We start from the raw sequence: 56,089 nt of genomic DNA on the forward strand, positions 1-56,089 counted from the left end.
CTGCGCGACGAAATGGGCGTGAAGAAGATCCGCTTTCCGGAATCGTCGGGACTCGGCATCAAGCCGGTATCGCGCGAGGGCACGGAGCGGCTCGTGCGCAAGGCGATTCAATATGCGATCGACAACAATCGGCGCTCGGTCACGCTCGTGCACAAAGGCAACATCATGAAGTTCACCGAAGGCGCGTTCCGCGACTACGGTTACGCGCTCGCGCAGAAGGAATTCAACGCGGAGCTGATCGACGACGGTCCGTGGATGAAGGTCAAGAACCCGAAGACGGGCGCGGATGTCGTTGTGAAAGACGTGATCGCCGATGCCTTCCTTCAACAGATCCTGCTGCGTCCGGCGGAATACGACGTGATCGCCACGCTGAATCTGAACGGCGACTACATCTCGGATGCGCTCGCGGCGCAAGTGGGCGGCATCGGCATTGCGCCGGGCGCGAACATGTCGGACTCCGTTGCGATGTTCGAGGCCACGCACGGCACCGCGCCCAAGTACGCCGGTAAGGATTACGTGAATCCTGGCTCGGAAATTCTGTCCGCCGAAATGATGCTGCGCCATCTCGGCTGGACGGAAGCGGCGGACCGCATTATCGCGTCGATGGAGCAGTCGATTCTTTCGAAGCGCGTCACGTACGACTTCGCGCGGCTGATGGAAGGCGCGACGCAGGTGTCGTGCTCGGGATTCGGCGAAGTGATGATCGGGAACATGTGACGCGGTCTTGCTGAATGAACCGGCTGTCGGTCGGCGGCCGGTTGCGCAACAATCGCCGCTCGAATACGCACAAAAAAACCCGGCACGAGGCCTAATGCCGTTCAGTTAAGCGACTGAACGGCATTTTTCTTTTCGGCGCAAAGTAGTTGTAAACGGGGCGCGGCGGTGTTAACTTGCATCGCCATGCTGGTTGATGATCTGCGCCTTCTGGTCGAATCACAGCCGCCGCTCGAATGGGGACGGCTGGGCCAGCATCTGCCGTACGAATGGATCGAGGCTGCCGTGCAGGCTGGTGGCAGCGCCAGCGTTCGTCGGCGTCGACTTCCCGCGCAGCAGGGCTTCATCCGCGCATTCCACACCATTCAGTACGAAATGACATGGGCAGCCGTGACGCGCTCGTACGGCAAACTCCCCGCGCTGCTCAAGCGCCTGCGTGAGCGGCTCAAACAGCTTCCCAATAAAAACGGCCCGGGCGCAGTTGCGCTCGAGCCGTCAAATCGCGACCGTTTCGCTACACCGTTCGAGTCCTCAAAAGAGACCTTAACTGAACGGCATTAGGCACGAGGCCGGGTTTCAAGGGCTCAATGCACCCGAACGGTCAGGCTGCGTCCTGAATGTTCGATGCCTGCTTGCCCTTCGGTCCCTGGACGATCTCGAAGCTGACCTTCTGGCCTTCTTTGAGCGTCTTGAAACCGTTCATTTGAATCGCCGAGAAATGTGCAAAGAGATCCTCGCCGCCTTCATCGGGCGTGATGAATCCGTAGCCTTTCGCGTCGTTAAACCACTTGACCGTACCAGTAGACATTCGTACTTCCCCTCTAACTCTCGTCGCAACCAGAGCACGCTCGAAAAGCTCGACGGCCCACCCCACAGCGAACCGCCCCCTCCTCACAAGCTCCCCTCGGCCTTTTTTGCCCGATGCCCCCGGAAAAAAGTGCCAGTTTGATTGTTAAAGCTCTTAAATCGAGTGTCAAGGAATTTTTGGGATGGCCGATAAGCTCGTTGCAAAGTCCACATTCGTAGGGTAATTCCTGCTTTGCGTGTGCGCCGCCGTCCAAGCAAGGCATCTTGAAAAGTCGCATAATCGTCTCACTTGTGTGGTACGCCGGGCAGCCCGCCACCGTCGCGCAGTTTGTTTTTTTTGAAGCTGTGCGATACTGGATTCGACGAGGTGCAAGCGGGCCGCGCCGAAGGTTGGGCGCTGGCAGGATTCGATGGACGGTCGCTGTGTAGCGCGCGTTTTCCAGCCAAACCATAGGGCCGCGCGGCCCATGCTGGAGCGGCAATTGCGAAGGCGTCCGTGTTGTTTAGAATGGGTGTATGGCGATAAATCCCAACAAGCAGGATGGCACGGTACTCGAGCGGCAGGAGCAGAAGCTCAAGAAGCCGGCGATGTACAAGGTGGTGCTGCTGAATGACGACTTCACGCCGATGGAATTCGTCGTGATGATCGTGCAGGAATACTTCAATAAGGATCGTGAGACTGCGACGCAGATCATGCTGAAGGTTCATCGCGAGGGCAGGGGAGTTTGTGGGGTCTATACGCGGGATATTGCGTCGACCAAAGTTGAGCAAGTCGTTAGCCATGCACGGCAAGCGGGGCATCCGCTGCAGTGCGTGATGGAGGAAGCATGATTGCCCAGGAACTGGAAGTCAGTCTGCACATGGCGTTTATGGAAGCACGTCAGGCGCGGCACGAGTTCATAACGGTCGAGCATCTTTTACTGGCCTTGTTGGACAATCCGACCGCGGCTGAAGTGCTGCGCGCCTGCGCAGCAAATATCGAGGATTTGCGTCAGAACCTGCGCAATTTCATTCATGACAACACGCCGACCGTGCCCGGCACGGACGACGTCGATACCCAGCCGACGCTTGGTTTCCAGCGCGTGATTCAGCGCGCGATCATGCATGTGCAATCGACTTCGAACGGCAAGAAGGAAGTGACGGGCGCGAACGTGCTCGTCGCGATCTTCGGCGAGAAGGACTCGCACGCGGTCTACTACCTGCAGCAGCAGGGCGTGACGCGGCTCGACGTCGTGAATTTCATTTCGCACGGCATCGCAAAGACGAACAGCGGCGACGCCGCGAAGGCGAACAGCGAAGCGAATCCGGAATCGGAAGACGCCGCCGCTCAGAAGGAAACGCCGCTCGCGCAGTTCACGCAGAACCTGAATCAGCAGGCGAAGGACGGCAAGATCGACCCGCTGATCGGCCGCGAGCTGGAAGTCGAGCGCGTCGTGCAGGTGCTCTGCCGCCGCCGCAAGAACAATCCGCTGCTCGTGGGTGAAGCGGGCGTCGGCAAGACGGCGATCGCCGAAGGTCTCGCCTGGCGCATCACGCGCGGCGAAGTGCCGGACATCCTCGCGGATGCGCAGGTCTACTCGCTCGACATGGGCGCGTTGCTCGCGGGCACGAAGTATCGCGGCGATTTCGAGCAGCGTCTGAAGACGGTGCTGAAGGAACTGAAGGAGCGTCCGCACGCCATTCTGTTCATCGACGAGATTCACACGCTGATCGGCGCGGGCGCGGCATCGGGCGGCACGCTCGACGCCTCGAATCTGCTGAAGCCGGCGTTGTCGTCGGGACAGCTGAAGTGCATCGGCGCGACCACGTTCACGGAATACCGCGGCATCTTCGAAAAGGACGCGGCGCTCTCGCGGCGCTTCCAGAAGGTGGATGTCACCGAGCCTTCCGTCGAACAGACGGTTGCGATTCTGCGCGGTCTCAAGTCGCGCTTCGAGGAGCATCACGGCGTGAAGTACTCGTCGGGTGCGCTGTCGGCGGCGGCTGAGTTGTCGGCGCGCTTCATCACGGACCGTCATCTGCCCGACAAGGCGATCGACGTGATCGACGAAGCGGGCGCGGCGCAACGCATTCTGCCGAAGTCGAAGCAGAAGAAGACCATCGGCAAGAGCGAGATCGAAGAGATCATCTCCAAGATCGCGCGTGTGCCGGCGCAAAGCGTGTCGCAGGACGACCGCAGCAAGCTGCAGACGCTCGACCGCGATCTGAAGGCCGTCGTGTTCGGTCAGGATCCTGCCATCGACGCGCTGTCGGCGTCGATCAAGATGGCGCGGGCCGGTCTCGGCAAGATGGACAAGCCGATCGGCGCGTTCCTGTTCTCGGGGCCCACGGGCGTCGGCAAGACGGAAGTCGCCAAGCAGCTCGCGTTCACGCTCGGCATAGAACTGCTGCGCTTCGACATGTCGGAATACATGGAGCGTCACGCGGTGAGCCGTCTGATCGGCGCGCCGCCGGGCTATGTCGGTTTCGATCAGGGCGGTTTGCTGACCGAAGCCGTCACGAAGAAGCCGCATTGCGTGCTGCTTCTGGATGAAATCGAGAAGGCGCACCCGGACATCTATAACGTGCTGTTGCAGGTGATGGACCACGGCACGCTGACGGACAACAACGGGCGCAAGGCGGATTTCCGCAACGTCATCATCATCATGACGACGAACGCGGGCGCCGAGGCGATGGGCAAGGCGGTGATCGGCTTCACGTCGCGCCGGGAGTCGGGCGACGAAATGGCCGACATCAAGCGCATGTTCACGCCGGAGTTCCGCAACCGTCTCGACGCGATCATCAGCTTCCGCTCGCTGGACGAGGAAATCATCCTGCGCGTGGTCGACAAGTTCCTCATGCAACTGGAAGATCAGCTGCACGAGAAGAAGGTCGATGCGGTCTTCACGGACGCGCTGCGCAAGCACTTGGCGAAGCACGGTTTCGATCCGCTGATGGGCGCGCGTCCGATGCAGCGTCTGATTCAGGACACGATTCGCCGCGCACTTGCTGACGAGCTGCTCTTCGGCAAGCTGCTCAACGGCGGCCGCGTGACCGTGGACGTCGATGCGGAGGACAAGGTGCAGCTGACGTTCGACGAGAACTCGGCGCCGCCGCGTAATCCGAATCCGGAAGCGATCGAAGTGGATTGACCGGCAGTCAGCATCAACGAAAAACGGCGCGTTCTTGAGGGAACGCGCCGTTTTTTTTTGACCCGCAGAAAGCTCAGTGCTTGCCCGTGCTGCCGAATCCGCCCGCGCCGCGATCGCTGGCCTCGAAGTCATCGACGACATTGAACTCCGCCTGCACCACCGGCACGATCACCAGTTGCGCGAGCCGTTCCATCGGATTCAGCGTGAACGCGGTGTCGCGGCGATTCCACGTCGAAACCATCAGTTGCCCTTGATAATCCGAATCAATCAGGCCGACCAGATTGCCCAGCACGATGCCGTGCTTATGGCCGAGGCCCGAGCGCGGCAGGATCAGCGCGGCATAGCCAGGATCGGCGAGGTGGATCGCGAGGCCGGTCGGCACGAGCACCGTCTTTTGCGGCTCGATGATGAGCGGCGCATCGAGACACGCGCGCAGGTCGAGACCCGCGCTGCCGGGCGTGGCGTAGGCGGGGAGGAAATCGCGCATGCGCGCGTCGAGAATCTTGACGTCGAGTTTCATGGTCAGGCTGAGCGGCCGAGCGCGAACGCGTCGGCGAGAAGTTGATAGGACCGCGTGCGTGCGGCGTAGCTGCCGGCGACCGTCAGGACGATCAGTTCGTCGGCGTCGAATTGCGCTTGCAGCGCGTGAAGTTTTTCGGTGACGCGCTCGGGCGTGCCAATGATGCTGCGCGCTTTCTCATGCGCGATCACCGCCCGCTCGCGCTCGCCGTATCGCTGCGCGACGCCTTGCCCGATCGACGGAATCGGCTGGTTCAGGCCGTACGCCATCTGCACGCGCCGCAGATCGACGGCTTTTTCCAGCGCCTCGGCTTCGCCTTCCGTATCGGCGCAGATCGCGAACACCGCCGCCGCGAGATACGGCTTCTTCTCATGGCCCGCGATGAACCGCTCGCGATACGCCTCGGCCACGTGATGCCCCATGTGCGCGTTGATGAAGTGCGCGAACGCGAAGCGAATGCCGAGTTGCGCGGCGAGCAGGCCGCCGAAATCGCTCGATCCAAGCATCCACAGTTCCGGGCGCGTAGCGATCTGCGGTTGCAGCAGCACGCCCTTGGCGAGCGAATCGTCGGGAAGCTTGCCGTCGAAGAGCGCGATGAGTTCCGCGACTTGCTGCGGAAAGATATCGCCGCGATTGTAGGAACCGGCGGCCACCGCCTGCGCGGTTCGCATGTCGCCGCCGGGCGCGCGCCCGACGCCCAGATCCACGCGGTTCGGGAACAGCGCCTCCAGCATCAGGAACTGTTCGGCAACCTTGAACGGGCTGTAGTACGGCAGCATCACGCCGCCCGAGCCGATGCGAATGCGCTTCGTCAGGCTGCCGATGCGCGCGAGCATCACTTCCGGGCACGGGTTCGACACGCCGTACAGGCCGTGATGCTCCGCGCACCAGTAGCGCGTGTAGCCGAGGTCGTCGGCGAGTTGCGCGAGATCCAGCGTCGCCGCGATGGCGTCCGCGGTCGTGTGGCCGTGGATGACCGGCGTCTGGTCGAGAACCGATAGCTTCGTCATCGTCGTGGCCTAAGAAAGAAGCGAGCCGCCGCTCGGCGCGCGCTTGGCGATTTCCGCGATGAGCGTGCGCGCGAGCGACTGCTTGTCGGCGCGCGGCAAGAGCGTCGTGCCGGATGCCTCGAAGAGCACGACTTCGTTGTCGTCGCGGCCGAAGGTGAGTGGTCCGAGATTGCCGATCAGAAGCGGCACGTTCTTGCGCTTGCGCTTTTCCTCGCCATGAACTTCGAGGTCGCCGCTTTCGGCCGCGAAACCGACGCAATACGGCGGATTCGGCAACCTGGCGACCGCCGCGAGAATGTCCGGATTCTCGACGAAGTTGAACGTCGGCAACGCATCGCCGGACTTCTTGATCTTGTGCTCGCTCGCGTGATCGACGCGCCAATCCGCGACCGCCGCCACCGCGATGAAAATGTCCGCGTCGGGCGTGGCCTGCATGATGGCATCGTGCATCTGCTGCGCGGTCTGCACGTCTTCGCGATACACGCCCCACGGCGTCGGCAGCGAAACCGGCCCGGCGACGAGATGCACGTCCGCGCCCGCCTGCGCCGCCGCCCGCGCGAGCGCGAAGCCCATCTTGCCCGACGAGCGATTCGTGAGGCCGCGCACCGGATCGAGCGGCTCGAACGTCGGCCCGGCGGTAATCAGCACGCGCTGGCCGTGCAGAATCTTCGGCTGGAAGAACGCGCAGATCGCTTCGAATGCGGCTTCCGGCTCGATCATGCGGCCGTCGCCGACTTCGCCGCACGCCTGCGAACCCGAATCCGGGCCGAGCACGTCGACGCCGTCCGCGCGAATTTGCGCGACGTTTCGCTGCGTTGCCGGGTTCTGCCACATCTGGCGATTCATCGCGGGCACGACGAGCAGCGGACAATCGCGCGCGACGCACAGCGTGGAGAGCAAATCGTCGCACATGCCATGCGCGAGCTTCGCGATGAAATCGGTCGAGGCGGGCGCGATGACGATGGCATGCGCCTCGCGCGACAGGTCGATATGCGGCATGTTGTTCGGCATGCGCGCATCCCACTGCGAGACGTACACGGGACGCCCGGAGAGCGCCTGCATGGTGACGGGCGTGATGAATTGCGTGGCCGCTTCCGTCATCACGATCTGCACGGTCGCGCCCGCCTTGACGAGCAGCCGCGTGAGCTCCGCGATCTTGTAACACGCGATGCCGCCGGTCAGTCCCAGGACGAGATGTTTGCCTGCGAGTTCCAACTTGCCTCCGTCGCAAAAAAGCGCGGCTCCGGGAAAGGAGCCGCGCTGGAGCACATCACTTCGAGCCGCGTACGCGCCGCAGTTCGTCGAATATCAGCAGCACCGCGCCGACGGTGATCGCGCTGTCGGCCAGATTGAACGCCGGCCAATGCCACGTCTTCACGTGGAAGTCGAGAAAGTCGATCACGTGGCCGTACGCCAGGCGGTCGATCACGTTGCCGATCGCGCCGCCCATGATGAGCGCGAGCGCCGTGCAGAAAAGCCGCTGCCCCGAATGGCGCTTCAACAGATAGCAGATGACGGCCGCCGCCACGACGCCCAGCGCGGTGAACGCCCAACGCTGCCAGCCGCCCGCCGCCGCCAGAAAGCTGAACGCGGCGCCGCGGTTATAGACGAGCAGCAGGTTCAAGAAGGGCGCGAGCGCGTGCGGTTCGCCGTACGCGAACACCTTCTGAACCGCGATCTTCGTCAACTGGTCGAACAGGATCACGATCAGCGCGACGCCGATCCACGGCGCGAGCGAACCGCTCGAAGTACTTTGTTTCGCCATAGTCCTAGCCATTATGCTGCGCCTCGCGTTTCGCCAGCGCCGAAGAGATTGGAGAAGCAGCGGCCGCACAGACCCGGATGCTCCGGGTGCGAGCCGACGTCCGCGCAATAGTGCCAGCAGCGTTCGCACTTCAGGTAGCGCGATGCGGTCACGTCGACGCCTTCTTCCGCTTCGCTCGCCACGCGCTCGACCGACGCCTGCGACGTGATGAGCACGAAGTGCAGCGCATCGCCGAGGCTCGCGAGCGCGTCGTAACGCGCGCCGCTCGCGCGAACGACGACTTCCGCCTGCAACGACGAGCCGATCAGGTTCGCGGTGCGCGCTTCTTCGAGCGCCTTCGTCACGTCGCCGCGCGCCGAGCGGATCAGCGACCACTTGTCCAACAGTTCGCCGCCGTTCGGAATGTCCGGATACGCCGCGTAGACTTCGGTGAAGATCGTGTCCTGACCCGGCTTCAGGACCTTGTAGGCTTCTTCCGCCGTGAACGACAGATACGGCGCGACCAGGCGCAGCAAGCCATGCGCAATGTGAAAGAGCGCGGTCTGCGCGCTGCGGCGCTCGCGCGAATCGGGCTTCGTCGTGTAGAGACGGTCCTTCAGCACGTCGAGATAGAAGCCGCCCAGGTCTTCCGAGCAGAACGTCGCGATCTTCGCGACAACCGGATGAAACTCGTACTTCTCGTAGTGCGAGAGCGCGTCGTCCTGCAGGTTGCGCGTGAGCGCCACCGTGTAACGGTCGATCTCGAGCCACTCCGCGACCGGCACGGCGTTCTTCTCGAAGTCGAAGTCCGAGAGATTCGCGAGCAGAAAGCGCAGCGTGTTGCGAATGCGGCGATACGTCTCGGTCACGCGCTTGAGAATCTCTTCCGAGATGGCGAGCTCGCCGGAATAGTCCGTCGATGCGATCCACAAGCGGATGATTTCCGCGCCGAGGCGGTTCGCCACCTCATGCGGATCGACGCCGTTGCCGAGCGACTTCGACATCTTGCGGCCTTCGCCATCGACGGTGAAGCCGTGCGTCAGCAGCGCGTCGTAGGGCGGGCGGCCGTCGAGCATGGACGCCGTGAGCAGCGACGAATGGAACCAGCCGCGATGCTGGTCCGAGCCTTCGAGATACAGGTCGGCGGGAAATTGCAGCTCGTCCTTGTGCGAGCCGCGCAGTACATGCCAGTGCGTCGTGCCGGAGTCGAACCAGACGTCGAGCGTGTCGCGGTTCTTCTCGTACATGTTGGCGTCGTCGCCGATCAGCTCGCGCGGATCGAGCGTCTGCCACGTCTCGATGCCGCCTTCTTCGACGCGCTTCGCCACTTCCTCCAGCAATTCGATGGTGCGCGGATGCAGCTCGCCGGTTTCCTTATGGACGAAGAACGCCATCGGCACGCCCCATTGGCGCTGACGCGAGAGCGTCCAGTCCGGCCGGTTCGCGATCATGCTGTACAGACGCTGTTTGCCCCACGACGGATAGAACGCCGTGTTCTCGACGCCTTCCAGCGCCGTTTCGCGCAGCGTCTTGCCGCTGTCTTTCGGCGTCACGTCCATGCCCGCGAACCATTGCGACGTCGCGCGATAGATGATCGGCGTCTTGTGGCGCCAGCAGTGCATGTAGCTGTGCGTGTACTTCTCGGTTTTCAGCAGCGATCCGGCGCTGTTCAGCGCCTCGACGATGTCCGGATTCGCCTTCCAGATCGACAAGCCGCCGAAGAGCGGCAGCGATTCGATATAGCGGCCATCGCCCATGACGGGGTTGATGATGTCCGAATCCGCCATGCCGTGCGCCTTGCACGACACGAAGTCTTCCACGCCGTACGCTGGCGACGAATGCACGACGCCCGTGCCGCTTTCCGTGGTCACGTAGTCGCCGAGATAAACGGGCGCCGTGCGCTTGTACCCCGGGTGCGCCGCCGCGAGCGGATGATGAAAGCGCACGTTGGCGAGCTTCGCGCCCGTCGTCGTCGCGATGACTTCGCCCGGCAAGCCGTAGCTCTGCAAGCACGCTTCGACGCGCTCGGCCGCGAGAACAAGCAAGCCGCGCGGCGTGTCCACGAGCGCGTACACGATCTCCGGATGCACGTTGAGCGCCTGGTTGGCGGGAATCGTCCACGGCGTCGTCGTCCAAATGACGATGCCGCCTTCGTTCCTCGGCAGCGACGGCAGGCCGAACGCCTGCGCGGTCTTTTCGGGTTCCGCGAACGCGAACAGCACGTCGATGGTCGGATCGGTCTTGTCCTTGTATTCGACTTCCGCTTCGGCCAGCGCCGAGCCGCAGTCGAAGCACCAGTTCACCGGCTTCAGGCCGCGAAACACGAAGCCCTTTTCCATGATCTTCGCGAGCGCGCGGATTTCGCCCGCTTCGTTGACGAAGTTCATCGTCTTGTACGGATTGTCCCAGTCGCCGAGCACGCCCAGACGCCGGAAGCCGACTTTCTGCTTCTCGATCTGCTCGCTCGCGTAGGCGCGGGCCTTCTGCATGACTTCGGCGGCGGGCAGCGACTTGCCGAACTGCTTTTCGATCTGGATTTCGATCGGCATGCCGTGGCAATCCCAGCCCGGCACGTACACCGCGTCGAAGCCCGCGAGGTTGCGCGCCTTGACGATCATGTCCTTCAGAATCTTGTTGACCGCGTGGCCGAGGTGGATGTCGCCGTTCGCATACGGCGGACCGTCGTGCAGAATGAACTTCTTGCGGCCACGGCTTGCCGCGCGGATTTTCTCGTAGACCTTGTTCTCCTGCCACTCCTTGACCCACGCGGGTTCGCGCTTGGGCAAATCGCCGCGCATCGGAAACGGCGTGTCGAGCAGGTTGACGGGATATTTCGAGGAGGCTTTCTCTTTCTTGTCGCTCATGGGTGACTCAGTGAATTCGGTGAGACGGCGCTTTGGCACGCGCGTGTGTGTCGAAGGGCGAGGCAGCGGGCGATGCGCGCATGGATCATGCGGCACGGCGCGCTCACCTAATTCGATCGGTGGCGGAAATGGCGAAGCCCGTCGCGCGGCTGCCGGCGTTGCTGGCGGGCGGAAGGCCGAAGTACGCGCGCGCGTTGTCGACGTCCTTCGCGATGGCGGCGGACAGCGTTTCGAGGTCGACGTACTTTTCCTCGTCGCGCAGCTTCTTCAGGAACTCGACGCGCACGAGCTTGCCGTACGCGTCGCCGTGCCAGTCGAGCACGAAGACTTCGAGCAGCACGCGGCCGGAATCGTCCACGGTGGGACGCAAGCCGAGGCTCGCGACGGCGGGCAGCGGTTCGTCCGCGAGACCGTGCACGCGCACGACGAAAATGCCCGCGAGCGCCGGGCGCTTGTGGGCAATCGGAAGATTGAGCGTGGGAAAGCCGAGATCGCGGCCGAGCTTCGCGCCATGCACGACATGGCCGCTGATCACGTATGGACGCCCGAGCGCGACGTTCGCGGCGTCGAGATCGCCCGAGACGAGCGACGCCCGCACCGACGACGACGAAATGCGCGCGCCGTTCGGGTGCGCGACGGTCGCCATCTGCTCGACTTCGAAGCCGTATTTCTCGCCTGCGTCCTTGAGAGAGTCGAAATTGCCCGCGCGCTTTGCGCCGTAGCAGAAGTCGTCGCCGACCATGACCCAGCGTGCGTGCAGGCCGTCGACGATGACGTTCTTCACGAAGGTGTCCGGCGGCTGGCTCGCGAACGTGTGATTGAAATGCTCGACCACGACGCGATCGACGCCGCTCGTGCGCAGGGCTTCCAGCTTGTCGCGCAGCATGGCGATGCGCGGCGGCGCGCCCGCCGGATTGAAGAACTCGCGCGGATGCGGTTCGAAGGTCATCACGCAGACCGGCAGCCCGCGAGCGTCGGCGGCGGCCCGCACGCGCGCAAGCAGCGCCTGATGGCCGCGATGGACACCGTCGAAGTTGCCGATGGTCAGTGCGCAAGGCGCCCGGCTTTCGGCATTGGGGAGGCCGCGAAAGACTCTCACGATAGGCGTTGGTCGGTGGGAGGGCTGATGCTGCAAAGCGTTCGATTATAAACGCTCACACGGATGCACGGGCGCGCGTGCCGGGCGGCGGCGCTGGAGCGCCCGACGCGTTGGCGTCGTCTTACTGGCACGATTTTCGCCGTCCCCGGAATGATAAAATCCGCGAATGAGAAAAATCGTCATTCTGATCTCCGGGCGCGGGACCAACATGGAGGCCATCGTGCGTGCTTGCGCGCGCGAAGGCTGGCCGGCGCGCGTCTGCGCGGTCATTTCCAGCCGGCCCGATGCCGCCGGGCTCGGCTTCGCGGCTGCGAACGGCATCGAAACGGTCGTCGTCGATCATCGCGAATTCGACGGTCGCGAAGCCTTCGACGGGGCGCTCGCGCGCGAAATCGACCGCTTCGAACCGGATTGCGTCGTGCTGGCCGGCTTCATGCGCGTGCTCACCGATGCCTTCGTCGAACGCTATGCCGGCCGGATGCTCAATGTGCATCCGTCGCTCTTGCCGTGCTTTCCGGGGCTGCGCACGCATCAGCAGGCGCTCGACGCCGGCGTGCGCGTGCACGGCGCGAGCGTGCATTTCGTGACGGCGAAGCTCGATCACGGGCCGATCGTCGCGCAGGGCGCGGTGCCGGTCATCACGGGCGACGACGCCGCCGCGCTCGCCGCGCGCGTGCTCGCCGTCGAACACATCATTTACCCGCGCGCGGTGCGCTGGTTCGTTGAAGGGCGTCTTTCTATCGAGGGCGAACGAGTCGCTCTCACGCCGTCTGAGCCGCAGTGGCTCTTTGCCGACATTGCCGGGGAGGGCGCATGAGGCTGCATGGATTTCTGATTGGTCAAACCGAAACGTTGCTGGCGGACGTGCTCCGCTTTGCCGGTCCCGCCGATGCCGCGACAAGCCGTTTCTTCCGCGCGCATCCGAAGCTCGGTCACGGCGAACGCGGCGTCATCGCGGAAGCGGTTTTCGCCGTGCTGCGGCGGAAGATGGAGTTCTCGCATCTCGCGGAAAGCGGCTCGGGGAATCAGGCGCGGCGTCTCGCGCTGCTCGGGCTGATGCAGACCGCCGGTCTCACGGCGCTCAAGCCGTTCGTCTCGGCGGAAGAGCACCAGTGGCTCGCGCAAGTCTCGAAAATCGATCCGGCGAGCTTGCCGGTGCGCGTTCGCACGAACTTGCCGCAGTGGATCTACGACGCGATGGCGAAGCGTTTCGAGCCGGACGAGCTCGCGCAGCTCGCCGCCGCGCTGAACTATCCCGCGCCGCTCGATCTGCGCGCGAATCCGATCAAGGCGAGCCGGGACGTGGTGCGCAAGGCGCTCATCGACGCGGGCATCGACGCGTTCGACATGCCGTTCGCGCCGTTCGGCATCCGCGTGGAAGGCAAGCCCGCGCTCACGCGCTTGCAGCCGTTCCAGGAAGGCTGGATCGAAGTGCAGGACGAAGGCAGCCAATTGTTGTGCTCGCTGATGGCGCCGCGCCGCGGCGAGATGATCGTCGACTTTTGCGCGGGCGCGGGCGGCAAGACGCTTGCGCTCGGCGCGATGATGCGTTCCACCGGCCGCCTGTACGCGTTCGACGTTTCCGACCGCCGGCTCGCGAAGCTGAAGCCGCGTCTCGCGCGCAGCGGTCTGTCGAACGTGAACCCGGTGCTGATCGACAGCGAACACGACGCGAAGATCAAGCGCCTCGCGGGCAAGATCGACCGCGTGCTCGTCGATGCCCCGTGCTCGGGCCTCGGCACGCTGCGGCGCAATCCCGACCTCAAGTGGCGGCAGTCGCCCGCGACCGTCGCGGAGCTGGCGCCGAAGCAGTTGTCGATTCTCACGAGCGCCGCGCGGCTCGTGAAGACGGGCGGCCGTCTCGTCTACGCGACGTGCAGCATGCTCGAAGCGGAAAACGAAGGCGTCGTCGCGCAATTCCTGGAAGCGCATCCGAACTTCCGCGTGGTGCCCGCGCGCGATGTGCTGGCCGAGCAGCGCATCGAGCTTGACACGGGCGAGTACCTGTCGCTCTGGCCGCACAAGCACGGCACCGACGGCTTCTTCGCGGCGGTGCTGGAACGCGTGCCCGAGGCGAAGGGGCAGCAGGCTCCGCAGCCCGCGGCGGACGAAAGCGCCAGGGAAGAGGGCGCCTAAGCGCGCGATGCAGAACCGCTTCCCGAGCCACCTTTCGGAACGGCTCGTCCGCGACTTCGGCGAGCCGGAAGTGCTGTGGCAAGTCGGCGCGCTCATCGCGCTGCTTGCCATCGCGTGGTGGTGCGCGCGTCTTTTGCGAAAGCAGCTCGACGCGCGCCGCCAGTCGCGCTTCGAAGCGGTCCGTTTCGGCGCGGAAAGTCTGAACAAGGCGCTGTTTCCGCTGCTCGGGACGGTCTTCGTCAGCGTCGCGCAACTGGCGCTCGCGCCGTTGATCCACACGGCGCTGCTGCAGCTCGCGCTGGTGCCGCTGTGCGGCATCACCGTCATCTACACGATGTTCTACGTCGTGCGGCGCGTGTTCCGAACAAGCGCGACCGGCGGCGCCGAGCACGAGGCGGGCGCGCTGCTTTTCCTCTTCGAGAAGCTCGTGACGGTGCTCGTCTGGGTCGCGATGCTGCTCACAGTGATGGGCATTCAGGACGACGTCGTCCGCTGGATGGCCAGCGTGCGCTTCAACTTCGCCAACGCGCACATGACGCTGCTTTCGCTCGCCTCGGGCGTGCTGTGGGTATGCGTGACGCTGATCGTCGCGATGTGGGCGGGCGCGCTGCTCGACGACCGCCTGATGCGCTCGCGCTCGCTCGACGCCAATCTGAAGGTCGTGCTGGCGCGCGTCGCGCGGGCGATCATGGTTCTCGCGGCGATTCTCGTCAGCCTGTCGATTGTCGGCATCGACATCACGGTGCTCGGCGTGTTCGGCGGCGCGCTCGGCGTCGGGCTCGGCTTCGGCTTGCAGAAGATCGCGAGCAATTACGTGTCGGGCTTCATCATTCTGCTCGACCGGTCGCTCAGGCTCGGCGACATGATCAACGTCAGCGGCTTTCAGGGCACCGTCACGCAGATCCGCACGCGCTACACGGTCGTGCGCGGGCTGGACGGCATCGAAACGCTGATTCCGAACGAAAAGCTGATTACCGATGTCGTACAGAATCACTCGTCGTATCTCACGCGCGGCAACGCCAAGATTGCCGTGCAGGTGAGCTATCGCTCCGACGTGGAACGCGCGATGCGTCTGCTCGTCGAAGCGACGCAGGACATCGAGCGCGTTTTGCAGGACCCGGCGCCCGCCGCGCTGCTCGCGAGCTTCGGCGCGGACGGCATCAATCTGGAACTGAGCTTCTGGATCGAGGACGCGGCCAAGGGCACCGGCGGCGTTAAGTCGCAAGTCAATCGGAGCGTGTGGCGGTTATTCTCCGCGCATGGCATCGAGATTCCGTACGCGCAGCGCGAGGTGCGGATCATCGGTGGCGCGGTGGACGCATCGGTAGGAAATGCCGGTTTTCCGCGCGATGATGCTGCGTCGGCGGCCGGAAGCGCCGTCTGATGCAACGGACGTGTGCGTCATTGCTTCCGTTTTTGCAAGGTTCGAGCGCACGAGACGGGCGTGAGATTTTCCTCGTTTGGGCGGGATTCAAAAAAATTCACCTTTACGACAACGACTTGGAACGCTTGCAGTAGAATGCGATCGAACTTCGGCGCTCACCTTTCACGCGCCCGACATGCCGAAATGAAGCTGCTTCCCACGGTTTTAATCGGCCATTTTTTCCGAATTTCACAGCTACATAGGTAAATTGCCTTGCTGAATTCCTCCCTCGAATTTCTCGCCAACGGACTGCTCGACTTCTCCTGGTGGCAGATTCTGTTGTTCACGCTTGCGATGACGCACGTCACGATCGCCGGCGTCACCATTTATTTGCACCGCTGCCAGGCGCACCGTGCGCTGGACCTGCATCCCGTCGCGAGCCACTTCTTCCGCCTGTGGCTGTGGATGACCACCGGCATGCTGACCGGCCAGTGGGCGGCGATCCACCGCAAGCATCATGCGAAGTGCGAGACCGAAGAAGATCCGCACAGCCCGCAGACGCGCGGCATCTGGAAGGTGCTGCTCGAAGGCGCGGAACTATATCGCGCCGAAGCGAAGAACGAAGAAACGCTGCGCCGCTTCAGTCACGGCACGCCGAACGACTGGATCGAGCGTAACGTCTACACGCGCTATCCGATCCTCGGCATCAGCATCATGATGGTGATCGACGTTGCGCTGTTCGGCATTGTCGGGCTGTCGGTGTGGGCCGTGCAGATGATCTGGATTCCGTTCTGGGCAGCGGGCGTGGTCAACGGCCTCGCGCACTTCTGGGGTTATCGCAACTTCAATTCGTCCGATGCGAGCACGAACATTTTCCCGCTCGGCATTCTGATCGGCGGCGAAGAACTGCACAACAATCACCACACGTACGCCACGTCGGCGAAGCTGTCGAGCAAGTGGTACGAATTCGACATCGGCTGGATGTATATCCGTATTCTGTCGGCGCTCGGCCTCGCCAAGGTCAAGAAGCTCGCGCCTACGCCGCGTCTGTCCGAATCGAAGTCCGTGCCGGATCACGACACGCTGCAAGCCGTGCTCGCGAACCGTTACGAAGTCATGGCGCGTTACGGCAAGGCGCTCAAGCGCGCCTACAGGCAGGAACTCGTCAAGCTGAAGGAAGCGGGCGCGCGCGAGAAGTACCAGCTCATGCGCGGCGCGCGCAAGTGGTTCCATAAAGAAGAGGACGGCCTGAACGAGCCGCAGCGCCAGCAACTGCCGGAACTGTTCTCGGACAACCAGAAACTGCGCACTTACATCGAACTGCGCAAGGATCTGGCGGCGATGTGGGACCGTTCCAACGCATCGCGCGAGCAACTGCTGGCGCAATTGCAGGACTGGTGTCATCGCGCGGAACAAAGCGGTATCAAGGCGCTTCAAGATTTCGCCTTGCGTCTGCGCCGCTACGCCTTATAAGCGATATCCGTTAAAATTTAAGAACGTCACAAGACCCCGCTCTGGCGGGGTTTTTGTTTTTGGGCGACAGATTTGCGCTGTGTACGGCAGGAGACAGGGGACATGCAGGCGATCAAAAGTGTCGAGTACGACCGGCCGCAAGGGCTGACGTGTGGAGTGGGCGAGGCGTGGGCGCGCGTGCCGCAGGCGCCGTCGGCGGAGGAGAAGCGCGCGTTGAAAGAGCGCATTCGTGCGTTCTTGCGGCGCGAGGAGGCCGTGCTGGTCGCGCATTACTACGTCGATGCGGAGTTGCAGGAACTGGCCGACGAAACCGGCGGATGCGTGGCCGATTCGCTCGAAATGGCGCGCTTCGGCCGCGATCATGCGGCCAGGACGCTGGTTGTCGCGGGCGTGCGCTTCATGGGCGAGACCGCGAAAATCCTGAGCCCGCACAAGCGCGTGCTGATGCCCGATCTGGATGCGACTTGCTCGCTCGACCTCGGTTGTCCCGCCGACGAGTTCGCCGCGTTCTGCGACGCGCATCCCGACCGCGCGGTCGTCGTGTACGCGAACACGAGCGCAGCCGTGAAGGCGCGCGCGGACTGGATGGTCACGTCGTCGATCGGGCTCGAAATCGTCGCGGACTTGCATGCGCGCGGCGAGAAGATTCTGTGGGCGCCCGATCGTCACCTAGGCGGCTACATCCAGAAGAAGACCGGCGCGGACATGCTGCTGTGGCAAGGTTCCTGTCTCGTTCACGACGAATTCAAGGGCATCGAACTGGACCTGCTGCGCGCCGAGTATCCGGACGCGAAAATTCTCGTGCATCCCGAGTCGCCGGAAGCGGTCGTGAAGCTTGCGGACGTCGTCGGATCGACCACGCAATTGATCGACGCCGCCGTGCGTCTCGACGCGAGCCGCTTCATCGTCGCGACGGACCTCGGCATCCTGCATAAGATGCGGCTGGCCGCGCCCGGCAAGACGTTCATCGAAGCGCCGACGGCGGGCAACAGCGCCACCTGCAAAAGCTGCGCGCATTGTCCGTGGATGGCGATGAACGGTCTCGCCAATCTCGCCGACGTGCTGGAGCGCGGTCACAACGAGATTCACGTCGAAGCCGCCATCGGGGAGCGCGCGCGCGTGCCGATCGACCGCATGCTCGATTTCGCCGCGCGTCACAAGCAACGCGTGCAGGCGAGCGGCGATCTGGCCAAGGACGGCACCTTGTTCGCGAACGTGGGAGCCGCGTGATGAATACCTCACCGATCTTCGACGAAGTACGCGCCCAATACGGCGAGGCGTTCGACGCCGCGCTCGCGCGCAATGTCGCCGACGCGCTCGCGGAAGACATCGGCACCGGCGACGTCACCGGCCGCCTTGTTCCGGCGGACGCGCGGCGCACGGCGCGGATCATCGTGCGCGAGGAGGCGGTGCTCTGCGGCGTGCCGTGGTTCGACGCGGTCATGCGGCGCGTCGATCCGTCCATCGAAGTGGAATGGCAGTATCGCGAAGGGCAGCGCATGGCGGCCGATACCCCCGTCGTGCTGCTGCGCGGCCCGGCGCGCTCGCTGCTGACGGCCGAGCGCAACGGCCTCAACTTTCTGCAACTGCTCTCGGGCGTGACGAGCGTGACGCGCCGTTACGTCGATGCCATCGAAGGCACGCGCGCGCGCATTCTCGACACGCGCAAGACGCTGCCGGGCTTGCGGCTCGCGCAGAAATACGCGGTGCGCGTCGGTGGCGGGGCCAACCAGCGGCTCGCGCTCTACGACGGCATTCTGATCAAGGAAAACCACATCGCGGCGGCGGGCGGCGTCGGCGCGGCCATGGACGCCGCGCTCGCCCTGAGCGCGGACGTGCCGGTGCAGATCGAAGTCGAGACGCTCGCGCAGCTCGAAACCGCGCTCGCGCATCGCGCTCAGTCCGTTCTGCTCGACAACTTCACGCTCGACGCCATGTGCGACGCGGTGCGCGTCACGGCGGGCCGCGCGTTGCTCGAAGTGTCGGGCGGCGTGAACTTCGAAACGGTGCGGGCGATCGCGGAAACCGGCGTCGACCGAATCTCGATTGGCGCGCTCACGAAAGACGTGCGCGCCACCGACTTTTCGATGCGCCTCATCTAGCCGTCAGACCGCGCGCCGCCTCGCCGCGGGCGGCATCAGCACGGTCGGCAGCGCCTTGGGCAAGGTGTCGGGCCAGTCGCGGCTGAAGTGCAGGCCGCGGCTTTCGCGCCGCGAGCACGCGCTTTCGACGATCAGCGACGCGACGTCCACCAGATTGCGCAGCTCCAGCAAATCGCGGCTTACCTTGAAATTTGCGTAGAACTCGTGGATTTCGTCGCGCAGAAGCGCGATGCGATGTCGCGCGCGTTCGAGCCGCTTGTCCGTCCGCACGATTCCGACGTAGTTCCACATCAGGAGCCGCAACTCGTCCCAGTTATGCGCGACGACCACTTCCTCGTCCGGATCGGACACGCGGCTTTCGTCCCAGTCGGGCAGGGGCGCGTGGCATCCGGCAGAGAAGCCGTCTTTTTCGATGGCCGCCGCCGCCGCCCGCCCAATCACGATGCATTCGAGCAACGAATTGCTCGCCAGCCGGTTCGCGCCGTGCAGCCCGGTGCAGGACGTTTCGCCGACCGCGTACAGCCCAGGGCGGTCGGTGCGCCCGGCGAGATCCGTGACGACGCCGCCGCAGGTGTAGTGCGCGGCCGGGACGACGGGAATCGGCTCCTTCGCGATATCGATGCCGAATTCGCGGCAGCGCGCGAGGATCGTCGGGAAATGCTCTTCGAGGAATGCGCGCGGCTGGTGGCTGATATCCAGATACACGCAGTCGATCCCGCGCTTCTTGATTTCGAAGTCGATCGCCCGGGCGACGATATCGCGCGGCGCCAGTTCGGCGCGTTCGTCGTGCGCGGGCATGAAACGCGTGCCGTCGGGCAGGCGCAGCACGCCGCCTTCGCCGCGCACCGCCTCGGAAATGAGGAACGACTTCGCGTACGGATGAAACAGGCACGTCGGATGGAACTGGATGAATTCCATGTTCGCGACGCGGCAGCCCGCGCGCCAGGCCATCGCGATGCCGTCGCCGGTGGCGGTGTCGGGATTCGTCGTGTAGAGATAGACCTTGCCCGCGCCGCCTGTCGCGAGGACCGTGTGCGGCGCCTGAATCGTGACGGTGCGGCCGGTGTTCAGGTCGAGCGCGTACAGGCCGTGGCAGCGGTGGCCCGGCAGCCCGAGCCGGTCGGACGTGATCAGGTCGATCGCGTAGTGATCTTCGAGGACGGTGATGTTCGGGTGATTGCGCACGCGCTCGCCGAGCGTCGTGACGACCGCGTGGCCGGTGGCGTCGGCGGCGTGGATGATGCGGCGATGGCTGTGTCCGCCTTCGCGCGTCAGATGAAAGCCGAGTTCGGCGGAGACATCGCGCGTGAAGGGCACGCCTTCTTCGATCAGCCATTGAATCGCCGCGCGCCCGTTCTCGACGATGAAGCGCGTCGCCGCCTCGTCGCACAGGCCGCCGCCGGCAATGAGCGTGTCGGCCACGTGATTGTCCACGCTGTCCGCCGAATCCAGCACCGCCGCGATGCCGCCCTGCGCCCAGTCGCTCGCGCCTTCGCTCACCGCGCGTTTCGCGATGATCGCCACGCGCCGCGTCTCGGCGAGATTCAGCGCGACGCTCAACCCAGCGAGCCCGCTTCCCACGATCGCTACATCGAAATTCATGCCGCCGTGTCTCCGTCATGTTGTCGTCGATAGCCGGCAAGCATAACGCGCGAGCATAGCGGCAGACAGAAAACCCATGCACCAGCATGTGAAACGCGTATGAAAACGGCGCCGGAAAACAAAAAGCCCCGCATGAGCGGGGCTTTCTGCTGTCTTCGTCAGGCACTCAATCTCAAGTGCGGTACGTTTTCCGCGTAAGCGGAGCAACGCCGCTTTACTTGATCTTGGTTTCCTTGTACTCAACGTGCTTGCGGACGACGGGATCAAATTTCTTGATCAGCATCTTTTCCGGCATGTTGCGCTTATTCTTGGTCGTCGTGTAGAAGTGACCCGTGCCTGCAGTCGATTCCAGCTTGATCTTGTCGCGTGCGCCCTTGGCCATGTGCGTGCTCCTTAGATTTCACCGCGTGCGCGCAAATCTGCGAGCACGGCGTCGATACCGTTCTTGTCGATCAGGCGCAGACCGGCGTTCGAGACGCGCAGACGGACCCAGCGGTTTTCGCTTTCAACGAAGAAACGGCGGTTCTGCAGGTTCGGCAGGAAACGACGCTTGGTCTTGTTGTTGGCGTGGGAAACGTTGTTGCCGGACATCGGCCCTTTCCCAGTTACTTGGCATACGCGTGCCATGCGAGCACTCCTAATACAGTCTGATTCTTACGCTCGGCGCAGCGATGCTGCATGCCGACCTCTTTTTCCCTGGTTGCCTTTACCGGGAACTTGGCAGCACGGTTATGCCAATGAGGAACGCGAAGTTCAGAACAGGTGGGTTGAGAAAAGCAAACGCGGATTCTAGCAGGAAAAGCCGTGCGTTATCAAGACGTTTTGGCGTTTTCCTGCTCTGCTGAGAGCGTGTCACAGCAAGCCTCACAACCACCCTTCCCGCGCGAACGAAAAAATGTCGTTTGACGCGACCACCATATGATCCAGCAGCTTCACGTCGATGAGCGCGAGCGCGTCGAGCAGCGTGCGCGTGAGCTTGCGGTCGCCGGCGCTCGGCTGATTGGCGCCGGAAGGATGATTATGCGCGACGATCAGCCCGGCCGCATTCAGCGCGAGCGCCCGCTTGACGATCTCGCGCGGATAGACGGCCACGCACGTGAGCGAGCCGTGCGCTTCCTCGCAGATGTCCAGCAGTTGATGGCGCGCGTCCAGATAGATGCAGATGAACACTTCGTTCGGCCGCGTGCCGATTTTCAGGCGCAGGAAGTCCTCCACCGCGCCCGGCGAATTCAGAAGCATGCGGTCTCGCGCTTTCTCCGCCAGCGCGCGGCGGCACAATTCGGATACCGCGATGAGCGTCGCCGCGCGCGCCTCGCCGATGCCGCGTTCGGCTTGCAACTCGGCGGCGGAGGCACTCAGCATCGCGCGCAACGAGCCGAACCGCCGCAGCAGCGCACGCGCGACATCGACGGCGGTGAGACCCGGCACGCCGGTGCGCAAGAAAAGCGCGAGGAGCTCGGCGTCGGAGAGCATCTCGGCACCCGAGTTCAGCAGGCGTTCGCGCGGCCGGTCGGCCTTGTCCCATTTCGAGATGGCTAGTGCCGCGAGCCGGACGGTTTCCGCAGCCTCCGATGGCGCGGCGGGAACGGACGAAGCAACTGGCGCGACGTCCGAGTCTGCAACCGGCGCGGCATCTGGCGCGACCTTCGGCGCGACATCAGGCACGACGACCGCCGTCATCGCGCGCTCCGAACGCACCACGTTGCGCGCGCCGCCGCACCAACGGCGCACGGGCCCGACGCGGCGCCCGGCCACTCTGTCTTACAATAGCGGTTTCGGCGCCCGTTTCGACCCTGCGCCGCGCGGTTCGCAGCTTCGCGCCGACGAGCCGCCGCTCGCCCGGCCCACGCCGCGCTTTCGACTGAACCGCCACATCCAATACTCATGAGCATCATCGATATCTCCGAGGTCAAGCCCGGCTCCCACGTCACGCTGCATTACCGGCTGGCACTGGCCGACGGCGCGGACATCGTCAACACCTTCACCGACAAGCCCGCGACGCTCCTGCTCGGCGCAGGCCAGCTCGCGCCGCCGCTCGAAGACATTCTGCTCGGGCTGAAGGTCGGCCACCATTCGACCTTTCGGCTAACCCCGGAACAGGCGTTCGGGCCGCGCAACCCAGAACTGCTGCAACGTGTGTCGCTCGCGACGCTGCGCGAAAACAGCATGATCGGCGAGGATTTTTCTCCCGGCGATCTCGTCGAATTCAACGCGCCCAACGGCGGGCGCTACGCGGGCGTGCTCAAGGAAGTGGGCGAAACGTCGGCGCTCTTCGACTTCAATCACCCGCTTGCCGGCCAGACGCTGGCGTTCGAAGTGAAAATCATCGGAATCCTGTAGCCATGAGCCTGATCGAAAGCCTCACCGATATCGAAACCGACGTCGAAATCCTGCTCGCGCAGCCGCGCGGCTTTTGCGCGGGCGTGGATCGCGCCATCGAGATCGTCGAGCGCGCGATCAAGCTGTTTGGCGCGCCGATCTACGTGCGTCACGAGATCGTCCATAACGCGTACGTCGTCGCCGATCTGCGCAAGAAGGGCGCGATCTTCATCGAGGAACTGTCGGACGTGCCCGAAGGCAGCACGCTGATCTTCAGCGCGCACGGCGTCTCGAAGGCGGTACGCGTCGGGGCCGAAACGCGCGGCCTGCGCGTATTCGACGCCACGTGCCCGCTCGTGACCAAGGTGCACATGGAAGTCGCGAAGATGCGGCAGGAAGGCTTCGACATCGTGATGATCGGCCACAAGGGACACCCGGAAGTTGAAGGCACGATGGGCCAGTCGGGCGAGGGCATGCATCTGGTCGAAGATATCGACGACGTGCTGAAGCTGAATCTGCCCGACCCGGAACGCATCGCGTACGTCACGCAGACAACGCTTTCGGTCGACGACGCCTCCGCCATCATCGAGGCGCTCAAGACCAAGTACCCCGCGATCAAGGAACCGAAGAAGCAGGACATCTGCTATGCGACGCAGAACCGCCAGGACGCGGTGAAATTCCTCGCGCCGCAGTGCGATGTCGTGATCGTGGTCGGCAGCCCGAATAGCTCCAATTCGAGCCGGCTGCGCGAAGTTGCCGAACGCAGCGGCATTCCCGCCTATATGGTGGACTCGCCGACGCAGATCGATCCGAAGTGGGTGGAAGGGAAGAAGCGCATCGGCGTGACGGCGGGCGCGTCCGCGCCGGAAGTGCTGGCGCAGGCCGTGATCGGGCGCTTGCGCGAACTCGGCGTGCGCAGCGTGCGCTCGCTCGAAGGCATCGAAGAAACGATTTCGTTTCCGCTGCCGCGCGGGTTGTCGCTGCCGCAATAAGTTGGTCGAATTCTTGGAAAGCGCCTGCGGGCGCTTTTTTTTCGCATGCGCATGGTTGGAAAGACCGCGCATGCACCAGAAAAAGGCGTCGTTCGCAGCCGCGTTTTTGAGCACGCAAACGTACTCGCCCCGGCCCGGATTAAACCCCGCCCCCGAAGTGGTGCAACTACTGCACAAAACCGGATCGCAACCCGGTTGCGCTTTTGCCCGAAAATCGTCGAAAAATGGGGGTTGCAATGCTGGAAAACCCCGCCACGCAAGAATATTGCTCGTCTCATATTTAGCGTTACAATTCGCGCGTCCTGAGTCCGGAAGGGCCTCTGGCAACGGTTCTGTAAGGGCAGGAGATCTCATTTGATGCGATTCAGGTTTGCTTACGCCGTGTCCATCGCGGCTGCGGTTGCAATGGCATCCGCATGCGGCAAGAAGGACGAAGGCGAGGCGAGCGGAGCAGCACCCGCGGCAAGCGCGCCGACTGCGGCGGCGTCTGCCCCCGCGCCGGCGAGCGAGGCAACGGTGGTCAAGATCGGCCACGTCGCGCCGTTGTCCGGAACGCAGGCCCACTTGGGGAAAGACAACGAAAACGGCGCGCGGCTCGCGCTGGAGGAAATCAGCGCGCAGGGTCTTACCATCGACGGCCGCTCCATTCACCTTCAACTCGACAGCCAGGACGACGCAGCGGACCCGCGCACCGGCGAAGAGGCCGCGCAGCGCCTCGTCGACGACCATGTGGTCGCGGTGATCGGGCATATGAACTCGGGCGTGTCGATTCCGGCGTCGAAGATATACAGCGATGCGGGCATCGCGGAGATTTCGCCGTCGACGACGAACCCGCAATATACGAAGCAGGGTTACAAGACGACCTTCCGCGTGGTCGCGACCGATGCGCTGCAAGGCCCCGTTTTGGCCGGCTACGCGATCAAGACGCTGCACGCGAAGAAAGTCGTGATCGTCGACGACTCCACCGCGTACGGCCGCGGTCTCGCCGATGAGTTCGCGAAGACGGCGCAGGCGGGCGGCGTGAAGATCGCCGCGCGGGAGACGACGTCCGAGAAGGCGCGCAACTTCAAGGCAATCGTGACGAAGATCAAGCGCATGCAGCCCGACGCCGTGATGTACGGCGGCATGGACGTGACGGGCGGCCCGTTCGCGAAGGAAGCGGCGGCGCTCGGCGTCAAGGCGAAGATTCTGGCGGGCGACGGCGTCTGCACGCAGCAACTGCCGGAACTGGCGGGCGACGCGGTGCAGAACGTCGTCTGCTCGGAAGCGGGGCCCGCGCTCGAGAAGATGGACAAGGGCGCGGACTTCGCGCAGAAGTACGAGGCACGTTTTCACACGCCAGTGCAGATTTACGCGCCGTTCGCATATGACGCCGTGTACGTGATCGTCGACGCAATGAAGCGCGCGAATTCCGTCGAAGCGGGCAAGGTGCTCGCGGCGATGGCCACGACGGATTTCAACGGTCTGACGGGGCACATTGCTTTTGACGACAAAGGCGATCTGAAGACCGGCACCATCACGCTTTACGACTTCAAGGACAAGAAGAAGGACGTGCTCGACGTCGTGAAGCAGTAGCAGCAGGCGTTTGCAGTCTTGCGGCGCCTATCCGACAGCGCCGTTTCGCATCCGCCTGACGGGCGCCCGCACCTATCCGGCGGCGGGCGCAACGGCAGGCGATTAACCCTTACCGGTTTTTTTAATCAGTACGCGCAGTGCCGCTCCAGATTTCACTTCACACCGGTTTATCGGCCGGTGATAAAGGCGTAATCCGGTCGCACGGGGCTAAGGAGCTTTAAATGGATATTTTCATCCAGCAGATCCTCAACGGTCTGGTGCTTGGCAGCGTCTACGCCATCATCGCGTTGGGTTACACGATGGTGTACGGCATTCTCGGCATCATCAACTTCGCGCACGGCGACGTGCTGATGGTGGGCGCGATGGTGGCGCTCTCGGCCATCGGCGTCATGCAGAATCACTTTCCCTCGATGCCCGGCCCGATCATGCTGACCATCTCGCTCGTCGTGGCGGCGGTCGTCTGCGCGATCGTCGGCTACACGATCGAACGCGTCGCGTACCGGCCGCTGCGCAAGGCGCCGCGTCTAGCGCCGCTCATCACGGCCATCGGCGTGTCGATCCTCTTGCAAACGGTCGCCATGATGATCTGGGGCCGCAACCCGCTCGCGTTCCCGCAGCTTCTGCCGACCGACCCGATCAACGTCATCACCGCGACCGAGACGCGTCCCGGCGCAGTCATCTCGATGACGGAAATCGTCATCATCGTGGTGGCGTTCCTCGTGATGGGCGGCCTCTTGCTCCTCGTGCACAAGACCAAGCTCGGCCGCGCGATGCGCGCCATCGCCGAAAACCCCGGCGTCGCGTCGCTGATGGGCGTGAACCCGAACTTCGTCATCTCGGCGACCTTCATGATCGGCTCGGCGCTTGCTGCCCTCGCCGGCGTGATGATCGCCTCCGAATACGGCAACGCGCACTTCTACATGGGCTTCATTCCCGGCCTGAAGGCGTTCACGGCGGCGGTGCTCGGCGGCATCGGCAACCTGGGCGGCGCGATGGTCGGCGGCGTGCTTCTCGGACTGATCGAACAGTTGGGCGCCGGTTACATCGGCAATCTGACAGGCGGCGTCTTCGGCAGTAACTATCAGGACGTGTTCGCCTTCATCGTGCTGATCATCGTGCTCGTGTTCCGTCCGTCGGGTCTGCTCGGCGAACGTGTCGCGGACCGCGCTTAAAGACCGTGTGAGGAGCTCTACAAAATGACTTCGATTCAACCGATTGAGCCGTCCACGACGCTCATCCCCGAGAAAAACACGGGCAAGACCCTCGTGGTCGGCATCATCGTCGCCGCGTTCGTGATTGCCGCGCCGATGGTGATCGGCGCCGCGGGCGGCAACTACTGGGTGCGCGTGCTCGACTTCGCGATGCTATACGTCATGCTCGCGCTCGGCCTCAACGTTGTGGTCGGCTTCGCCGGCCTGCTCGATCTGGGCTACATCGCGTTCTATGCGGTCGGCGCGTACGTGGCGGCGCTCCTGTCGTCGCCGCAGCTGACCTCGCAGTTCGAATGGATCGCGCATCTGGCGCCGGGCGGGCTGCACGTGCCCTTCCTCCTGATCGTGCCGGTCGCGATGGCGCTCGCGGCTACATTCGGCGTGCTGCTCGGCGCACCGACGCTGCGTCTGCGCGGCGACTACCTCGCCATCGTGACGCTCGGCTTCGGGGAAATCGTGCGGATTTTCATGAACAACCTCGACCGTCCGATCAACATCACGAACGGCCCGAAAGGCATCACGGGCATTGATCCGGTGACGGTGGCGGGCTTCAACCTGTCGCAGACGCACGAGCTTTTCGGCGTGAAGTTCCCGTCCGTGTACATGTATTACTACCTGTTCGTGCTCGGCGCGCTGCTCGTGATCTGGGTCTGTACGCGCCTTCAACATTCGCGCATCGGCCGAGCATGGGCTGCGATCCGCGAAGACGAAATCGCCGCGAAGGCCATGGGCATCAACACGCGTAACGTGAAGCTGCTGGCGTTCGCGATGGGCGCGTCGTTCGGCGGCCTGTCGGGTGCGATGTTCGGCGCGTTCCAGGGCTTTGTGTCGCCGGAATCGTTCACGTTCTGGGAATCGATCGTCGTGCTGGCGTGCGTGGTGCTGGGCGGCATGGGCCACATTCCGGGCGTGATTCTCGGCGCGGTGCTGCTCGCCGTGTTCCCCGAATTTCTGCGCTCGACGATGGGTCCGCTGCAAAACGCCATCTTCGGCCATCAGATCGTGGATACCGAAGTCATCCGCCAGTTGCTGTACGGCCTGGCGATGGTGCTGATCATGCTGTATCGCTCGGAAGGCCTGTGGCCCGCCGCGAAACACGAAGACAAGATCGCGAAGATCGCGAAGCGCAGCGGCAAGAAGCCGGTGCGCGCCTAAGCGGGGGATAGGAAAATGAGCGACAAACGTACTCGATTGTCCGTGAAGGGCGTGAACAAGCGTTTCGGCGGCTTGCAGGCGCTGTCCGAAGTCGGCCTCCAGATCAAGGAAGGCGAGATCTACGGTCTGATCGGCCCGAACGGCGCGGGCAAGACGACGTTCTTCAACGTCATCACGGGCCTCTACACGCCGGATTCGGGCGAATTCAAGCTCGACGGCGAAGCCTACACGCCAACCGCCGTGTATCAGGTGGCGAAGGCGGGCATCGCGCGCACGTTCCAGAACATTCGTCTGTTCGGCGGGATGACCGCGCTGGAGAACGTGATGGTCGGCCGTCACGTCCGCACGAAGCACGGGCTGATCGGCGCGGTGTTCCAGACGCCTGCCGAACGCCGCGAAGAGAAGGAAATCAAGGAGCGCGCGCTCGAACTGCTGGAGTACGTCGGCGTGCTTCAGTACGCGGACTACACGTCGCGCAATCTGTCGTATGGCCACCAGCGTCGTCTGGAAATCGCGCGTGCGCTCGCGACCGATCCGAAGCTGCTTGCGCTCGACGAGCCGGCGGCCGGCATGAACGCGACGGAGAAAGTAGAACTGACGCGCCTGCTCGACAAGATTCGATCGGACGGCAAGACGATTCTGTTGATCGAACACGACGTGAAACTCGTGATGGGATTGTGCAACCGCATGACGGTGCTCGATTACGGCAAGGTGATCGCCGAAGGTCTGCCGCAGGACGTGCAGAAGGACCCGAAGGTGATCGAGGCATATCTGGGTGCGGGGGTGCACTAAATGGCGACCACAAGCGCAATGTTGAAGGTCAAGGGTCTGCAGGTGAATTATGGCGGCATCCAGGCGGTGAAGGGTGTCGATCTGGAAGTAGGTCAAGGCGAACTGGTCACGCTGATCGGCGCGAACGGCGCGGGCAAGACCACGACGATGAAGGCCATCACGGGCCTGAAGCCGTTTTCGGGCGGCGATATCGAGTACATGGGCCAGTCGATCAAGGGCGTGCCCACGCACGAGCTTTTGAAGCGCGGCCTCGCGATGGTGCCGGAAGGCCGTGGCATTTTCGCGCGCATGTCGATTCTCGAGAACATGCAGATGGGCGCGTACCTGCGCAACGATTCGGACGGCATTCAGAAGGACACCGAACGGATGTTCGGCTTCTTTCCGCGTTTGAAGGAGCGGGCGTCGCAGTATGCGGGCACGCTTTCCGGTGGCGAGCAGCAGATGCTGGCGATGGCTCGCGCGTTGTTGTCGCGGCCCAAGTTGCTCCTGCTCGATGAGCCTTCGATGGGGCTTTCGCCGATCATGGTCGAGAAGATTTTCGAAGTGGTGCGGGAGATTTCCTCGGAAGGGCTGACGGTGCTGCTCGTGGAGCAGAATGCACGACTTGCATTGCAGGCCGCTAATCGCGGGTATGTGATGGATTCGGGTACCGTCACTATGTCCGGCGATGCCAAGGTCATGCTCGATGATCCTAAGGTTCGGGCTGCTTATCTGGGGGAGTGAGGTTTTTTTCTTTCCTCGCGGGGCGGGGGTGTTGTTTGCTTCCCGCTCGTTTCTCCTCTTGGTTTGTTCGTGGAACTTGTTCTCGTGTCGGTCTATTAGCGTTGCCCCTCCCCGGGGCGGGGGTCACTTTCTTTGCTGCTGCAAAGAAAGTAACCAAAGAAAGCAGCTTTTTTTTGCCCGCAGCCGCAAGCGTGTGGTCACTCCGCAGCAACGCAGTGGCCCTCAGCCAATCGGCAGCCCTGGATCACCTTCCGCGCCCGCTGAGCGCCACGTCCTCCGAGCCCCTTGGCTCGATAACACCGTTCCCGAATTCGCGAGCCGTCGTCGATCCGCGCCTCGTCGCACGCCGCCCCGAGCTAGTATGTACTACGAACGTAGCACGGTGAACAGTGAGGCTTGCACAAGCGCGCATACCGTTTTAAACGTGCGGTGTTAACGAGCCAACGGGCTCGGAGGACGTGGCGCTCAGCGGGCGCGGAGGGTTATTCAGGGCTGCTATTAAACTGAGTGCCACCGACTTTCTGCGAAGTGACCACCCGGTTATTGCTTTGTGCGGTTCAGAAGAAAGCTGCTTTCTTTGGTTGCTTTCTTTGCAGCAGCAAAGAAAGTGACCCCCGCCCCGGGGAGGGGCGCACTAATAGACCGACACGAGAACAAGCTCCACGAAGGAATCAGCGGCAAAACAATCATCCCGCCGCACGATCAGACCGACGCAAAAGAAGAACCCTAAATCCTTTTCCCAAGACTAACAACCTCATCCACCCGATACCCAAGCCGCTCATAAAACGGCAACAGCTCCCTCCGCGCAGAGAGAATTTGCAAATTAACTTTGGGACATCCAGCCCGAGCAAGCGCAGCTTCAGCATGAAGCATCAACATGCGCCCATAACCGCGTCCCCGCATGGCATGCTGAACGCCGAGTGAATAAACCCACCCGCGATGCCCGTCATACCCGCACATCACGGTGCCGATCACGTCCCCATCGAGCGTGCCGACAAAGAACAACTCCGGCTGCATCCTCATCTTGTTGTCGATCGACAACGCCGGATCGCGCTGCGGCCGCGATGCATCCGCGTACTCCGGAAACACATCGCGCCACAACGCAATCACGGCATCGCGATCGCCAGCATCGAACGTGCGGATGATCACAGCGAATCGAGCACCGAGCGCAGCATCGACAACATCTGATCGATCTCGTCCTTCGTGACGTTGAGCGCGGGCATGAAGCGCAGCAGATTGGGCCGCGCCGCGTTCAACAAAAGGCCATCCGGTTGCATGAGCCGCGCCTTCTCGACGATCTGCGGTCCCTTGTCGTCACTGAGCAGCAGCGCGCGCAACAAGCCTTCGCCTCGCTCGCCATTGAACCCGCGTTCATCGGAAAGCTTCAGCAATTCCGAACGCAAATACTCGCCGCGCTCGCGCACGCCTTCCAGAAAACCAGGCGCGGTCAGCTGCGAAATCACCGAATAGCCCGCCGCCGTCATGAGCGGATTGCCGTTGTACGTGCCGCCCTGATCGCCCGCCTCGAAGCACGCCACATCCGCCGTCGAAAGCAGCGCCGCGAGCGGCACGCCGCCGCCGATGCCCTTGCCGAGCGTCATGATGTCCGGCTCGACACCCGACAGCTCGTACGCGAACAACGTCCCCGCGCGACCGCAGCCGCTCTGCACTTCATCGACGATCAAAAGGATGTTGTGCTGCTTGGTCAGCGTGCGGAGTTGCTGCATGAATTCGCGCGTCGCGGGAATCACGCCGCCTTCGCCCTGAATCGGCTCCAGCATCACGGCCACGGTCTTCTCGTTGATGAGTTTCTCGACCGATGCGATGTCATTCAGGTCCGCCTTCGGAAAGCCCGGCACTTGCGGCGCGTAGATGGTGTCCCAGCCGGCCTTGCCGCTTGCGGACATCGTCGCGAGCGTGCGGCCGTGAAAGCTGTGATCGAACGTGATGATCTCGTACGCGCCGTTGCGGAACTTGCGGCCCCATTTGCGCGCGAGCTTGATCGCGCCTTCGTTCGCTTCCGCGCCGCTGTTCGCGAAGAACACCTTGTCGAAACAACTGTGCTGCGTGAGCAGCGCGGCGAGCCTGGCCATCGGCTCGTTGTAGAAGGCGGGCGACGGATTGATCAGCGTGCGCGCCTGTTTGTCGAGCGCCTCGATCACGCCGTCGTTGCAGTGGCCGAGCGAATTCACGGCCCAGCCCTGAATAAAGTCGAGATAGCGTTTGCCGGTGTTGTCGTAGAGCCAGGAGCCCTTGCCGTGCGTGAACACGATCTCGGGGCGGTTCGTGATGTACATCAGCGAATCGACGGGGTACTCATTGAAATTCATGACAGCGGGCTCCGGGCGTTGACTGAATTGAAAAAAGCGGCGCGCAAAAAACGAAAGCCACGGTGTTTCCGTGGCTTCATTCTTGCGCTTCAGACTAACCGAACATGACGAGCGCGAATGCGTGACGAGCCAGCGGCATCCCTAGGGAAGCGGCGAGCGGCGGCGTCGGAGCATGTTTGCGATTCGGATCATTCGCGAAGGATACGTGATGACGTTCGTGCATGTAAACCGCCGGCGTCGATTTGTCGCGCGCCGGCGGCATGCGCGGCCCGCGCGGGCCCTCAGACCGGATGCGCGAGGTCCGCTGCGCTCGTGAACGAATCCGCGTAGAACTCGTCCTCGGGCAGCCGGTGATGCTGCGTGAAATCGCGCTGGGCGGATTCCACCATCACGGGCGCGCCGCACGCATACACCTGATACGCGCTCAAGTCTGGCAGATCCTCGATGACAGCGCGATGAACGAAGCCCGTGCGCCCCGTCCAACCGTCGCGCAACTCGGGTTCGGACAGCACCGGCACGAACTTGAAGTTCGGCACTTCCTTCGCCCATTGCTCGGCGAGGTCCATCATGTACAGGTCTTTCTTGCGACGGCCGCCCCAGTACAGCGTCATCGGGCGGTTCAGGTTCTTGAAGACTGCGTGTTCGATGATCGCCTTGATCGGCGCGAAGCCCGTGCCCGATGCGAGCAGCACGATGGGCTTGTCGGATTCGTCGCGCAGAAAGAAGGTGCCGAGCGGGCCTTCGAAGCGCAGGATGTCGCGCTCTTTCATCGCGCCGAACACGTGGTCCGTGAACGTGCCGCCCGGCATGTGGCGAATGTGCAGTTCGAGCGGACCTTCGTGATGCGGCGGGCTCGCCATCGAATAGCTGCGGCGTTTGCCGTCCTTCAGAATGAATTCGATGTACTGCCCCGCGAGATATTGAAGGCGCTCGTTGGCGGGCAGTTGCAGCTTCAGTTCGATGACGTCGTCCGCGCGGCGCTGCAGCGCGTTCACACGGCACGGCAGCTTCTTCACCTGCACATCGCCGACGCCCGCGACTTCGCGCACGTCGATCGTCAGATCGCTCTGCGCGGTCGCGCAGCAGAAAAGCGCCATGCCGCGCGTTTTTTCGTCATTGGAGAGCGCCGACGACGAATGCGGCGCCTGCTCGACGTTCCCTTCGACGACCGCGCCCTTGCAGGAGCCGCAAGCGCCGTTCTTGCAGCCGTAGGGCAGGCCGATGCCCTGACGCAGCGCCGCGGTCAGCACCGGTTCGTCGGGTTCCACCTGAAACTGCCGGCCGCTTTGCCGGAGCGTTACGTTGAATGCCATAGATCGATTTCGTGCGATGGGTGAATGTGTCTCTCGATGACGCCGGAACGCGTCAGGCGAGCGGCGGATACAATGCTCGGCATGATCGCCACTCGAATCTTGCGCCGCCCGCGCGTGCTGATCGTCGGATGCGGCGATGTCGGGCTGCGCGCGCTGCCGCTCTTGCGTTCGCGGGCCGTGGCGCCTCGCGTGATCGCGCTCACGCATCATCCGGAACGCGCAGCCGAACTGCGCGCGGCAGGCGCCGTGCCGATCGCGGGCGACCTCGATGCCAGGCGCAGCCTTCGCAGGCTCGCCGGTATCGCGCGGCACGCGCGGCGCGTCATGCACCTTGCGCCGCCTCAGCGCGAGGGCGACACCGACCGCCGCACGCGTGCCTTGCTTGCAGCCTTGCGTGCGCCGCGCCGTTCCGTTGCGCGTGGCGCGCAGACCGCCGTTGCCTCGCATCGTGCGTGGCGCGCAGCGTCTTTCATTGTACCCGACGCCCCTTTTGGAGCCACATCGCGCGGCGCGCCTTTGCGCTTCGTCTATGCGAGCACCACGGGCGTCTACGGCGACTGCGGCGGCGCGCTGATCGACGAAACGCGGCCCGCGCGGCCGGAAAACGAGCGCGCACGTCGGCGCGTGTCGGCGGAGCAGCAGTTGCGCCGCGTGGGCGCGCGAAGCGGCTGGCGCGTGTCGATCGTGCGGATTCCCGGCATCTACGCGGAGAATCGCCTGCCGATCGCGCGCATCGAACGGGCGATGCCCGCGCTCATCGAACGCGACGACGTCTACACGAATCACATTCACGCCGACGATCTCGCCGCCATTCTCGTGCGCGCGCTTGGGCGCGGCCGGCCGCAGCGCGCAATCAACGCGTCCGACGACACGGACCTGCGCATGGCCGATTATTTCGATCGCGTCGCCGATGCGTACGGTCTGCCGCGCGTGCCACGCATCACGCGGAAGGAGGCGGAAGCCCGTCTGGAACCGGTCACGCTCTCGTTCATGCGGGAATCGCGGCGTCTTTCCAACACACGGATGAAACGCGAATTGCGTTATGCGCTGCGCCATCCGACCGTCGACGATTTTCTGCGCTCGCGCGCGCGGACGACAGGGCGCTAGATCAGCGCAGGAATCGTTTCGAGCAGGACGAAGCACAACAGCGCGCCGATCAATGCGCCGATCAGATTCGGCGAATAGCGATGACGCACGTGCATGATCACACCCAATATCCCGATCACGACGGCGCTCAACGCCACGAACGCAACCAGCGCGACGCTCAAGTGGGAAGCCATGATGCCCTCCTGCTTTCTTCTAGTGATTTTGATTCCGTAAGACGAGTATATGAGCGCCGCGCGAAGAAGGCATGCTGCGACGCAGCGGCAGCGCGTCGGGGCTTGTACGGATTGGCATGATCAATGACCGCTGCAAGGCGCGGGCGGGAATCGCGTCAGTCTTTGGCGCGCAGTGCCGCGAGATCGTCGGCATCGAGCCAGCGCCATTCGCCTTCCTTGAGCGACGCCGGCAGCGCGTATCCGCCGACGCGCTCCCGATGCAGTTTCTCGACGCGATTGCCCGCTGCCGCGACCATCCGCTTGACCTGATGGTATTTGCCTTCGAGCACGGTCAGTTCGAGCAGCCGCTCGTCGCGACGATGCGCGGCGAGCGCGGCGCTCGGCTTGGTCTCGCCGTGCAGCAGCACGCCGTCGCGCAGGCTGGCGACCTGGGCGTCGTCGAGCGGATGGCGCAGTGTCGCGACGTAGAGTTTCGGCACCTTGCGCTTGGGCGACGTGAAAGCGTGGACGAACGCGCCGTCGTCGGAGAGAAGAAGCAGGCCGGTCGTGTCCTGATCGAGCCGGCCGACCGGCTGCACGCCGCGCTCGACCAACTGCGGCGGCAGCAGATGAAACACGCTCAGGTGATGCTGCGGATCGCGCGAGCATTCGTAGCCTGCGGGCTTGTTCATCGCGATATACGCCTTCTCGCGATACGTCCAGACGCGGCCGTCGACTTCGAAGTCCGGCGATTCAGCGACGGCGACATTCGCGTCCGGATCGGCGCAGATTTCGCCTCGGATGCACACGCGGCCTTCCGCGATGATGCCGCGACATTGACGGCGCGAGCCGAAGCCTTGCGAGAAGAGGAGCGATTCGAGGTCCATCGGAGGAGTGAGGACGGAGGGCGCATTCTAGCAAGCGGCGCGTTCCGCACGTGAGCTGCGCGCGCCGCCGCCGGCGTGCGGCGCGGCGGCAGCTCATTGATGCCGAACGGGCGCGTGGAGCGCCGCTCGCGGCCTCGCCCGCCTCAATGCGCGTCGCCGCGCCCCTTCGATACGGTCGGCACGCCCAGGCCGAAAATCGTGAAGGTCGATGATGATCGGTCCTGCTGACTCGTCGCGGAACCGTGTCTGCCCGCGACGCTCCAGCGTCCGTCGAAGGTCATGGCCGCCTGCGCGGGCGCGGGCAACGCACTCGCCTGACGGAAGTACGCGGTGTTGGCTTCAGCTTGCGCGGCCGTCGCCTGACGCAGCAGCGTCTGCGCCTGCGGATTGCGCGGATCGAGCGCCACGGCGCGCCGGGCGTTGCGCACGGCGCACGCGGGCTCGCGATTCACGGAGCACGATCGGACGTTCGCGATGGCGCTGTCGCGTGCGCGTTCCTGACGGGTGACATCGGCGGCGAGTTGCTGGATTTCCGGGCTGAGCGCCTGATTCGTGTACAGGCCGCGCATGTGGCGGCGTGCGGCGGAGAGATCGCGCGCAGCGAGCGCCTGCCGCACCGCGACGATGTTGCGCGCGACGGCGGGTGGAGTCGTCCGTTCGGGTTCGGTGGCGGATGCCGTTGCCTGCGGGGCGTTGTCTTTGGGGCGCGCCGTTGATGTTGCGGTGGTGGTGGCTGCGGTCGACTTGGTGGGCATGGCCGTCGCGGTTTGGGGTTGCGGCGCAAGGCCCGGCGCTGAACGGCTGGTCGGCAGCGATGCGATCGAAGAAGCCGGTGCCGGGTGCGTCGCCGCCGCTTGAGGCGTCGGCGCAAGGCTCGGCGCTGAATGGTTCGCCTGCAGGGATGCCATCGGTAAGGCTGGTGCCGGGTGCGTGGCGGCTGTTTGCGGCTGCGGCGCAAGGCTTGGCGCTGACCGGCTGGCCGGCAGCGAGGCGATCGAAGAAGTCGGTGCCGGAGGCGTCGCCGCCGTTTGTGACACAAGGCTCGGCGCTGAACGGCTGGTCGGCAGCGATGCGATCGAAGAAGCCGGTGCCGGGTGCGTCGCGGCCGTTTGAGGCTGCGGCGCAAGGCTCGGCGCTGAATGGTTCGCCGGCAGGGATGCCATCGGTAAGGCTGGTGCCGGATGCGTGGCGGCTGTTTGCGGCTGCGGCGCAAGGCTTGGCGCTGACCGGCTGGCCGGCAGCGAGGCGATCGAAGAAGCCGGTGCCGGGTGCGTCGCCGCCGTTTGCGCCTGCGGCGCAAGGCCCGGCGCTGAACGGTCCGCCGGCAGCGATGCTATCGGCGCGGTCGATGCGCTCGGCGTCGCATTCGCTCTCAACTGCGCCGGTTCGCTCCAAGCCGGAACACTGGCCGCGAAAACGGATGCGCTGGGCGTCGACCGCGCGGCGGCTGTCGGCGCGGCGCGAGCCATCGTCGCTCCTGTGGGCGCGGAGACGCTTGGCCCGGCCGATGCAGTCGCCGCAGCAGTCGTTGCTTGCGAGGGCGAGCGGGGCGCAGTGGCTTTCGTCGTCGGGGCTTCGGCTGCTGCTGGTGTCGCGGCAATTTTGTCCGTCGAGGCGATGGTCGTAGACCGAGCCGTCGCGACCGCACTTGCAGACGCAGACGTGCGTGTCTGCGCAAGAGTCGCAGACGGAGCGGTCGCCGATGCCGACGCCGCGGCGGTTTTGTCCGTCGATGGCGAGACCGTAGCGTGCGCCGTCGCGCTCGCGCTTGCAGATGCGGCGGAGCGTGCAGGCGCCGAGGGAACCGCAGCCGAACGTGTCTGCGAAACGACGCGACCGGTCGCCGTGTCGCCCTGTGATGAGTGGGAGCGTTCGAGCGTGCCGGCCCCCGATGCGCTGCGCGGTGCATCGCCCGTCGCACCCGCACTCGCAAGCGCCGGCTGCGACTGCGCGTCGCCACTCGATTCCTCGCTGCCGCGCCGCGCGAGCGTCGGGCGGGCCGCGTCGCCATGGCCTTGCGCTTCGAACGCATTCTCGCCGACAGCGCCCGCCGCGCTGACCGATTTCGTCGGCACGACGCCTGCATCGTGCTGAACGTAGAGATACGCACCCGCCGCCACGCCTGCCACCACGCCGCTCACTAGCACCGCCATGAGCTTGCGCGCCGGCCGCCGCACCGGGGCGACAGGCTCGTCGCCGGGCTCGGCCAGGCTCGGGTAGGACGTCACCATCTTGCGTCGCGCGAGCCGCGTGAGCCAGCCGGTGTCGCGCAGATCGACGAAATCGTACGGTTCTTCGGTCGGTATCACGGCTGCCGCGTCGGCGACGCTCGTGAACACTGCACCGTGGCGGTCCGCGCCGCAGTACGGACAGGTGTGCTCGTCGGCCGGCGAGATGGCGTGGCATCGGCCGCAGATGACGGCATCCAGCGTCAGCGAAGATTCGGGTTGCGTCATGGCGCGCTCGTTCGAGTTATGGCTCGCGCAACGCGCGAAGCGAGATCACGGCAGCGGCGTATCCATGGCAATCCGAAACCAGATTGCCGCGCAGGCGCGCGTCCTCGTGACACGCCCCGCGCCGGGATGCCGCGACGCCGATTCAACGCTCATTCTTGCGACGCCGGCTGCAATGCGTCTAAGCGATTGCGCACATTCGCGCAATTATCGCGTCAGGGATAACGTGGGTGCGCGCGTTTCTGTATGCAGCGTGTCGTGCGTGCCGATGAATGGCACGACCGGACGGAACGATGAGTACGCCTTGGCGTTTCCGGATGGCTCGGTGTTGCTGGCTCGTCCGCGAAACGGCGGGATAGGCGCGACATGAGCGTCCCGCCGAACGGGTGGCTGATGGACCGATGAGCAGCAGACAAGGCCGTGTCTGCGTCGAATGACTTCGTGCGCTGACTATCGCTTCGCGCTCGTCGGCTCATGCCTGCGCGAGAACGCGCTACTGTCTGGCGCGACGTCGCAGGAATGAGAAGCCGCGAGCCGAGCCGCTTCATCAGTGAGGAAATCGAAGCAATGCTGCTTGCGCAAGGAGCTTCGGCATGCGACGAATCAATGGACTCGCCGCGTTGCCGGAGGTCGCGATCGGCTCTGCCGAGCGACGTTGGCGGCACGCTCGCGCGTGCCGTCGTGTCAAAACTCCCGCACGACACGCGAGCTAAGGCCCAAACCGACGCATCTGGAAGCGCACGAAAGATCACGAGCAGAACATGCAAACTTGCCGCGACACTCGTCGAAGGTGCAGGCGTGGCACGACAAGCGCGCGAAGCGACTGGCCCCGACCGTCGGCGCGCTCAAGGACGCAAAGACCGCAACCGCCGATATCAACTGCAAAGAGCGCGGCGCGGCGAAGGTGCAGGCGTGGCACGACAAGCGCGCGAAGCAACTGGCCGCGACCGTCGGCGCGCTCAAGGACGCAAAGACCGCGACCGCCGATGTCAACGGCAAAGTGGGCGGCGCGGCGAAGGAGCAGGCGTGGCGCGACAAGGACGCGAAGCAACTGGCCGCGAGCGTCGGCGCGCTCAAGGACGCGAAGACCGCGACCGCCGATGTCAACGGCAAAGAGGGCGGCGAGGCGAAGGTGCAGGCGTGTCGCGACGACGGCGCGAAGCAACTGGCCGCGAGCGTCGGCGCGCTCAAGGACACGAAGACCGCGACCGCCGATATCAACGGCAAAGAGGGCGGCGCGGCGAAGGTGCAGGCGTGGCGCGACAAGGACGCGAAGACCGCAAGCGCCGATGTCAACCGCGAAGAGGGCGGCGCGCGCAGAATGCACGGCTAGCTGTCGCGGCGCGTCCACTCCCACGGCAAAGCCCTGCGACATCAACCCCAAGCCGCCCAAATGCAAAAAAGCCGCTCGATGAGCGGCTTTTTCGTAAATCTCTGGTGCCCAGGGCCGGAATCGAACCGGCACGCCTTGCGGCGGGGGATTTTGAGTCCCCTGCGTCTACCAATTTCACCACCTGGGCATGCTGAGTCGGCGATTATGACCCAAAACCGCGCGCTCGGCAAGCAGCGGCGGGCGTCCACGAATCACTGACCGAGATACGTGAACGCGCCGTTGCGAATGACGCCCATCACGCTCGCACGCTGGTCCAGACCGACGTGATCGCTGGCGCTCGTATTGACGACGCCGTTCGGCACGACCAGTTCATGCGCGTGTTCCAGTTCGGAGCGCAGCGCGACGCGAAATTCCTTCGTTCCCGGCTTGCCGGCTTTGAGCGCGCGCGCCGCGGCGTCCTGAAGGCGCGGATAAACGCCCGCCGCATCGCCGGCGAACTGCGTCACCGTGCCCTTGCCGTACTTGTCCTCATAAGCGTTGACGAAGGCGAGCGCCGCCTTCTTCGACGGATGATTCGCCGGCAGCGTGCGCGCGACGACCACCGGCTGCGTCGGAAAGAGCGTGCCTTCCACGTCCTTGCCGCCGAGCTTGATGAACTCCGGCGTCGCGATGCCGTGCGTCTGGTAGATCGCGCCCTTGTAGCCGCGCTCGACGAGCGTGCGCTGCGGCAGCACCGTCGGCGTGCCCGCGCCCGCGATCAGCACCGCGTCCGGCTTCGCGGACATCAGCTTCAGAACCTGGCCGGTCACGCTCGCGTCCGTGCGGTTGAAGCGTTCGGTCGCGACAATCCTGATATGGCGAAGATCCGCGAACTTCGTGAATTCGGACAGCCAGCTATCGCCGTAACTGTCCGCAAAGCCGAGGAATCCGACCGTCTTCACGCCGTGATTCGACATATAGCGCGTCATCACGTCGGCCATCGCGCGATCGGTCTGCGCCATCTTGAACGCCCAGACTTTCTTGCCTTCCTGCGGTTCGACGACGGACGCCGAGCCGATCAGCGTGATCATCGGCGTCTGATATTCGGCGACCGGATCGAGCGCCGCGAGCGCCGCCGGCGTGATGTTCGGCCCGACGATCACGTCGACCTTGTCCTCGGTGATCAGCTTGCGGATGTTGCGCACCGCCGCGCCGGGGTCCGAGCCGTCGTCGAGAATGATGTACTGCGCGTCCTGCCCGGCGATGGTCTTCGGCCACATCAGCATGGCGTTCTTGCTCGTGATGCCGATGGCCGCAGCAGGCCCGGTGCTCGACAAATCCACGCCCACCTTGATCTGGGCGTGCGCGGCGGCGCAGAGCACAGCCAGCGCGGCGCCGGCGGCGAGGCGGCGCGTGAGTTTCGACAACGTCATCGGAAAGGTCTCCAGGAAAGTTCGTGTTCTTGTGGGCGGCATTGCGCCGCCGCCTTTAGAGTTCGTAGCTTTCGTGCTCGCCGGAAAGCGCCTGCTCGATCAGCTTGCGGTTCATCGACGGCGACAGCAGTTCGACGAGCGTGTACACATAGCTGCGCAGATAGGCGCCTTGCTTGAGCGCGAGCCGCGTGACGTTCGTGCCGAAGAGATGCCCGACCGGCATCGCGCGCAGATGACGGTCGCGCTCGGGATTAAACGCGATATCCGCCATGATTCCGACGCCGAGGCCCAGTTCGACGTAAGTCTTGATGACGTCCGCGTCGATGGCTTCGAGCACGATATCCGGGGTCAGATTGCGCAGATGGAACGCGTGATTGATCTTAGTGCGCCCCGCGAACGCCGCCTCGTACGTGATGAGCGGGTACTGCACGAGGTCGTCCAGCGTGAGCTGCTTGCGTTCCAGCAGCGGATGGTCGGGCAGCATGACCGCGAGATGCTGCCACTGGAAGCAGGGCAGCGACACCAGTTCCTTATAGTTCGCGACGGCTTCGGTCGCGATGGCGATGTCCGCCTGATCGTGGATGACCATTTCGGCGACCTGCGTCGGACTGCCTTGCAGGATCGACAAATGCACCTTCGGGAAGCGTTTCTTGAATTCCGCGATGGCCGCGGGCAGCGAGTAGCGCGCCTGCGTGTGCGTCGCCGCGATCACGAGATTGCCCTGATCCTGCGCCGCGTAATCCTTGCCGACGCGCTTCAAGCTCTCCACTTCCTGCAGGATTTTCTCGACCGAAGCGAGAATGATGCGCCCCGGCTCGGTCAGCGACCGCACCCGCTTGCCGTGCCGCGTGAAGATTTCGACGCCCAGCTCGTCTTCCAGCTCGATGATCGCCTTTGACACGCCCGGCTGCGATGTGAATAGCGCCTTCGCCGCTTCCGTCAGGTTGAAGTTCTGCCGCACGGCCTCGCGCACGAAGCGGAACTGATGCAGATTCATTTATAACCCACGCGCATATCAAAGTAATTTTTCAGTCGTTTGCAATATATAGCAGGTTTATTACTATCAGTCCAATTTTTCCAATATCCATAGCTGTTTTCGTCATGAGCAAATAAGCGTTCCGTCTGAACGCTGCGCGCTTCGGCGAATCAATGGATATCTGACGCACGGCGTGACCTAGGACGCCGGCGGCTAAACAAAAACTTGGGGCCCCCGAATGTACCAATACGATCAGATCGACCAGCGAATCGTTGACGAACGAGTCGCGCAGTACGCCGATCAGGTGCGCCGGCGTCTGTCGGGCGAATTGAGCGAGGAAGAGTTCCGTCCGCTGCGGCTGCAAAACGGCCTGTACATGCAGCGTCACGCGTACATGCATCGCATCGCGATTCCGTACGGCAACCTGCGCTCCGACCAGTTGCGCGTGCTCGCCACCATCGCGCGGGAGCACGACCGCGGCTACGGCCACTTCTCGACGCGCACGAACATCCAGTTCAACTGGATCGAACTCGAGGAAACGCCGGAAATCCTGCGCAAGCTGGCGTCGGTGCAAATGCACGCGATCCAGACCTCGGGCAACTGCATCCGCAACATCACGGCGGACCAGTTCGCGGGCGTCGCGCCGGATGAAGCCGTCGATCCGCGTCCTTGGGCTGAAATCCTGCGCCAGTGGTCCACGTTCCATCCGGAATTCGCGTGGCTGCCGCGCAAGTTCAAGATCGCGGTGTGCGGCTCGGCGGAAGACCGCGCGGCCGTGCAGATTCACGATCTCGGCGTGTATCTGAAGAAGAACGCAGAGGGCGAAGTCGTCGCGAGCATTCTCGCGGGCGGCGGGCTCGGTCGCACGCCGATCATCGGCGCGGTCATCAAGGAAGATCTGCCGTGGCGGCATCTGCTGACGTACTGCGAAGCCGTGCTGCGCGTCTACAACCGCTACGGCCGCCGCGACAACATGTACAAGGCGCGTATCAAGATTCTCGTGAAGGCGCTGTCGCCCGAGAAGTTCGCGAAGCAGGTCGAAGAAGAGTGGCAGCATCTGAAGGACGGCCCCTCGACGCTCACGCAGGACGAAGTCGAGCGCGTGTCGAAGTTCTTCGCGCCGCCCGCGTACGAAAAGCTCGCGGACACGGATGCCTCGTATGAGAAGCATCTGATCGAAAGCAAGCCGTTCGCGCGCTGGATCGAGCGCAACGTGCGCCCGCACAAGATTCCGGGCTACGCGGCGGTCACGCTGTCGCTGAAGCCGACGGGCATTGCGCCGGGCGACGCCACCGACAAGCAGATGGACGAAGTCGCCAATCTCGCCGACGAGTTTTCCTTCGGCGAAATCCGCGTGTCGCACGAGCAGAACCTGATTCTCGCCAACGTGAAGAAGCGCGACCTGTACGCCATCTGGGAGCGCGCGAAGGCAATCGGTTTCGCGAGCGCGAACATCGGCTTGCTGACGGACATCATCTCGTGCCCGGGCGGCGATTTCTGCTCGCTCGCGAATGCGAAGTCGATCCCGATCGCGCAGGCGATCCAGCAACGCTTCGACGACGCCGACTATGTCTACGACCTGGGCGACCTGTCGATCAACATTTCGGGCTGCATGAACGCGTGCGGTCATCATCACGTCGGCAACATCGGCGTGCTGGGCGTCGATAAGGACGGCTCCGAGTGGTATCAGGTGACGCTCGGCGGCGAGCAAAGCTCGGGCGCGACCGGCGCGCATCTCGGCAAGGTCATCGGGCCGTCGTTCTCGGCGCATGAGATGCCGGACGTGGTGTCGAGCGTGATCGACACCTTCGTCGACAACCGCATGGAAGGCGAGCGTTTCATCGAGACGTTCGGCCGCATCGGCATCGCGCCGTTCAAGGAGCGCGTGTACGCAGCGCGCCAAGCCCACGCTTAAGGATCTGCAGATGACGTTGATTATCAAGAACCGCGCGGTCGTCGAAGACGATTTCACCGTCGTGCGCGCGGGCGACGACGGCGTGCTCCCGGCAGCCGATGCGCTTCCCGCCGGCAAGGTGATCGTGCCGTTCGCGCTTTGGAAGGACGCGAAGGACTCGCTCGTAGCATCGCGTGCGAAGGAATCGCTCGGCGTGTGGCTCGCGCCTGACGACGAACCCGCCGATCTCGCGCCTGACTTCGACAAAATCGCCGTGATCGCGGTCGATTTCCCGGTATTCCGCGATGGCCGCGGCTTTTCCATCGGCCGTCTGCTGCGCGAGCGATACAACTGGACGGGCGAATTGCGCGCCATCGGCGACGTGCTGCGCGATCAGGTGTTCTTCCATCACCGCTGCGGCTTCGACGCCTTCGCCGTGCGCGCGGACAAGGACATTCACGACGCGCTCAACGCGTTCAACGAATTCACCGAGCTGTATCAGGGCGCGAACGACAATCCGGAACCGCTGTTCCGCCGCCGCGCCGCGGTGCTCGCCACGCTCGGAGCCTGAGGCATGACGCCAGAATTGCAAGCCAAGGTTGAACGCCTCGACGCGCTGCTGGATTCCATCGCAGCGCGCCACGAGCGCGTCAAGCTAGCCAGCAGCCTTGCCGCCGAAGACATGGTGCTCACGCACGCGATTCTTTCGCGCAAGGTCGGCATCGGCATTTTTTCGCTGAACACGGGGCGCCTGCACGCGGAAACGCTCGGCATGATCGACCGCGTGAAAGAACGCTACGGCTACGACATCGAGCAGCTTCATCCGCTGGCCGATGCTGTCGATGCGTACGTGCGCGATCACGGCCTGAACGCGTTTTACGAGAGCATCGACTTGCGCAAGAGCTGCTGCCATATCCGCAAGGTGGAGCCGCTCAACCGCGCGCTCGCCGATGTCTCCGCGTGGGTCACGGGCCAGCGCCGCGAGCAGTCGGTGACGCGCGCCGAACTGCACGAGGAAGAGCATGACGCGCCGCGCGGCATCGCGAAGTTCAATCCGCTCGCGGACTGGACCGAAACGGACGTGTGGGACTACCTCAAGGCGTTCGACGTGTCGGTGAATCCGCTGCATGCGCGCGGCTATCCGAGCATCGGCTGCGAGCCGTGCACGCGCGCCGTGCGTCCCGGCGAGGACAGCCGCGCGGGCCGCTGGTGGTGGGAATCGCGCGATACGAAAGAATGCGGCCTGCACATGACGAATATCAGCAGCATCAAGATCGTCGAGGAAGCGCCAAGCTCCGCGATCTGACAAGGCGCACAGACGCCGGCTGAACCCTGTTACTGAACGCGGCCTGGCGAACCATGCCGCACAAAAAAGGATCGACGAACATGAGCACCACGCTCGACCCCAACGTCACTGCCCCGATCGTCAATCAGGCGACGCGGATGGACCATCTCGACTGGCTCGAAGCCGAGTCGATCCACATCCTGCGCGAACTCGTCGCGGAGTGCAGCAAGCCCGCGCTGCTGTTCTCGGGCGGCAAGGATTCGGTCGTCGTGCTGCATCTGGCGCTCAAGGCCTTCGGTCTCGGCGCGGGCCGCAAGACGGTGCTGCCGTTTCCGCTCGTGCATATCGACACGGGCCACAACTTCCAGGAAGTGATCGACTTCCGCGACCGCCGCGCGGCGGAAATCGGCGCGGAACTGGTCGTCGGCCATGTCGAGGATTCCATCAGGAAGGGCACCGTGCGCCTGCGCCGCGAAACGGATTCGCGCAACGCCGCGCAAGCGGTGACGCTCCTCGAAACGATCGAGCAATACGGCTACACGGCGATGATCGGCGGCGCGCGCCGCGACGAAGAGAAGGCCCGCGCGAAGGAGCGCATCTTCTCGTTCCGCGACGAATTCGGCCAGTGGGACCCGAAGGCGCAGCGCCCGGAACTGTGGAGCATCTATAACGCGCGTCTGCATGCGGGCGAGCATCTGCGCGTGTTCCCGATTTCGAACTGGACCGAGCTCGACGTGTGGCAGTACATCGCGCGCGAGAAGCTCGAACTGCCGTCCATCTACTACGCGCACGAACGCGAAATCGTGCGCCGCAACGGGCTGCTCGTGCCGGTGACGCCGCTCACGCCGGTGCGCGAAGGCGAGACGCCGGAGATCGCGCAAGTGCGCTTCCGCACGGTCGGCGATATCAGCTGCACGTGCCCGGTGGCGAGCGACGCCGACGACGTCGAGAAGATCATCGCGGAAACGGCCGTGACCGAGATTACCGAGCGGGGCGCGACTCGCATGGACGACCAAGCGTCCGAAGCCGCGATGGAACAGCGCAAGAAGCAAGGTTATTTCTAAGCATCACGCTCCAAGGAACCAACGAATCATGAGCATCTATCAAGCGGAAGACCTGGGCGTGTTGCGCTTCATCACGGCGGGCAGCGTCGACGACGGCAAGAGCACGCTGATCGGCCGCCTGCTGTACGACAGCAAGGCGGTCCTGTCCGACCAGTTGTCGGCGATCTCGCGCGCCAAAAACAAGCGCACCGTCGGCGATGAAATCGACCTGTCGCTGCTCACGGACGGCCTCGAAGCCGAACGCGAGCAGGGCATCACGATCGACGTCGCGTATCGCTATTTCGCGACGGCGAAGCGCAAGTTCATCATCGCGGACACGCCGGGCCACGAGCAGTACACGCGCAACATGGTGACGGGCGCATCGACGGCGCACGCCGCGATCATTCTCGTCGACGCGACGCGCGTCACCTTCGAGAACGGCGAAGCGCAACTGCTGCCGCAGACCAAGCGCCACAGCGCCATCGTGAAGCTGCTCGGCTTGCAGCACGTGATCGTCGCGATCAACAAGATGGATCTGGTCGAATACAGCGAGACGCGCTTCAACGAGATCCGCGATGCGTACGTCGCGCTTGCGCGCCAGCTCGGTCTCGAGCATGTGCGCTTCGTGCCGGTTTCGGCGCTGAAGGGCGACAACATCGTGAGCGCGAGCGAACGCATGCCGTGGTACGCGGGCGAGCCGCTGCTCGATCTGCTCGAATTGCTGCCGGTCGCGCAGCCGAACGATCAGGCGCTGCGCTTTCCGGTGCAATGGGTCGCGCGCCAGGACGGCTCGCAGGCCGACGACTTCCGCGGCTACATGGGCCGCGTCGAGGCGGGTGAAGTGCGCGTGGGCGACGCGATCAACGTGCTGCCGGCGAATCGCCAGGCGACGGTCGCGGAAATCATCGCGCCGGTGCCGGGCGGCGTCGCGCCGGTGGATCGCGCGTTCGCGGGTCAGACCGTGACGATCCGTCTGACCGAAGACGTGGACGTGTCGCGCGGCGATACGTTCGTCCCGGCGACGGCGGCCGTCGCGCCTGCGAAGAAGCTCGAAGCCGATCTCTGCTGGTTCGACGAAGAGCCGCTTTCGCCGCAGCGCAAATATCTGCTGAAGCAGACGACCAACACCGTGTTCGCGCGCGTCGGCGCAGTGAAGCAGGTGTTGGACGTGCATACGCTGTCGCATTCGGTGGATCGCACGACGCTTGCGATGAACGACATCGGCCGCGTGGCGCTCACGCTGCAAAAGCCGATCGTCGCGGACGAGTACGATACGCATCAGGGCACCGGCGCATTCGTGCTGATCGACGAGGCGACGCATCACACGGTCGCGGCCGGTATGATTCGTGAAATCGCGGCTTGATGCCTGATGACGGACGAAATGCACATGGGTAAGGTCTATTTGATCGGAGCGGGGCCGGGCGCGGCGGATCTCATCACCGTGCGCGGCATGCGCCTTCTCGAACAAGCGGATGTCGTGCTCCACGATGCGCTGATCGAGCCGGCGATGTTCGACTACGCGCCGAACGCGAAGCGAATCGCGGTCGGCAAGCGGTGCGGACAGCGTTCGACCGCCCAGCATTTCATCAACAAGCAGATCGTCGATGCGGCGCGCGAGCATGGCGTGGTCGTCCGTCTGAAGGGCGGCGATCCGATGCTTTTCGGCCGCGCCGACGAGGAAATGCGCGCGCTGGAAGCAGCGGGCATCGAGTACGAAGTGGTGCCGGGCATCACGGCCGCGCTGGCGAGCGCCGCGACGCTGCGGCGTTCGCTCACCTTGCGCGGCGTATCGCGCAGTGTCGCGCTCGCGACGCACAGCCGCGCCGCCGACAGCGAAGACATCCGCGAGCAGGCGAAGGCGGATTCGCTCGTCTTCTACATGGGCCGCGACAGTGCGGCGGATATCGCCCAGCAGTTGATTGACGCCGGGCGGCCGGGTTCGACGCCGGTCGCGATTGTCGAGGCGTGCAGCACGCCGCGCGAACGCACGCTGACGCTGACGCTCGCGCGCATGGCGCTCGGCGAGGCGCAGGCGTGGCTGGACCCGTCGCAGCCGAGTCTGCTGATGATCGGCGAGGCGTTCAAGGAGAGGGCGTCGGCGGGAAAGCCGAAGGCGCATCTTAAGGGGATGCGGGCGGCGGCGTGATTCTCAGGCTGGCGAAAAACGAAAAGCGCATCAGAGACGGTGCGCTTTTTTTATGTCCGCTTTACGCGCCCGTTTGCCGCACGCAGTACGCCGCCACCGCATCGAGCACCGCATCATCCTCGCCGACCGCCGTCGCGCACTGAATGGCCACGCCCGGATGCGCCGCGCGGCACTGCGTCACGACTTCCGGCAGATCCCGCCGCACATGTCCGCCTTGCCCGAAAAACACCGGAACGACGGTGATCGTGTCGCAGCCGTCGGCGACTTGCGTCGCGACGGCCGTGGGCAAGTCCGGCGTCATCAATTCGAGGAAAGCCAGCGACACCGGATCGCCCCGCAATGCGCGCAGCTTTGCGGCGAGGCGTTCGAACGGCTCGGCCCAGCGCGGATCGCGTGCGCCATGTCCGAACAGAATGATGCCGTGCGTGTTCATCGCGTTTCTCTCCTCGTAAGCGGCCGTCAGTGCCGCTCGACCCACTTGAGACCCAGCAAGCCGATTGCCAGGTAAGCCAGCGCCGGCGCCGCCGCCGTGATCGGCGCGGGCCACGTGTTCAAGGTGCCGATATGCGAGAACAGCGTATTGACCAACTGAAAGCTCATGCCGATCATGATCCCGCCGAACACCTTCACGCCCACGACGCCCGCCCGCGTGTGCAGATACGCGAACGGCAGCGACAGCACCAGCATCACGAACACCGCGAACGGATACAGAATCTTGCGCCAGAACGCGATCTGATACCGCTGCGTATCCTGATGATTCTCGGTCAAGTGCTGGATATAGCGGAACAAATTGAACATGGACATGCGATCGGGCGACACCAGCAGCACCGAAAGAATCTGCGGCGTCAATTCCGAACGCAACGAGAACTGCGGCAGCGCCGTTTCTTTCCCGCGATACACCGGGTTCAGCGCGTCGCCGGCATTCGCGGTCTGCGGCTGCGCATCCACGAGCTGCGTTTCGGTCACGCCCGTGAGCTTCCAGTGGCCGGGCGGCGCGTACACGCCGCTTTTCGCGATGCGTACGTTCGAGAGCCGGAACTTCGAATCGAACTCGTAGATTCGCACGTTGGCGATGGTCGTATCCGGATTCAGCGTGCCGACATTCACGAAGCGCGTAACCTGCTCGCCGTTTTCCTTGGCGGTGAGCGTGTCCTTCACCCAGACGCCCGACTCGAAGTTCGACGACACCGACGAGCCCAGCGCCTCCAGCCGCACGCGCTCGGACAACTGGTCGGCGTACGGCCCGACCACTTCGCCGATGATGTACGTCACGAGCACGATCGGCACGCCGATCTTCAAAAGCGAGCGCAGCGCCGCGCCGGTCGAAAGTCCGGACACGCGAAAGATGGTGAATTCCGATGCGGCGGCCATCTGCGCGAACACGTAGATGGCGGAAATGAGCGCCGCGACCGGAATGATTTCGTAGAAGCGCGAAGGCGTCTGCAAGGCCACGCGCAACACCGCGAGCGTGAACTTGTAGTTGCCGTGTCCGACCGTGTTCAGTTCGTTGATCAGATCGAAGAAGAAGAACAGGCCGGAAAACGCGAACAGAATGAAGATGAAGGCGAGATAAATCTGGCGCGCGAAGTAACGTTCGTAGATGCGCATGGGCTCAGGCTCCCTTCGAGCGCGTGAAGCTCGCTCGCGTGAAGAGCGGCCGGTTGCGCACGCGCAGCCAGAAGATGAACGCGACGAGCGCGAGCACCAGCACATGCAGTCCGACAACGCCGACGCCGAACGAGAGCTTGCCCTGTTCGATCCACGACTGCACTACGTTCAGCAGGTTCGAATACGTGAGATAGATCAGCACCGCCATGACGAGATTGATGGTCCGGCTGCGGCGCGGGTTCTGATAGGACAGCGGAATGGCGAGCAGCATCAGGTTGATGGCGATGAGCGGCAAGCCGAGGCGCCAGGCGAATTCCGCGAGGTTCTCTTTCGTCGGATGGGCAAGCAGATCAGGCGTGGCAATGCCGGTCGTGGTCGGCGTGTTGACCACCTGATGATTCATGATTTTCACGCCGTACCGCGCGAACTCCATGATGCGAAAGTTCGGCTGGCCGGGCGTGCCGTCGTAGCGCCGCCCGTCTTCCAGCACGATGAAGCGGTCGCCGTCGGCGTGTGTCTCAGTGTGGCCGTTCTTCGACACGATCACGTTGACCTTGCCGCCTTCGGTGCTCGTCACGAACACGTTCTCCACGTGCCCTTGATCCGGCGACATCTTCTCGATGAAGAACACGCGATGGCTCGACGGCGATTCGCGGAACTGACCCGGCGCGAGCAGCGACACTTCATCGCGCTGCTGGAACCGCGCCTTGATGAGCTTGCTCTGCTGATTCGACCACGGCCAGCCGATAAAGGCGAAGAAGATGATGAGAATGATGATCGGCGTGGAAAACACGGCAATCGGCTTGATGAGCTGCGTCTGGCTCACGCCCGAGGCGAGCCAGACCACCATCTCCGAGTCGCGATACCAGCGCGTGAGCACGAAGAGAATGGAGACGAAGAGCGTCACGATCAGCATGACGGCGAGATAGCCGATGACGGTGAGCCCGATCAGCACCACGACATCGCGCGGGTCGACCTGACCTTGCGCCGCGAAGCCGACGATGCGGATCATCATCGTCGTGAGCATGATCGTGAGCAGCACCATGAATACGGCGCCGGCCGTATACGCGAGTTCGCGCTGCAGGGAGCGTTCGAAGATCATTGATTTCTGCTTGAGGCCGGCGGCGATGCGGCTACGCGTTGACTGACCCGGGGACTGCAGCTTCGTTCCCCGGCGCCGCGAGCCTGTGACCGCCGCGGTAAAAATAGCGGATAATTGCGGCTTTCATCCTTCAGCCTGGATTTTACCGAGGATAAGCGCGATGGACTTTAGCATAAAAGCCTGTGATTGGAGCAAAGGCGAGGCAAATGGTTTCCTGACGGGGAAGGCCGATGTTGTAGTGCTCGGCGTGTTCGAAGCACAGACGCTCACGGGCGCGGCGCGCGCGATGGATCTTGCGACGAAGGGCCTGATTTCGCGCATGGTCAAGGCGGGCGACATGAGCGGCCGCGCGGGCACCACGCTGATGGTGCCGGAAGTCACGGGCATCGGAGCCGCGCGCGTGCTGCTCGTCGGACTCGGGAAGCAAGACGCCTTCAATCAGAAAGCTTATGGCGAAGCCGTGCGCGCGGCGTGGCGCGTGATTCTCGGCACGAAGATCGCGCAGGTCACGTTCACGCTCGCGCAACTGCCCATTCAGGAGCGCAGCGGCGACTGGGCGGTGCGCGCCGGCATTCTCGCGCTGCGTGAGCTCACCTACAAGTTCACGCAGATGAAGAGCAAGCCGGACAACGGCGCGCGCTCGCTGAAGAAGATCGTGTTCAGCATCGACCCGGCGGACGAAAAGGCCGCGCGCACCGCGATCAAGCAGAGCATTGCGATTGCGAACGGCATGGACCTGACGCGCGACCTCGGCAACCTGCCGCCGAATGTCTGCACGCCGACCTATCTCGGCCAGACCGCGAAGAAGCTCGGCCGCGACTGGAAGCTGAAAGTGGACGTGCTCGGCATGAAGCAGATCGAGGCGCTCAACATGGGCTCGTTCCTTTCCGTGGCGAAGGGTTCGGTGCAGCCGCCGCAGTTCATCGTCATGCAGTATCAGGGCGCGGGTGCGAGCGTCGCCGAGTCGGGCAAGGCGAAGAACAAGAACGCGCCGGTCGTGCTCGTGGGCAAGGGCATCACGTTCGATTCGGGCGGCATCTCCATCAAGCCCGGCGAGGCGATGGACGAGATGAAGTACGACATGTGCGGCGCGGGGTCGGTGTTCGGCACCATGCGCGCCATCGCGGAAATGGGATTGAAGCTGAACGTCGTCGGTATCGTGCCGACCTGCGAGAACATGCCGGCGGGCAACGCGCTCAAGCCGGGCGATATCGTGACCGCGATGAACGGCACGACCATCGAAGTGCTGAACACGGACGCCGAAGGCCGCCTGATCCTGTGCGATGCGCTCACCTACGCTGAACGCTTCAAGCCCGCCGCGGTGATCGACATCGCCACGCTGACGGGCGCGTGCATCATCGCGCTCGGTCATCACAACACGGGTCTCTTCTCGAAGGACGACGCGCTCGCGGGCGAACTGCTCGACGCATCGCGCGAGGCGGTCGATCCGGCGTGGCGTCTGCCGCTCGACGAGGAGTATCAGGATCAGCTCAAGTCGAATTTCGCGGATGTCGCGAACATCGGCGGGCGTCCGGCCGGCAGCGTGACGGCGGCGTGCTTCCTGTCGCGCTTTGCGCAGAACTATCCGTGGGCGCATCTGGATATCGCCGGGACCGCGTGGAAGAGCGGGGCGGCGAAGGGCGCGACGGGACGTCCGGTGCCGCTGCTCTCGCAGTTCCTGATCGACCGCGCGGGGCAATGAGCGCGATATGACGCGCATCGACTTTCATACGAACGTCGGCGATCCGCTCGCCTACGCCTGCCGCCTCGCGCGCAAGGCGTATGCGAGCGGGCGTTCGCTCGTCGTGCTTGCGCAAGCCGAGCGCCTCGCCGCGTTCGACGAACAGTTGTGGACCTTCGCACCGCTCGAGTTCGTGCCGCACTGCATGGCGAAGAGCGCGCTCGCGCACGAAACGCCGGTCGTGCTCGCCTCCGATCTCGACGACGTGCCGCATCATCAGGTGCTCGTGAATCTGGGCGCGCCGGTGCCCGCGCAATTCGCGCGCTTCGAGCGTCTGGTGGAAATCATCGGCGACGATGCCGAGGAACTCGCCGCCGGGCGCGAGCGTTTTCGCTTCTATCGCGATCGCGGCTACGCCATCGAAACGCACAAGCAAGGCGGTTGACCGAACAGTGCGTGTCCGCACGGCGCGTTAGCATCGGCGCATGGAGACCACTGACAGACAACCCGACATCATGACTGACAACACGCACACGCCCGAATCCTTCGATTCGTCCATTCCCGTTCTCACCGATGTCGTCGTGCCCGGCAAGCCGGAGTTCGCGCGCGTCGCGGGCGTCAACGACGCGGCGGCCGCCTACGAAGCGCAGCTCGTCGGCGAACGGCTGCAGGGCCGTGTCACGCAATTCCTGAGCGGCGATGCGCGCGCGATCATCGAGGCGCGCTGTCAGGACGTGCTGCGCGAGCACTCGGCGAAAATGGTGCAGGACATCACGCGCGAAGTGTCGCTGGCGCTGGAAAGCCACATGCGCGAGTGGGTCGCCGTGGCGGTCGAGGAAGAGTTGAAGCGGCAGCGCGGGGGTTAAGCCGCACGTCGGCGTTCACGAAGAAAGGGGCGCATCGAGCGCCCCTTTTGGTTTTATCGCAGCAAACCGTCTACCGTCTTCAGCCCGTCACAGCCCCGCGATTGGCCGGCAGCGCGAGCGCCGCGAACTTCGCCAGCACGCCGCGCGTGTACTTCGGCGCGGGCTTCTTCCATGCGGCGCGGCGGCGCGCGATCTCGGCGTCGTCCACGTTCAGTTGCAGCAGCAGCTTGTGCGCGTCGATGGTGATGGAATCGCCTTCCTGCACGAGCGCAATCGTGCCGCCCGCGAACGCTTCCGGCGCGACGTGGCCGACCACCATGCCCCACGTGCCGCCCGAGAAGCGCCCGTCGGTGATGAGGCCGACCGATTCGCCCAGCCCCTTGCCGATGATCGCCGAAGTCGGCGCCAGCATCTCCGGCATGCCCGGGCCGCCTTGCGGGCCGAGATAGCGCAGCACGACGACATCGCCCGCCTTGATCTTGTCGGCGAGAATCGCTTCCATTGCGGTTTGCTCGTCGTCGAACACGCGCGCCGGGCCGGTGATGACCGGGTTCTTGAGGCCAGTGATCTTCGCCACCGCGCCGTCTTCCGCGAGATTGCCGCGCAGAATCGCGAGGTGGCCTTCCTTGTAGAGCGCCTGCTCGATCGGGTAGATGACCTTTTGATCGGCACGCGGCTTACTCGGCACGTCCTTCAGCTCTTCGGCGAGCGTGCGGCCGGTGATCGTGATGCAGTCGCCGTGCAGGAGACCCGCGTCGAGCAGAATCTTCATCACTTGCGGGATGCCGCCGGCCTTGTGCAGATCCGTCGCGACATACTGGCCGGAAGGCTTCAGGTCGCAGATGACCGGCACTTTCTTGCGCATGCGCTCGAAGTCGTCGATGCTCCATTCCACTTCCGCCGCATGCGCGATGGCGAGATAGTGCAGCACGGCGTTGGTCGAGCCGCCCGTCGCCATGATCAGCGCGACCGCGTTTTCAATCGACTTCTTCGTGATGATGTCGCGCGGCTTCAGATCTTTCTTGACCGCTTCGACCAGCACGCGCGCCGATTCGGCGGCGGAGACGACCTTTTCCTCGTCGGGGTTCGCCATCGTCGACGAATACATGAGCGACATGCCGAGCGCCTCGAACGACGAGCTCATCGTGTTGGCCGTGTACATGCCGCCGCACGAGCCGGTGGACGGGCACGCGTTCTTCTCGACGCCCTTGAAGTCCTCTTCCGACATACGGCCCGCAGTGAACTCGCCGACTGCCTCGAACGACGACACGATGGTCAGGTCCTTGCCCTTCCAGTTGCCCGGACGGATGGTGCCGCCGTACACGTAGATGCCCGGCACGTTCATGCGCGCGAGGCCGATCATGCCGCCCGGCATGTTCTTGTCGCAGCCGCCGATCACGACGACGCCGTCCATCCACTGACCCTGCACGGCCGTCTCGATACAGTCCGCGATCACTTCACGCGACACGAGCGAGTACTTCATGCCTTCCGTGCCCATCGACATGCCGTCGGAAATCGTCGGCGTGCCGAAGATCTGCGGATTCGCGTCGGACTTTCTGATGGCTTCGATGGCCGCGTCGGCAAGGCGCTGCAGGCCCGCGTTGCACGGCGTGATGGTGGAGTGGCCATTCGCGACGCCGATCATCGGCTTGTCGAAATCCTCCTCCTTGTAGCCGAGGGCGTAATACATCGAACGGTTGGGCGAGCGCGCGACGCCCTGCGTAATGTTTTTCGAGCGGCGATTGAAGGCCATGTGGGGCTCCTTGAAGATTCTTTTGTCTAGTGGCGCAAGAATGCAGCGTCGTCTTGTGCCTGTCCAATATATTATTCAGGGTCTATTAGGTCGGAGAAAGTATCGATGGACGAGCGAAACGCGCCGATCGAACTGCGTCTGCTGCGCTACTTCGTGACCGTGGCCGAAGAGATGCACTTCGGCCGCGCCGCCGCGCGTTTGGCGATGACGCAGCCGCCGCTTTCCCAGGCGATTCGCGCGCTCGAAGACGCCCTCGGCGTGGCGCTTTTCGCGCGCACCAAGCGCACGGTCGAATTGACGCCGGTCGGCAAGGATCTGCTGCCGGAAGTGCGGCGCATTCTCGCCGCCGCCGACGCGCTGCGTCCGCTCGCGCAATCGCTTTCGCGCGGCGAGGCGGGCGTGCTGTCGCTCGCGTTCGTTTCCACCGCCGATTACGGCCTCTTGCCCGCGCTGCTGCGCGATTTCGGCGCGCGTTATCCCGGCGTGCGCCTGCAACTGACCGAAGCGACGAGCGACGTGCAGATCGAAGAACTCGTCGCCGGGCGCATCGACGCGGGGCTCGTCATTCCGCCGCTGCCGCCGCGCCACGCCATGTCGCTGTCGTATCACGCGATTGCGCGCGAGCCGCTCGTCGTCGCGATGTCCGCGGATGCCGCCGAGCGGTTGCAGCAGGGCACGGCGGAATGGGCCGACACGAGCGTCGATCTGCGCGATCTCGCCGCCGCGCCGCTCGTCGTGTTTCCGAGGCGTCTCGCGCCGGGTTTGTATGACATCATTATGGGCTGCTACGGCGCGGCGGGGCTCACGCCGCGCATCGGGCAGGAGGCGATCCAGATGCAGACCATCGTGAGCCTCGTGTCCGCCGGCATGGGCGTCGCGCTCGTGCCGCAGTCGCTGCGGCATTTGCGGCGCACGGGCGTGGTGTATCGTCCGTTGCGGCCGGTCGCCGATGCGCCGGTCGTCGAAACCGGCCTCGTGTGGCGCGCGGCCGAGGTGAGCCCGGTGCTCGCCGGCTTCATCGAGATCGTGCGTGCGCGGGCCGCCGCCGTCTCTGCTTTATGATTCGTGCCTGACTCCGCTCGACTCCGCTTTGCTCTAGAACTCAACGATGCTCATTCACCCCAATTTCGATCCCGTCGCGATTCATCTCGGACCGCTCGCCGTGCGCTGGTACGGCCTCATGTATCTGGTCGCGTTCATTTCGGCCATCGTCATCGGCCGGTTGCGGCTGCGACTGCCGTATGTCGCCGCGCAAGGCTGGAGCGCGAAGGACATCGACGACATGCTGTTTTATGGCGTACTCGGCACGATTCTCGGCGGGCGCATCGGCTATGTGCTTTTCTACAAGGCGAGCTATTACGCCGCGCATCCGCTCGATATCTTCAAGGTGTGGGAAGGCGGCATGTCGTTTCACGG

Annotated in this window: 53 protein-coding genes, 1 tRNA gene and 2 pseudogenes (2 of these 56 only partly in view); 32 read left to right on the top strand and 24 right to left on the bottom strand. The window is 64.0% G+C overall.

Translation table 11 applies throughout. The features are described from left to right. The 3 genes and pseudogenes from icd to GV035_RS12710 form a co-directional block, all read left to right on the top strand. Positions 1-717, top strand: the 3' portion of a protein-coding gene (gene icd / locus GV035_RS12700; RefSeq protein WP_159835442.1) for an NADP-dependent isocitrate dehydrogenase. 540 nt of this gene lie to the left of the window's left edge; the window shows 717 of its 1,257 coding nt (coding positions 541-1,257); its start codon lies beyond the left edge, outside the window; the stop codon is at positions 715-717. Positions 718-900: 183 nt separating this feature from the next. Next, positions 901-1,005 (top strand): annotated as a pseudogene (locus tag GV035_RS12705) (hypothetical protein); the annotation flags it as partial. Between the two features lie 51 nt (positions 1,006-1,056). Beyond that, a pseudogene (locus GV035_RS12710) lies at positions 1,057-1,265 on the top strand (IS4 family transposase); the annotation flags it as partial. Positions 1,266-1,315: 50 nt separating this feature from the next. On the opposite strand, the gene cspD reads toward GV035_RS12710, so the two are convergent. Then, complete coding sequence (cspD, locus tag GV035_RS12715; protein ID WP_008351201.1) at positions 1,316-1,522, bottom strand: cold shock domain-containing protein CspD; 207 nt, start codon at positions 1,520-1,522, stop codon at positions 1,316-1,318. Positions 1,523-2,037: 515 nt separating this feature from the next. Between cspD and clpS the strand changes: the two genes are divergently transcribed. Beyond that, positions 2,038-2,352, top strand: coding sequence for an ATP-dependent Clp protease adapter ClpS (clpS, locus tag GV035_RS12720; RefSeq protein WP_008351199.1), 315 nt, complete (start codon positions 2,038-2,040; stop codon positions 2,350-2,352). Then, positions 2,349-4,652 carry an ATP-dependent Clp protease ATP-binding subunit ClpA gene (gene clpA / locus GV035_RS12725; protein WP_159835443.1) on the top strand — a complete coding sequence of 768 codons (2,304 nt, stop codon included), beginning with the start codon at positions 2,349-2,351 and terminating at the stop codon, positions 4,650-4,652. The genes clpS and clpA overlap by 4 nt, the downstream gene beginning before the upstream one ends. Positions 4,653-4,725: 73 nt before the next feature. Here the strand turns inward: clpA and dut are convergent, their stop codons facing one another. From dut to GV035_RS12755, 6 genes are all read right to left on the bottom strand, one after another. Continuing rightward, on the bottom strand, positions 4,726-5,172 hold the full coding sequence (dut, locus tag GV035_RS12730) for a dUTP diphosphatase (RefSeq protein WP_159835444.1): 447 nt from the start codon (positions 5,170-5,172) through the stop codon (positions 4,726-4,728). Between the two features lie 2 nt (positions 5,173-5,174). Next, positions 5,175-6,182 carry an LLM class flavin-dependent oxidoreductase gene (locus GV035_RS12735; RefSeq protein ID WP_159835445.1) on the bottom strand — a complete coding sequence of 336 codons (1,008 nt, stop codon included), beginning with the start codon at positions 6,180-6,182 and terminating at the stop codon, positions 5,175-5,177. 9 nt (positions 6,183-6,191) lie between these two features. Then, positions 6,192-7,397 carry a bifunctional phosphopantothenoylcysteine decarboxylase/phosphopantothenate--cysteine ligase CoaBC gene (gene coaBC, locus GV035_RS12740; RefSeq protein ID WP_159835446.1) on the bottom strand — a complete coding sequence of 402 codons (1,206 nt, stop codon included), beginning with the start codon at positions 7,395-7,397 and terminating at the stop codon, positions 6,192-6,194. A gap of 55 nt (positions 7,398-7,452) precedes the next feature. Continuing rightward, complete coding sequence (gene lspA / locus GV035_RS12745; protein WP_159835447.1) at positions 7,453-7,959, bottom strand: signal peptidase II; 507 nt, start codon at positions 7,957-7,959, stop codon at positions 7,453-7,455. Continuing rightward, on the bottom strand, positions 7,959-10,790 hold the full coding sequence (ileS, locus tag GV035_RS12750; protein WP_159835448.1) for an isoleucine--tRNA ligase: 2,832 nt from the start codon (positions 10,788-10,790) through the stop codon (positions 7,959-7,961). Before ileS ends, lspA begins: the two co-directional genes overlap by 1 nt. A 103-nt stretch (positions 10,791-10,893) precedes the next feature. Then, positions 10,894-11,889 (bottom strand): bifunctional riboflavin kinase/FAD synthetase, encoded by a 996-nt coding sequence (locus tag GV035_RS12755; RefSeq protein ID WP_159835449.1) that lies wholly within the window; start codon positions 11,887-11,889, stop codon positions 10,894-10,896. 166 nt (positions 11,890-12,055) lie between these two features. On the opposite strand from GV035_RS12755, the gene purN reads away from it, so the two are divergent. From purN to nadC, 6 genes are all read left to right on the top strand, one after another. Further along, positions 12,056-12,706, top strand: a complete 651-nt coding sequence (gene purN, locus GV035_RS12760; RefSeq protein WP_159835450.1) for a phosphoribosylglycinamide formyltransferase — start codon at positions 12,056-12,058, stop codon at positions 12,704-12,706. Next, entirely contained in the window at positions 12,703-14,025 is a 1,323-nt protein-coding gene (locus tag GV035_RS12765; RefSeq protein ID WP_159835451.1) for an RsmB/NOP family class I SAM-dependent RNA methyltransferase, read from the top strand. The genes purN and GV035_RS12765 overlap by 4 nt, the downstream gene beginning before the upstream one ends. Positions 14,026-14,032: 7 nt before the next feature. After that, on the top strand, positions 14,033-15,409 hold the full coding sequence (locus GV035_RS12770) for a mechanosensitive ion channel family protein (RefSeq protein ID WP_159835452.1): 1,377 nt from the start codon (positions 14,033-14,035) through the stop codon (positions 15,407-15,409). 252 nt (positions 15,410-15,661) lie between these two features. After that, positions 15,662-16,861 (top strand): DesA family fatty acid desaturase, encoded by a 1,200-nt coding sequence (locus GV035_RS12775; protein ID WP_159835453.1) that lies wholly within the window; start codon positions 15,662-15,664, stop codon positions 16,859-16,861. Between the two features lie 102 nt (positions 16,862-16,963). Then, positions 16,964-18,091, top strand: a complete 1,128-nt coding sequence (gene nadA, locus GV035_RS12780; RefSeq protein WP_159835454.1) for a quinolinate synthase NadA — start codon at positions 16,964-16,966, stop codon at positions 18,089-18,091. After that, positions 18,091-18,963: a carboxylating nicotinate-nucleotide diphosphorylase gene (nadC, locus tag GV035_RS12785; protein WP_159835455.1), complete on the top strand. Its 873-nt coding sequence runs from the start codon at positions 18,091-18,093 to the stop codon at positions 18,961-18,963. Before nadA ends, nadC begins: the two co-directional genes overlap by 1 nt. A gap of 3 nt (positions 18,964-18,966) precedes the next feature. Here the strand turns inward: nadC and nadB are convergent, their stop codons facing one another. From nadB to radC, 4 genes are all read right to left on the bottom strand, one after another. Continuing rightward, positions 18,967-20,565 carry an L-aspartate oxidase gene (nadB, locus tag GV035_RS12790; RefSeq protein ID WP_159835456.1) on the bottom strand — a complete coding sequence of 533 codons (1,599 nt, stop codon included), beginning with the start codon at positions 20,563-20,565 and terminating at the stop codon, positions 18,967-18,969. Positions 20,566-20,779: 214 nt separating this feature from the next. After that, on the bottom strand, positions 20,780-20,947 hold the full coding sequence (gene rpmG, locus GV035_RS12795; protein WP_007180630.1) for a 50S ribosomal protein L33: 168 nt from the start codon (positions 20,945-20,947) through the stop codon (positions 20,780-20,782). Between the two features lie 11 nt (positions 20,948-20,958). Next, entirely contained in the window at positions 20,959-21,192 is a 234-nt protein-coding gene (rpmB, locus tag GV035_RS12800) for a 50S ribosomal protein L28 (protein WP_008351171.1), read from the bottom strand. A 237-nt stretch (positions 21,193-21,429) separates the two neighbouring features. Then, complete coding sequence (radC, locus tag GV035_RS12805; RefSeq protein WP_159835457.1) at positions 21,430-22,245, bottom strand: RadC family protein; 816 nt, start codon at positions 22,243-22,245, stop codon at positions 21,430-21,432. A gap of 204 nt (positions 22,246-22,449) precedes the next feature. Between radC and GV035_RS12810 the strand changes: the two genes are divergently transcribed. From GV035_RS12810 to GV035_RS12840, 7 genes are all read left to right on the top strand, one after another. Continuing rightward, positions 22,450-22,905, top strand: a complete 456-nt coding sequence (locus GV035_RS12810; protein WP_159835458.1) for an FKBP-type peptidyl-prolyl cis-trans isomerase — start codon at positions 22,450-22,452, stop codon at positions 22,903-22,905. 2 nt (positions 22,906-22,907) lie between these two features. Then, on the top strand, positions 22,908-23,876 hold the full coding sequence (gene ispH, locus GV035_RS12815; protein ID WP_159835459.1) for a 4-hydroxy-3-methylbut-2-enyl diphosphate reductase: 969 nt from the start codon (positions 22,908-22,910) through the stop codon (positions 23,874-23,876). Between the two features lie 357 nt (positions 23,877-24,233). Further along, a complete protein-coding gene (locus GV035_RS12820; RefSeq protein ID WP_159835460.1) occupies positions 24,234-25,451 on the top strand; it encodes a branched-chain amino acid ABC transporter substrate-binding protein in 1,218 nt (405 codons plus the stop codon). Between the two features lie 221 nt (positions 25,452-25,672). Continuing rightward, positions 25,673-26,623 carry a branched-chain amino acid ABC transporter permease gene (locus GV035_RS12825; protein ID WP_159835461.1) on the top strand — a complete coding sequence of 317 codons (951 nt, stop codon included), beginning with the start codon at positions 25,673-25,675 and terminating at the stop codon, positions 26,621-26,623. A 24-nt stretch (positions 26,624-26,647) separates the two neighbouring features. Then, positions 26,648-27,817, top strand: coding sequence for an ABC transporter permease subunit (locus GV035_RS12830; RefSeq protein WP_159835462.1), 1,170 nt, complete (start codon positions 26,648-26,650; stop codon positions 27,815-27,817). A 15-nt stretch (positions 27,818-27,832) separates the two neighbouring features. Next, positions 27,833-28,609, top strand: coding sequence for an ABC transporter ATP-binding protein (locus GV035_RS12835; RefSeq protein WP_159835463.1), 777 nt, complete (start codon positions 27,833-27,835; stop codon positions 28,607-28,609). 18 nt (positions 28,610-28,627) lie between these two features. Then, positions 28,628-29,332 (top strand): ABC transporter ATP-binding protein, encoded by a 705-nt coding sequence (locus GV035_RS12840; protein WP_159837870.1) that lies wholly within the window; start codon positions 28,628-28,630, stop codon positions 29,330-29,332. A gap of 726 nt (positions 29,333-30,058) precedes the next feature. Here the strand turns inward: GV035_RS12840 and GV035_RS12845 are convergent. The 3 genes from GV035_RS12845 to GV035_RS12855 form a co-directional block, all read right to left on the bottom strand. Further along, a complete protein-coding gene (locus GV035_RS12845) occupies positions 30,059-30,481 on the bottom strand; it encodes a GNAT family acetyltransferase (protein ID WP_159835464.1) in 423 nt (140 codons plus the stop codon). Beyond that, the gene (locus GV035_RS12850; protein WP_159835465.1) at positions 30,478-31,662 is read right to left on the bottom strand and encodes an acetylornithine transaminase; all 1,185 of its coding nucleotides are present in this window, start codon (positions 31,660-31,662) and stop codon (positions 30,478-30,480) included. The genes GV035_RS12845 and GV035_RS12850 overlap by 4 nt, the downstream gene beginning before the upstream one ends. A 281-nt stretch (positions 31,663-31,943) precedes the next feature. Then, the gene (locus GV035_RS12855) at positions 31,944-32,975 is read right to left on the bottom strand and encodes a CDP-6-deoxy-delta-3,4-glucoseen reductase (protein ID WP_159835466.1); all 1,032 of its coding nucleotides are present in this window, start codon (positions 32,973-32,975) and stop codon (positions 31,944-31,946) included. Between the two features lie 81 nt (positions 32,976-33,056). Between GV035_RS12855 and GV035_RS12860 the strand changes: the two genes are divergently transcribed. Then, positions 33,057-34,082, top strand: coding sequence for an NAD-dependent epimerase/dehydratase family protein (locus tag GV035_RS12860; RefSeq protein WP_159835467.1), 1,026 nt, complete (start codon positions 33,057-33,059; stop codon positions 34,080-34,082). On the opposite strand, the gene GV035_RS29100 is transcribed toward GV035_RS12860, so the two are convergent. The 3 genes from GV035_RS29100 to GV035_RS12870 all read right to left on the bottom strand — a co-directional run bounded on the left by GV035_RS29100 (position 34,079) and on the right by GV035_RS12870 (position 37,577). Continuing rightward, positions 34,079-34,255 carry a hypothetical protein gene (locus tag GV035_RS29100; RefSeq protein ID WP_201303969.1) on the bottom strand — a complete coding sequence of 59 codons (177 nt, stop codon included), beginning with the start codon at positions 34,253-34,255 and terminating at the stop codon, positions 34,079-34,081. The two genes, GV035_RS12860 and GV035_RS29100, sit on opposite strands and share 4 nt — an antisense overlap. A gap of 155 nt (positions 34,256-34,410) precedes the next feature. Beyond that, complete coding sequence (locus tag GV035_RS12865; protein ID WP_159835468.1) at positions 34,411-35,121, bottom strand: pseudouridine synthase; 711 nt, start codon at positions 35,119-35,121, stop codon at positions 34,411-34,413. A gap of 143 nt (positions 35,122-35,264) precedes the next feature. Beyond that, positions 35,265-37,577, bottom strand: a complete 2,313-nt coding sequence (locus GV035_RS12870) for a hypothetical protein (protein ID WP_159835469.1) — start codon at positions 37,575-37,577, stop codon at positions 35,265-35,267. On the opposite strand from GV035_RS12870, the gene GV035_RS12875 reads away from it, so the two are divergent. After that, positions 37,576-37,944, top strand: a complete 369-nt coding sequence (locus GV035_RS12875) for a hypothetical protein (RefSeq protein ID WP_159835470.1) — start codon at positions 37,576-37,578, stop codon at positions 37,942-37,944. The genes GV035_RS12870 and GV035_RS12875 overlap by 2 nt on opposite strands. Before the next feature lie 399 nt (positions 37,945-38,343). After that, positions 38,344-38,907, top strand: a complete 564-nt coding sequence (locus GV035_RS12880) for a hypothetical protein (RefSeq protein ID WP_159835471.1) — start codon at positions 38,344-38,346, stop codon at positions 38,905-38,907. A 102-nt stretch (positions 38,908-39,009) separates the two neighbouring features. Here GV035_RS12880 and GV035_RS12885 read toward each other — a convergent pair. The 3 genes from GV035_RS12885 to GV035_RS12895 all read right to left on the bottom strand — a co-directional run bounded on the left by GV035_RS12885 (position 39,010) and on the right by GV035_RS12895 (position 41,316). Continuing rightward, a tRNA-Leu gene (locus tag GV035_RS12885) sits at positions 39,010-39,094 on the bottom strand. 64 nt (positions 39,095-39,158) lie between these two features. Then, the gene (locus GV035_RS12890) at positions 39,159-40,319 is read right to left on the bottom strand and encodes an ABC transporter substrate-binding protein (RefSeq protein WP_159835472.1); all 1,161 of its coding nucleotides are present in this window, start codon (positions 40,317-40,319) and stop codon (positions 39,159-39,161) included. A 55-nt stretch (positions 40,320-40,374) separates the two neighbouring features. Next, positions 40,375-41,316: a CysB family HTH-type transcriptional regulator gene (locus GV035_RS12895; protein ID WP_159835473.1), complete on the bottom strand. Its 942-nt coding sequence runs from the start codon at positions 41,314-41,316 to the stop codon at positions 40,375-40,377. Positions 41,317-41,533: 217 nt separating this feature from the next. On the opposite strand from GV035_RS12895, the gene GV035_RS12900 reads away from it, so the two are divergent. The 6 genes from GV035_RS12900 to cobA all read left to right on the top strand — a co-directional run bounded on the left by GV035_RS12900 (position 41,534) and on the right by cobA (position 47,663). Further along, on the top strand, positions 41,534-43,210 hold the full coding sequence (locus GV035_RS12900) for a nitrite/sulfite reductase (RefSeq protein WP_159835474.1): 1,677 nt from the start codon (positions 41,534-41,536) through the stop codon (positions 43,208-43,210). Positions 43,211-43,220: 10 nt separating this feature from the next. Further along, the gene (locus tag GV035_RS12905; protein WP_159835475.1) at positions 43,221-43,760 is read left to right on the top strand and encodes a DUF934 domain-containing protein; all 540 of its coding nucleotides are present in this window, start codon (positions 43,221-43,223) and stop codon (positions 43,758-43,760) included. 3 nt (positions 43,761-43,763) lie between these two features. Then, entirely contained in the window at positions 43,764-44,495 is a 732-nt protein-coding gene (locus tag GV035_RS12910) for a phosphoadenylyl-sulfate reductase (protein WP_159835476.1), read from the top strand. An 80-nt stretch (positions 44,496-44,575) separates the two neighbouring features. Next, positions 44,576-45,538, top strand: a complete 963-nt coding sequence (gene cysD / locus GV035_RS12915) for a sulfate adenylyltransferase subunit CysD (RefSeq protein WP_159835477.1) — start codon at positions 44,576-44,578, stop codon at positions 45,536-45,538. A 28-nt stretch (positions 45,539-45,566) separates the two neighbouring features. Next, the gene (locus GV035_RS12920) at positions 45,567-46,880 is read left to right on the top strand and encodes a sulfate adenylyltransferase subunit 1 (RefSeq protein ID WP_159835478.1); all 1,314 of its coding nucleotides are present in this window, start codon (positions 45,567-45,569) and stop codon (positions 46,878-46,880) included. 24 nt (positions 46,881-46,904) lie between these two features. Next, positions 46,905-47,663 (top strand): uroporphyrinogen-III C-methyltransferase, encoded by a 759-nt coding sequence (gene cobA / locus GV035_RS12925; protein ID WP_159835479.1) that lies wholly within the window; start codon positions 46,905-46,907, stop codon positions 47,661-47,663. Positions 47,664-47,724: 61 nt separating this feature from the next. Here the strand turns inward: cobA and GV035_RS12930 are convergent, their stop codons facing one another. Genes GV035_RS12930 through lptF form a run of 3 tightly spaced genes read right to left on the bottom strand, consistent with a single transcriptional unit; the run spans position 47,725 to position 50,373 of the window. Further along, positions 47,725-48,096 carry a sirohydrochlorin chelatase gene (locus GV035_RS12930; protein ID WP_159835480.1) on the bottom strand — a complete coding sequence of 124 codons (372 nt, stop codon included), beginning with the start codon at positions 48,094-48,096 and terminating at the stop codon, positions 47,725-47,727. 26 nt (positions 48,097-48,122) lie between these two features. Beyond that, complete coding sequence (gene lptG / locus GV035_RS12935; RefSeq protein ID WP_159835481.1) at positions 48,123-49,271, bottom strand: LPS export ABC transporter permease LptG; 1,149 nt, start codon at positions 49,269-49,271, stop codon at positions 48,123-48,125. Between the two features lie 4 nt (positions 49,272-49,275). After that, positions 49,276-50,373 carry an LPS export ABC transporter permease LptF gene (lptF, locus tag GV035_RS12940; protein WP_159835482.1) on the bottom strand — a complete coding sequence of 366 codons (1,098 nt, stop codon included), beginning with the start codon at positions 50,371-50,373 and terminating at the stop codon, positions 49,276-49,278. Positions 50,374-50,533: 160 nt separating this feature from the next. Here lptF and GV035_RS12945 point away from each other — a divergent pair, with 160 nt between their 5' ends. The 3 genes from GV035_RS12945 (at position 50,534) to GV035_RS12955 (ending at position 52,920) form a co-directional block, all read left to right on the top strand. Beyond that, the gene (locus GV035_RS12945; RefSeq protein ID WP_159835483.1) at positions 50,534-52,075 is read left to right on the top strand and encodes a leucyl aminopeptidase; all 1,542 of its coding nucleotides are present in this window, start codon (positions 50,534-50,536) and stop codon (positions 52,073-52,075) included. A 7-nt stretch (positions 52,076-52,082) separates the two neighbouring features. Continuing rightward, on the top strand, positions 52,083-52,499 hold the full coding sequence (locus tag GV035_RS12950) for a DNA polymerase III subunit chi (protein ID WP_159835484.1): 417 nt from the start codon (positions 52,083-52,085) through the stop codon (positions 52,497-52,499). 70 nt (positions 52,500-52,569) lie between these two features. Beyond that, entirely contained in the window at positions 52,570-52,920 is a 351-nt protein-coding gene (locus GV035_RS12955; RefSeq protein WP_159835485.1) for a DUF2486 family protein, read from the top strand. A gap of 79 nt (positions 52,921-52,999) precedes the next feature. Here GV035_RS12955 and ilvD read toward each other — a convergent pair whose 3' ends face one another. Next, positions 53,000-54,673: a dihydroxy-acid dehydratase gene (gene ilvD / locus GV035_RS12960; RefSeq protein WP_159835486.1), complete on the bottom strand. Its 1,674-nt coding sequence runs from the start codon at positions 54,671-54,673 to the stop codon at positions 53,000-53,002. A 105-nt stretch (positions 54,674-54,778) separates the two neighbouring features. Here ilvD and GV035_RS12965 point away from each other — a divergent pair, with 105 nt between their 5' ends. Then, positions 54,779-55,735: a LysR family transcriptional regulator gene (locus GV035_RS12965; protein ID WP_159835487.1), complete on the top strand. Its 957-nt coding sequence runs from the start codon at positions 54,779-54,781 to the stop codon at positions 55,733-55,735. A gap of 46 nt (positions 55,736-55,781) precedes the next feature. Continuing rightward, on the top strand, positions 55,782-56,089 hold the start of the coding sequence (gene lgt / locus GV035_RS12970; protein ID WP_159835488.1) for a prolipoprotein diacylglyceryl transferase. 589 nt of this gene lie beyond the right edge of the window; only the first 308 of its 897 coding nucleotides appear in the window; the start codon lies at positions 55,782-55,784; the stop codon falls past the right edge of the window.

The organism is Burkholderia sp. 8Y, assembly GCF_902506145.1.
Lineage (GTDB): Bacteria > Pseudomonadota > Gammaproteobacteria > Burkholderiales > Burkholderiaceae > Caballeronia.

Excerpts from the sequence above, each read along its gene's own strand:
- GV035_RS12840 (WP_159837870.1), top strand. The coding sequence starts at position 28,628 with ATGTTGAAGGTCAAGGGTCTGCAGGTGAATTATGGCGGCATCCAGGCG.
- GV035_RS12965 (WP_159835487.1), top strand. The coding sequence starts at position 54,779 with ATGGACGAGCGAAACGCGCCGATCGAACTGCGTCTGCTGCGCTACTTC.
- GV035_RS12820 (WP_159835460.1), top strand. The coding sequence starts at position 24,234 with ATGCGATTCAGGTTTGCTTACGCCGTGTCCATCGCGGCTGCGGTTGCA.
- lptF (WP_159835482.1), bottom strand. The coding sequence starts at position 50,373 with ATGATCTTCGAACGCTCCCTGCAGCGCGAACTCGCGTATACGGCCGGC.
- GV035_RS12895 (WP_159835473.1), bottom strand. The coding sequence starts at position 41,316 with ATGAATCTGCATCAGTTCCGCTTCGTGCGCGAGGCCGTGCGGCAGAAC.
- ilvD (WP_159835486.1), bottom strand. The coding sequence starts at position 54,673 with ATGGCCTTCAATCGCCGCTCGAAAAACATTACGCAGGGCGTCGCGCGC.
- GV035_RS12950 (WP_159835484.1), top strand. The coding sequence starts at position 52,083 with ATGACGCGCATCGACTTTCATACGAACGTCGGCGATCCGCTCGCCTAC.
- GV035_RS12810 (WP_159835458.1), top strand. The coding sequence starts at position 22,450 with ATGAGCATCATCGATATCTCCGAGGTCAAGCCCGGCTCCCACGTCACG.
- GV035_RS12875 (WP_159835470.1), top strand. The coding sequence starts at position 37,576 with ATGGCGCGCTCGTTCGAGTTATGGCTCGCGCAACGCGCGAAGCGAGAT.
- cysD (WP_159835477.1), top strand. The coding sequence starts at position 44,576 with ATGAGCACCACGCTCGACCCCAACGTCACTGCCCCGATCGTCAATCAG.
- GV035_RS12830 (WP_159835462.1), top strand. The coding sequence starts at position 26,648 with ATGACTTCGATTCAACCGATTGAGCCGTCCACGACGCTCATCCCCGAG.
- cspD (WP_008351201.1), bottom strand. The coding sequence starts at position 1,522 with ATGTCTACTGGTACGGTCAAGTGGTTTAACGACGCGAAAGGCTACGGA.
- nadC (WP_159835455.1), top strand. The coding sequence starts at position 18,091 with ATGAATACCTCACCGATCTTCGACGAAGTACGCGCCCAATACGGCGAG.
- lptG (WP_159835481.1), bottom strand. The coding sequence starts at position 49,271 with ATGCGCATCTACGAACGTTACTTCGCGCGCCAGATTTATCTCGCCTTC.
- GV035_RS12945 (WP_159835483.1), top strand. The coding sequence starts at position 50,534 with ATGGACTTTAGCATAAAAGCCTGTGATTGGAGCAAAGGCGAGGCAAAT.
- dut (WP_159835444.1), bottom strand. The coding sequence starts at position 5,172 with ATGAAACTCGACGTCAAGATTCTCGACGCGCGCATGCGCGATTTCCTC.
- GV035_RS12930 (WP_159835480.1), bottom strand. The coding sequence starts at position 48,096 with ATGAACACGCACGGCATCATTCTGTTCGGACATGGCGCACGCGATCCG.
- GV035_RS12900 (WP_159835474.1), top strand. The coding sequence starts at position 41,534 with ATGTACCAATACGATCAGATCGACCAGCGAATCGTTGACGAACGAGTC.
- GV035_RS12865 (WP_159835468.1), bottom strand. The coding sequence starts at position 35,121 with ATGGACCTCGAATCGCTCCTCTTCTCGCAAGGCTTCGGCTCGCGCCGT.
- radC (WP_159835457.1), bottom strand. The coding sequence starts at position 22,245 with ATGACGGCGGTCGTCGTGCCTGATGTCGCGCCGAAGGTCGCGCCAGAT.
- lspA (WP_159835447.1), bottom strand. The coding sequence starts at position 7,959 with ATGGCTAGGACTATGGCGAAACAAAGTACTTCGAGCGGTTCGCTCGCG.
- GV035_RS29100 (WP_201303969.1), bottom strand. The coding sequence starts at position 34,255 with ATGGCTTCCCACTTGAGCGTCGCGCTGGTTGCGTTCGTGGCGTTGAGC.
- clpA (WP_159835443.1), top strand. The coding sequence starts at position 2,349 with ATGATTGCCCAGGAACTGGAAGTCAGTCTGCACATGGCGTTTATGGAA.
- clpS (WP_008351199.1), top strand. The coding sequence starts at position 2,038 with ATGGCGATAAATCCCAACAAGCAGGATGGCACGGTACTCGAGCGGCAG.
- GV035_RS12870 (WP_159835469.1), bottom strand. The coding sequence starts at position 37,577 with ATGACGCAACCCGAATCTTCGCTGACGCTGGATGCCGTCATCTGCGGC.
- nadB (WP_159835456.1), bottom strand. The coding sequence starts at position 20,565 with ATGAATTTCGATGTAGCGATCGTGGGAAGCGGGCTCGCTGGGTTGAGC.
- nadA (WP_159835454.1), top strand. The coding sequence starts at position 16,964 with ATGCAGGCGATCAAAAGTGTCGAGTACGACCGGCCGCAAGGGCTGACG.
- ispH (WP_159835459.1), top strand. The coding sequence starts at position 22,908 with ATGAGCCTGATCGAAAGCCTCACCGATATCGAAACCGACGTCGAAATC.
- GV035_RS12835 (WP_159835463.1), top strand. The coding sequence starts at position 27,833 with ATGAGCGACAAACGTACTCGATTGTCCGTGAAGGGCGTGAACAAGCGT.
- GV035_RS12770 (WP_159835452.1), top strand. The coding sequence starts at position 14,033 with ATGCAGAACCGCTTCCCGAGCCACCTTTCGGAACGGCTCGTCCGCGAC.
- GV035_RS12955 (WP_159835485.1), top strand. The coding sequence starts at position 52,570 with ATGACTGACAACACGCACACGCCCGAATCCTTCGATTCGTCCATTCCC.
- GV035_RS12735 (WP_159835445.1), bottom strand. The coding sequence starts at position 6,182 with ATGACGAAGCTATCGGTTCTCGACCAGACGCCGGTCATCCACGGCCAC.
- GV035_RS12920 (WP_159835478.1), top strand. The coding sequence starts at position 45,567 with ATGAGCATCTATCAAGCGGAAGACCTGGGCGTGTTGCGCTTCATCACG.
- purN (WP_159835450.1), top strand. The coding sequence starts at position 12,056 with ATGAGAAAAATCGTCATTCTGATCTCCGGGCGCGGGACCAACATGGAG.
- GV035_RS12910 (WP_159835476.1), top strand. The coding sequence starts at position 43,764 with ATGACGCCAGAATTGCAAGCCAAGGTTGAACGCCTCGACGCGCTGCTG.
- GV035_RS12850 (WP_159835465.1), bottom strand. The coding sequence starts at position 31,662 with ATGAATTTCAATGAGTACCCCGTCGATTCGCTGATGTACATCACGAAC.
- cobA (WP_159835479.1), top strand. The coding sequence starts at position 46,905 with ATGGGTAAGGTCTATTTGATCGGAGCGGGGCCGGGCGCGGCGGATCTC.
- GV035_RS12860 (WP_159835467.1), top strand. The coding sequence starts at position 33,057 with ATGATCGCCACTCGAATCTTGCGCCGCCCGCGCGTGCTGATCGTCGGA.
- rpmB (WP_008351171.1), bottom strand. The coding sequence starts at position 21,192 with ATGGCACGCGTATGCCAAGTAACTGGGAAAGGGCCGATGTCCGGCAAC.
- GV035_RS12890 (WP_159835472.1), bottom strand. The coding sequence starts at position 40,319 with ATGACGTTGTCGAAACTCACGCGCCGCCTCGCCGCCGGCGCCGCGCTG.
- GV035_RS12855 (WP_159835466.1), bottom strand. The coding sequence starts at position 32,975 with ATGGCATTCAACGTAACGCTCCGGCAAAGCGGCCGGCAGTTTCAGGTG.
- rpmG (WP_007180630.1), bottom strand. The coding sequence starts at position 20,947 with ATGGCCAAGGGCGCACGCGACAAGATCAAGCTGGAATCGACTGCAGGC.
- GV035_RS12765 (WP_159835451.1), top strand. The coding sequence starts at position 12,703 with ATGAGGCTGCATGGATTTCTGATTGGTCAAACCGAAACGTTGCTGGCG.
- GV035_RS12825 (WP_159835461.1), top strand. The coding sequence starts at position 25,673 with ATGGATATTTTCATCCAGCAGATCCTCAACGGTCTGGTGCTTGGCAGC.
- GV035_RS12905 (WP_159835475.1), top strand. The coding sequence starts at position 43,221 with ATGACGTTGATTATCAAGAACCGCGCGGTCGTCGAAGACGATTTCACC.
- ileS (WP_159835448.1), bottom strand. The coding sequence starts at position 10,790 with ATGAGCGACAAGAAAGAGAAAGCCTCCTCGAAATATCCCGTCAACCTG.